This is a genomic window from Nocardia sp. NPDC001965 (assembly GCF_053594175.1).
The window spans coordinates 1-56,131 of sequence record NZ_JBSFDZ010000010.1 but is presented as its reverse complement, the minus strand read 5'-3'; the positions used below and the strand labels follow the sequence as shown (position 1 = coordinate 56,131).

Below are 56,131 nucleotides of genomic sequence, written 5' to 3'. Positions count from 1 at the left end.
GGCTTTCCTGCTGGCAACCTATGGGCTGCGCCGCTCGGAGGTGTGCGGGCTGCGCTGGTCTGACATCGACCTCACGCGAGAGACGTTGAGTATCGAGCAGGGACATGTGGAGGTCGAGGGCAAGGAGCATGCGGTCGACGAGCCGAAAACTGCGCGTTCGCGGCGTACGTTGCCGTTGCCGGCGGATGCGGCTGCGGCGTTGCGTGAACTGCGGACCCGGCAGGAGCAGGAGCGCGCGGCGTTGGAGCTGACGTGGGATGAGGGCGCGCATATGTGTTCCTCGTTCGATGGTCGCCCGGTTCTGCCGCGCACGTTCACGGGGTGGTTTCACCGCATCCGTATTGCGGCGGGGCTGCCTCGAATCACGCTGCGCAATCTCCGGCATACGTCGGTGTCGGTGATGCTGCACGCCAATGTTCCGGCGTCTACGGTGGCGGCGTGGCATGGTCACGATGTGCGGATGACGACCGCGGTCTATAACCGGGTGTATGACGAGGGTTTGACGACTGCGGCGGCGGCGATGTTCGGGGTCGTGGCCGAGGCTGTCTAGCTGGGCGCGGGCGGAAATCGAGTCCCCCGCGCATTGGCAAGTTCTTGGCACGCTGGCCGTGGAACGAAAACAGGACCGGTACGAATACCGGTCCTGATCTGCGTAAATAGGGTGGAGCTAAGGGGACTCGAACCCCTGACCCCCACACTGCCAGTGTGGTGCGCTACCAGCTGCGCCATAGCCCCGGATATCAGCGGCCGGTTCCCCGGCTGCCTGAACGAAGTTACACCACGTGGACACCCGGAGCCAAATCGCCTGGATTCCGGGTGAACGCCGAGGTCACGGGGCCAGCTGCTGGACCCAGTCCGGTTCGTTGACATCGATCTTGGTAGTGCCGTCGAACACACTGGGCGTGGCCGCGGCACCGCCGAGAGCGGCCGTCAGATCGTCGAGCGTTGCCGCGGCCCGATCCGCGACCTGGCCGCGGCGGGCGCCGGAGGTGATGCATTCACGGGCGGGTTCGGTGGCACCGGACTCGGTCGCGATGGCGAGCAGTTCGTCGTCGCTGAGCTCGGAGCCCTCGTCCGGCTGGCGGGTGGTGAACAGCGTCTCGTGGAATTTCGAGTAGGTGACGCCGGAACCGGTATCCGCGACACACTGCAGGGCGGCGATCGCGCGGGTGGAGTAGTCGCCACTGGAGGATTTGGGGTCGAGGAAATTGACGAACCGGTAGCGGATGGCGAGTTTGCCCTCGTCGAGCTTCTGCGCGAGTTCCTGCCCGTAGAGAGTTTCCAGGGTGCCGCAGGAGGGGCACATGGGGTCCTCGTAGATCTCGATCGTCTTGGGGACCTCGGGACGGCCGAGGCGGACGCCACCGTCGCTCTGCAGCGCGGCGGTCACCGCCTCGTTGTGTACCGAACCGTAGCCGTCGTTGCGGACCTGGGCTTCCTCGCGACTGCCCCAGCGGTAGGCGAAGACCACGATCAGCGCGATCAGGACCAGGGCCAGCGCACCGAGGGCGTAGGTGGTCCGGTTGGACATCGGCCGCGGCGTGTAGTCGGGCGACGAGTTGCTCACGCGACCACTCTGCCGTATCCGGGCGAACCGGTCACGCGCGAATCCGGCAGGCACGGGTCAGGGCCGGGTTTCCGGTTCGCCGGACAGGCCGCTGGACGCCGGAAGTCCCGCGGTGGTGGCGTCGTGGTCTGTGGACTTCGATTCCGTGACACCGGAGCGCGCCGGATCCGGGGCGGCGGGTGCGCGATCCATCGGTTCGGGTACGACCAGCCAGGCCAGGGCGGCGACGGCGAGTAACGACCCGGTGACGGCGAGACCGGCACCGTAGGACAGTCGCTGGGCGATCGCACCGACCACGATGGGTCCCAGCACCGTGCCCAGATCCTGAGCCATCTGGAAACCGGCGAGCATGGTGCCGCCACGGGCGCGGTTGCCGATGATATCGCCGACAGCCGCCTGCTGGGCGGGGGTGAGCAGGCCGGAACCGATCCCGGCGACGAACGAGGTCGCCAGCAGCCAGGTCATATTCGGGGCGAGGCCCAGGCCGGTGGTGCCGATCGCGCACACCAGTGCACCGGAGATCAGCAGCGGGCGGCGGCCGTAGCGGTCCGACAACCGGCCGGAGAAGAACAGCACCGTCGCGTTACCCGCGGCGAACACGGTGAGCGCGACACCGGCCATACCGGGCGACTGGCCCAATACTTCCACCACCAGGAGCGGCACCAGCGCCATCCGCACACCGAACACCGCGGCACCGCTGGCGAAATTGGAGAACAGTGCGGCCCGGTACTCCGGTCTGGCCAGCCCCTGCCGGAAGCTGACGGTGGCCACGTCACGGCCCGATTCGGATTCGGTGATACGAGAGTCGCGGAGGTTGAAATAGACGACCGCGACCGCCAGCAGCAACGCGACCGCGTAGATGAGGAACGGGGCACGCAGCCCGAAGCCGGCGAGCGCGCCGCCGATCAGCGGTCCGGACAGCCCGCCGATCAGGAAACACGTCGACCACAGCCCGGTGACCCGGCCGCGTTCGGTGGGTGGGGAGAGCCGGATCACCAGTGCCATCGACGAGACGGTGAACATCGTCGACCCGACACCGCCGAGGGACCGCAGCACCATCAGCTGCCAGTAGGTCTGGGCGAATGCGCTCGCACCGGTGGACACCGCCACGATGGTCAGACCGACCAGGTAGATCCGCCGCTCGCCCAGCAACTGCACCAACCGGCCGCTGACCGGAGCGAAGAGGAGACGCATGGCGGCGAAGGCGCTGACGATCGCCGAGGCGGCGGCGACGCCCACCCCGAAGCTGAGCGCGAATTGCGGCAGTACCGGCGACACCAGGCCGAAACCGATCGCGACGCAGAAGGCGGCGCTGATCAGTACCCAGATCTCGCTGGGTAGCGGGGGCTTCGCCGACGGATTCACACTTCGGCGGACCGGGATCAGGCGCCGACGCCGCGGCGCCTGCACCGTGGCCGCTCCGCCCGTCCCGTTCGTACTCCCGGACCCGGGTCGATCATCTGCCACGGCCTCACCACTCACCCCGGCAGTCAACACCGCGGCGGATCCCACAATTCCCCGCGTCGGCGCGGAGTTCTCCGCCGGCCCGCCGGGCGACCGGTGGTCTACCCCTCGGCCAGCACCCGCCCGACCATGTCCCGGGCCGCCTCCTGGACCCGCGCGAGGTGCTCGATTCCGTGGAAGGACTCGGCGTAGATCTTGTATTTGTTCTCGGTGCCCGAGGGCCGCGCCGCGAACCAGGCGTTCTCGGTGCACACCTTCAGTCCGCCCAGGTCCGCCCCGTTACCCCGGGCACGAGTGGCCACCTCGGTGATGGGTTCGCCCGCGATCTCGTCGCCGCTCACCTGCTCGGGACTGAGGCCGGCCAGTAATTTCTTCTGCTCCGGTTCGGCGGGCGCGTCGATCCGGGCGTAGGCGGGGCTGCCGTAGCGGCGTTCCAGTTCGTGATATCTGGTCGACGGGCTCTGCCCGGTGACCGCGGCGATCTCGGCGGCGAGCAGGGCCAGCAGGATGCCGTCCTTCTCGGTGGTCCACACGGTGCCGTCCATCCGCAGGAACGACGCGCCGGCGCTCTCCTCACCGCCGAAGGCGAGACTACCGCTGAACAGGCCCGGCACGAACCATTTGAATCCGACCGGCACCTCGTAGACGTCGCGGCCGAGCACGCTCACCACCCGGTCGATCATCGAGGAGGTGACCGCGGTCTTGCCGATCTTGGTGAGCGCGTCCCAGCCGCGCCGGTTGGCGACCAGGTATTCGATGGCCACCGCCAGGAAATGGTTCGGGTTCATCAGTCCGCCGTCGGGGGTGACGATGCCGTGCCGATCGGCGTCGGCATCGTTGCCGGTGGAGATGTCGTAGTCGTCGCGGATGGCGACCAGCGATGCCATGGCATGCGGGGACGAGGGATCCATCCGGATCTGACCGTCACTGTCGAGCGTCATGAAACGCCAGGTGGGGTCGACGCTCGGGTTCACCACCTCGAGATCGAGGTCGTAACGCTGACCGATCTCCTCCCAGTAGTCGACGCTGGCACCGCCCATGGGATCGGCGCCGAGCCGGATCCCCGCCCCCCGGATCGCGTCGAGGTTCAGCACCGCGGGCAGGTCGGCGATGTAGTGATCGAGGTAGTCGTACCGGCCGACCGCGTCCATGGCCCGGGTCAACGGGGCACGCTTCACACCGGCCAGGCCGCCACGCAACAGTTCGTTGGCGCGTTCGGCAATGCTGTCGGTGGCGCCGGTATCGGCCGGGCCGCCGTGCGGGGGGTTGTATTTGATTCCGCCGTCGCGTGGCGGATTGTGCGACGGTGTCACGACGATGCCGTCGGCTTGATGACGCGCCCCGTCCCGATTGTGGCGTACCACCGCATGACTCAGCGCAGGTGTCGGTGTGTAGCGGCCGCGGGCATCGACCACGGCGCCGATATCGTTGCCGGCCAGCACTTCCAGGACGGTGGTCCAGGCGGGTTCGGACAGGGCATGGGTGTCGCGGGCGAGATATACCGGACCGGTGATCCCCCGGGTCACCCGGTATTCGACGACCGCCTGCGTGATGGCCAGGATATGCGCTTCGTTGAAGGTCGCGTCCAGGCTCGAACCACGGTGCCCCGAGGTACCGAAGATCACCCGCTGTGTGGGATCGGCCGGGTCGGGAACCCGGCTGTAGTACGCGGTCACCAGTCCCGGAACATCCACCAGATCGCCGGGGCGGGCGGGCCGTCCGGCTCGATTGTGGGCCATGCTCGGGTCTCCCTTCGTGGTCGGCCGCACGCGGCTGGTCATCGTGATCACCGGTACGGCCCCGGGGACGTGGCCGCGAGTCGTACTGCGGCGAGCCGGATCCCGGCGGCGCGCACAAGGGTGCCGAGCGCGTGCGTACGGGCGCCGCCGGTGGCGAGCCCGGCCCTCCCGTACCCGGAAGTACCGAAGGCGGTGCGCGCACCGCGGAATCCGATCCGCGCACCCGCCGACGCCTCCCGAAGCGGGTTCGCACCGAGGGACGCATTCGGGAGTGTCGAGCACACAATGCTAACCGCCGATGTGCGCCCGGGCAGCCGGGATTCGCTGGGTACCGTGGCCGCGTCGGCTGCCGGACACCACGGCACCGCATCGTGCGGCCCGCCGGTCGCCTCGTACCCCGCGCGCACCACCGCGGCCGGTGAACCGAATCTTCCCGACACACTCATGACCCGACCCTCTCGCTCGTAACGTCCTACGTTGCGCTCGTGTCGTACCGTGTTGCCCCGCTCGTACTGTCTTGCCCCGCCGTGTCATCGGGTGACCGGCGTTCGAACCGCGGCCGCGACGGTGGACGGCGACCGCCGCGGCCGGGCCTGTGAGCCCCCGTGCCGGCGACTCCCGATCCGAGCAGTGTACGAACCCGGCCGGGGCGACCGGACAGCGCGGTGAACCCATCTCCCGCATCCGGCACCGGAATACGCGTGGACAGGTCGATCTGGGGCCGGAACACCGTTGACCAGCAGCTTCCTATCCAGTGTTTGCCGGAAACGAGCCGGATCACCGGTCCAGCGGACGTTCACGGCACGCGGTCGTGCCGGGACACACCAGCGTCGGCGCACACTGCCGGGCTGTCGTGCCGGGCCACTCCCCTCGAGCAGACCGGAGACGATCGGAACACCGGAGGAACACGGTCCCCGGGTGCAATCCGTCCGAACCTGCGGCCGCTCGCGGTGAACGATATTCCGGCGTGCCCGGCGGCGGAATCCGGCAGCGCACGGGCAGCGGGTATTCCGTGATCCGATCGGCGGGATCCGAACCGGTTCCCACTAATTCGTATGTTGCTACCATTCCGGATGTGAATCCCGCCACCACCGAACCCCGGACGCGGCCGCTCCGGGTCGATGCGGCGCGGAATCAGCAGCGGATCGTCGACGCCGCCTGCGAACTGTTCGCCGATCGTGGTCTCGACATCACCCTCGACGATGTGGCCGAACGCGCGGGCGTCGGAGTGGGCACCGTATACCGGCGGTTCGCGAACAAGCGGGAACTCGTCGCCGAGGTTTTCGCCGGACATATCCGCGAGTTCACCGCGGCCACCGCGGACGCGCTCGCGGCGGCGGATCCCTGGGAGGGTTTGGTAGAGCTTTTCGAGTACGCCTGCCGGCGGATGGCGACCAACCGTGGGTTCAGCGAGGTGCTGCTCGAACTGGGCGAGGAAGCGGACCGGTTCGGCTGTCCCCGCGAAGAGATCGGCCCGGCGGTAGCGGCGGTGATGGACCGCGCCCGGGCGGCCGGAGTGGTGGCGCCCGGTATCGAGGCGACCGATCTGTTCGCGCTGATCTATATGGTCGATTCGCTGGCCGAATTCGCCCGGCCCATCGATTCCGAGATCTGGCGGCGCTATATGGCGATCACCCTGAACGGTATCCGGGCCGCGGGTTTACCGCCGCAGCCGCTGACGGTGGACGCGCTCAGCCTGGCCGAGGTCGAGCAGGCCAAGGCAGCCAAGCCCGGCCCCTTTCTCGCCCGCCGCCGCTGAGCAGCCGGTCCCCATTCCTGCCCGCGTTTCCACACGCCCGTGCCCGCTATCCCCTAGAGTTGGACGAGTGACCAAGTTATGGGTGAACTGGGCCGGCGATCAGCGGTGCACACCGGCACGGCTGTGCGCACCGCGCGATCACACAGAGCTGGCCGCCGAACTCGCCCGAGCGGCCGACGAGGGCCATCGCGTCCGCGTCGCCGGATCGGGCCATTCGTTCACCGATACCTGCCTCACCGACGGAGTCCTGCTGGATCTGTCCCGGATGAACCGGGTGCTCGATATCGATCGGGAGGCGGGCCTGGCCCGGGTGCAGGCCGGTATGACGCTCGCGGCGCTCAACACCCGACTCGACGAGCACGGCCTCGCATTTCCCAACCTCGGCGATATCGACGTCCAGACCATCGCCGGCGCGACTGCCACCGGAACCCACGGCACCGGCGGGCGGCTGCCGAATATCTCCGCCGCCCTGCACGCGATCGAACTGATGACGGCCGACGGCCGGATCGTGGAACTGACCGAGGAATCCGGTGCGCAGGCCTGGCGGGCCGCCCGGGTCGGACTCGGCGCCCTGGGCGTCGTCACCGCGTTCACCCTGCGATTGGTGCCCTCGTTCGTCCTCGAAGGTGTCGAACGCCCGGTTCCGGTCGACGAAGTACTCGCGGATCTGGACACTTATATCGACGGCAACGATCATTTCGAGTTCTACATGTTCGCGCACAGCCCGATCGCCATGACCAAACGCAACAATCGCGTCGATCTGGCGCCCGCGCCTCGACCCGAATCGGTGGACTGGTTCGCCGATATCCTGCTGTCCAACCATGTTTTCGACGGTCTGTGCCGCCTCGCCCGTCGCAGACCCTCCCTCATCCCGTGGATCCAGCGTGGCGCCGCCTACGCCGGCAGCTACCGCCGCCAGGTCGATCGGTCCTATCGGGTGTTCACCAGCCCCCGCCTGTTCCGGTTCACCGAGATGGAGTACGCGATCCCGCGCGAGTATTCGGTCACGGCGATCAGGGAGATCAAGGAGACGGCGAAGCGCTTCGACAGCCCGATGCCGATCGAGGTGCGCTGGGTGGCGGGTGACGACGCACTCCTCTCACCGGCGGGCGGCCGGGCGACCTGCTATATCGCGGTGCATCAGTACGAAGGAATGGAGCACGAACCGTTCTTCCGCGCCTGCGAGGCGATCTTCGACCGGTACGACGGACGCCCACACTGGGGCAAACGGCACTACCAGACGGCGGAGACACTGCGTGGACGTTATCCCGACTGGGACCGTTTCGCGGCGGTCCGCCGGCGCCACGACCCCGCGGGCCGGTTCGCCAACGACTACCTCGACCGGGTCCTGGGCCCGGTCTCAGCGGCCGAGGATACGGTCGACCAGCGCGGGTAGTGCCGTGCCGATGGGTTCGCGCACCACTTCGGTGGCCAGCGAATCGTAGGGTGTGGGTTCGGCGTTGACGACGATCAGATCGGCGCCCGCCGCCACCGCCCGCCCGCACAACGAGGCAGCCGGTTCCACCTGCAACGAGGTACCGACGGCGAGGAAGATCTCCGCGGTCTCGGCGGCCAGCGTCGCCTTGACCAGCGTGCGGTGGTCCAGCGCCTGGCCGAACATGATGACATCGGCCTTGAGGACGCCACCGCAGACCGGGCAGGGAGGATCGGCAACGCCCGCCGCCACCCGTTCCAGGGTGTCGGCCATGGCGGCGGAGAAGTCACAGCGTACGCAGACCACGTCGAACATATTGCCGTGGATCTCCACCACTCGCTGCGGCGCGGAACCGGCACGCTGATGCAGCCGGTCGATGTTCTGGGTGACGATCGTGAGTCCCCGGCCGGCGCGCTCCAGATCCACCAGCGCGCGATGGGCGCCGTTGGGTTCGGCCTGCCACGCGGGATTGTCGCGACGGGCGAGCCAGGATTTCTCGCGTAGTGCCGGATCGGCCAGATAGTTGTCGTAGGTGGACAGCAGTTCGGCGATCGGATCCTCGGTCCAGACCCCGCGAGGCCCGCGGAAGTCGGGAATACCACTGTCGGTGGAGATTCCGGCGCCGGTCAGAACGGTGATACGGCCGGTCCGCTCGTACCATTCGGTCACCGCCGTGTCCCCGCGGCGAGAGCCGGCCGCCGGATCGGTGTGCGGGACCACCCGGCCCGCGAGTTCGAAATGGACATACCACGAGCTTAAGCAGCCTGTCCCGGACCAGCATCGAGGCACACCCCGGACCGCCTTCAGTTAATCAACAGCAAACAATTTCCAGTGGGCCGGTATGCCACGAACCGCCTCCGGATCCCCCCGGTCCCATATACCTACCCGAAACCGACCAAACGTCTCGGAACTGGGAGTTTTCCGGAAATGTCACAGCTGGATCGCATCACCCCCACATTCGACCGGAGCCTGCTGTGATGGTTATCTCCAGATTTGCTACCCGGTGTCCAGGTGGAGATTTTTCCGTTACTGTGAACACAGTCGCCACCGACTCCGAAACGGAGGTTCTGCCATGGCTCGCCAACGCACACCCCGTACGGCAGACCCGCGGGTCGGTTACCACATTTCCGGAGATTACGGCAGTAACGGTTTGATAACCCACACCGCCGGGTACTCCGAAGACATGACAGCACTGCGTAACCGACCCGCCCGGATCGCCGGTATGGAATGGGGCACCGCGCTGCTGGCTCTCGCCACGTGCCTCATCTTCAGCACCGGAATCGCCGCAATCACCCAATCCTTCGCCACCGCAGTGGTCGCCACCGCGAGCATTCTCGTCGGCCTCGGCATCACGCTGCGAATTCTGAGATCCGCTCGCTGACACCGTATTCGCGCGCCCCGTCCGCGAATATCTGCCCGCACGGCTAGTCTGCGAGCATGGTATCCGGGGACGGGTCCGACGACACCATCGGCGGAGACGGGGGCGATGCCTCCGGCGGATCCGCGGACGGTCCGCCGCGGACCCGGAGCACAGACCCGGCGGTCGAGGGCAGCTGGCTGGATCGCCGAGCCCTTCCGACCGGCACCGGTAGGCCGCGTCTGTCCACCGCGCTGCTGGTCATCGCCTTCGTCGGGGTCTTCGTCCTCTATCTGATCCTGCAACCCGGCTGACCGGCGACCGGGAATAATCTGCTTGCCGCGGCCGCTTAAGGTTGTCGTTATGAAGGAGAACGGGCGCAAGGTCATCGCGACCAACCGCCGGGCACGGCACAACTACACGATCCTGGACACCTACGAGGCCGGGATCGCGCTGGTCGGTACCGAGGTCAAGAGTCTGCGTGAGGGCAAGGCCTCATTGGTGGACGCCTTCGCGACCGTGGACAACGGCGAGGTGTGGCTACGCGGCCTGCACATTCCCGAGTTCAGCCACGGCACCTGGACCAACCACGCACCGCGCCGGACCCGCAAACTGCTGCTGCACAAACGGGAGATCGAACGCCTGGTCGGCAAGTCCCGGGAGGGCAACCAGACCCTGGTACCGCTGTCGATGTATTTCAACGACGGCAAGGTGAAGGTGGAACTCGCCCTCGCCAGAGGTAAACAGGACTACGACAAACGGCAGGACCTGGCCCGGCGCACCGCCGAACGCGAGGTCACCCGGGAGATCGGCCGCCGGATCAAGGGCATGCGCTGAGCGATCCCGCGGCGCCGTAAATGGGAATGAACCGGGGCGGGCCAGGTGTTAACATGACAAGCCCGGCAAGGTGCCGGGACGTACGGGGCTGAACGGTTTCGACTGCGTACGTAGATTCAGGGGAAGCGTGTCGGTGCAGGCAAGAGACCACCGTAAGCGTCGCTGCAACCAATTAAGCGCCGATTCCAATCAGCGCGAGTACGCTCTCGCTGCCTAAGCGATAGCGTCTCTGTCGGCCCGAGGTTCGCCCTCGGCTTCGGTGCCGGCATCAGCTAGAGGGCTCACCGTGCGACTCGGTCGCGGAGTAGTACGGGACATCCAACAGCGACTGGGATCGTCATCCCGGCTTGTTCGCGAGACCGGGAGATCCGAGTAGAGGCACAGCGGACTGCACACGGAGAAGCCTTGATGAAGCGGCGGAGGACCCGGGTTCGATTCCCGGCAGCTCCACGGAAAGCCCGCAGGTCACAGACCTGCGGGCTTTTATTTTGCGTTGGCTCGGCGGGAAGCGGCTCGCACGGTACCGGCGGGTCGCGGCGCCGGGGTATCGCTCTCGGCGGCGAGAAACCGTGCGGTCTCGACATCGGCGGGCAGATAGGTTTCGACGGCGATCTCGGCCAGCGTGATATCGAAGGCCGCGCCGAAGGTGGTGATGGCATTGATGAAACACAGCCGCCTACCACGATATTCGAGATGGATAGGCAGGGCGATCTCCGCCGGGTCCGGTTGCGGATGGTCGGCCGGCGAACCGTAGGAGACCAGTTCCTCGTACAGAGCGTTCAGTGCTGAGTCCCCGCTCTGCGCCGCCTGGCGGGCCAGCCGCGGCAGCAGATGAGCGCGCACCTGTTCGAGGTTGGCGACACGGGACGCGAAGCCGCGGGGGTGCAGACCCAGCCGCATCATGTTCACCGGCGGCCGCAGCAGAGCGGAGTCGACACCGTCGAGAAAGATTGCGACCGCATCGTTGGCGAGGACAAGATTCCAGCGCCGATCTACTGCCAGGGCCGGATACGGTTCGTGAGCACGCACGAACCGTTCGAGGGTCTTGCGCACCTGAGTCATATCAGGGTCGTCGAGCGGGCGCTGCCGATAGATCGGGGCGTGACCGGCCGCGACGAGCAGGCGGTTGCGTTCGCGCAACGGAACCGACAGGTGTTCGGCCAGTCGCAGGACCATCGCGCCGCTGGGAATCGTTCGCCCGGTTTCGACGAAACTGATGTGGCGGGGCGAGACATCGGCCCGGATCGCGAGCTCGAGCTGGCTGATCTTCCGGCGCCGGCGCCACTCCCGCAGCAGCACCCCTACCGGCCCGTCTTCGATCATCGGTCGAGTATCACCGGGCCGGGCCGAGCTTCGCCACTACCACCCAGGTAATCGACGGCTTCGGTCACGGCGTGCGAGCGTCGGACCATGACCGACAGCACCCTCAGCCGCGCCGAACGCAACAGGCGACTCGTCGTCGACGGATTCGCCCAGTTCGCGGCCGGAAACATCGAGATACTGCGCACCCTGCTACGGGAGGATTTCGTCGAACACAGCCCGGGCAACCCGTCCGGACGGGACGCGTTCATAGAATTCGTCGCCACCGCCCCGGTGGCGAACGCCCGGCTGGAACTGCGGCGGGTGGTCGCCGACGACGAGCATGTGGTGGTGCACTACCTCATGACGACCCCGGCGGACGAGCGGGGAACCGCGGTCGTCGATATCTGGCGGCTGATCGACGATCGCATTGTCGAACACTGGGATGTCGTCCAGCCGGTTCCCGACAGCGCGCAGATACCCAACGGCATGTTGTGATCGTCGTGCCACCGACCAGGTGCACCGAGCGGAGACATTGATCCGGTTACACCCCGAAACACCGACAGTCCGTTGTCGCCGGGGGCTGTCATGGTGACCCTCATGGAACACAACAGCACTGCCCCGCAAGGTCCGCACGCTGTCCTGCTCACCGGCTGGACGGACCTGTGGAACGGCGACCTCGCCCAGGCGAGCCGAATCTGCGCGTCTACCGTTCGAATTCGCTTCGGCGGACGAGCGATCGGCGCGCTCGGCGACGAGGTCGCGACGGCCCGAGAACTTGCTGACCTGATCGGAGACTTCCGATCGACCCGTCCGGGCCTCATCTACAGCGTCGTCGAGGCCCGGACGACGGAAGACTGGGGCTACTGCGTCTGGAACGCGTCGATGGGTGACCGACATGTGGGCGGCATCGACACCTTCACTTTCGACGGGACCGGCATCACCGATGTCCACTCGGTGACGGCAGAACGCCCCATGAGTCGTTGAGCCCCTCGCTCCCGGTCGGCAGGATGATCGTGTGCGCCGCCTCGAACGCCTCCACGCGATCACCAACCACCTGAGAGTCCACTCACTCCGTCCCGTGTCTGCGGCCGTCCTCGCAGACCGGTTCGGGGTGAGCCGACGAACGATCGAGCGTGACCTACGTTCCCTGAACGACGCCGGCGTTCCCATCTACGGATCCCCGGGCCGCACCGGCGGGTACGCGATTCTGCCCGAGTACTCGCTGCCGCCCGTGCAGCTCACTGCCGAAGAGGCAATGGCCTGTGTCGCAGCTCTCGGGCTGATGGATCGCTCACCGCTTGCCCCGCACGCCCGGACCGCACTCGACAAGCTCCGCCTGGCCCTGCCCGAACCGGTCGAAGCGGCAGCCGCGGCTACACCTGTCGTCATGACGGTGGTCACGCGGCAGGCACAAAGAACCGCCGCCTGGCTCGATGCTGTGCGCGACCGCACCCTAGTGGAGATCCGCTACGAGAACGATCCAGCTCCCCGACTCGTCGAGCCGTACACCGTGCTCGAAGGAGATGGCTCTTGGTACCTCGTCGGATGGTGCAGAACACGTGACGGCGTGCGGGGTTTCCGCACCGATCGCGTCGTCGGGTTGTCCGCCACGGCGACCGTATTCGAACCCGACCACGCAGCCGCGGTCACGAACGACCTTGTCCGGTGGGCCGTCGCGCCGCTGACATGACGCCTCGCGCGCGACCGCCCCGGAGACCGGTGGCCACCAATGCCCCGCCGGCCGTGGCCACGGTTGCCGCGACGATCGCGAAAAGTGTGACGCCGGTGGCGAAACCCAGGTGATCGCTGACGAAGCCCAGTCCGAGGATGAGCAGTCCGGCGAAAGCGTATGCACCGATATTGAGTGCCGCGTTGGCCTCGGCCAGCCGGTCGGCCGGGATATCGGAGTTGAGCAATGCCAGTCCGCCGAGCATCCCCGGTCCGTAGGCGGTACCGGCCAGCACCGCGGCGGCGGCCAGACCGGCCACCGACGCGGTGTCGACCGCGAGGACCAGGGCCACCACGCACACGATGGTGCTCGATACCGAGACCAGCAGCAGCCGGCGCACCGGGAGACCGCGCAATACGAACTGACTGCCGGTGGCCACTGCGAAGGTCAGGCAGGCCAGTACTCCGGGCACGATCCGATTCGTCGTGTGCAGCAGCTCCGAGAGCAGCGACGGGGCCAGTGACAGCATGAACGCCGTGGTCGTCAACGCGGAACCGGCGACGGTGACGGCGATCAGCAGCCGACGGCGGTTGGGGCGCGGTACCCGGGGCACCCGGATCCAGGCGTCGCCACGCCGGCCACCGGCGTGCGGGATGGGCACCGCGACGACGATCGCCAGCGCCACCAGCAGGAACACGGTCTCCAGCAGGAAAACGGTGACGGTCGGGCCCGGCACGGTTTCGGAGAGCAGCCCGCCCAGCAGCGGACCGAGCCCGGTACCGGCCGCGATGCCGACGGCACCCGCCAGCGCGGCGGATCGGGTGCGGGCCGGGCCGGCGATATCGGTCACCGCCGCCACGCCGGCCGAAACCATCGCACCGCTGGCTATCCCGGTGAGGGTGCGCGCGATGAACAGCGCGAGCGTGCCGGGCGCGGCGGCGAAGATCAGTCCCGCCGCGACGGCCAGTACGAGGGCGGGGATCAGCACCGCTTTTCGCCCGAGGCGGTCGGAGGCGACCCCGCACACCAGGAGAGCCAGGGCCATACCCGCCATATAGCAACAGAAGACCGCGGTGAGCGTGCTCTTGCTGAAACCGAATTCGGCCTGCCAGAGCACATACAGCGGGGTGGCCGCGTTGGCGAGGACGAATACGGCGGCGATCGGCCACGCGGCCGACCAGATACGCCGACCCGCGCGGCGATCTCCCGGCGCGCGGGCATCGAGTACGGCCGTTGCGACCATGGTGCACTCCTGACTCAAGTACGAGTTTTCTCGAACAAGTACGAACAGAGTCGAACTGTAGCATCAAGTACGATAATTGTCGTACTGGACAACAGCCGAGGAGAGCCGTGCCGGACATCACCACCCGCCGGGGCGAGACAGCCGCGCCCGGCGAGCTACTACCCGAGCCCACACGTGCGGAAATGCGCCTGGAAGCCGTGCTGGCCGCGCTCAGCGATCCGCTGCGGCTGAGCATCGTGCGCGCCTACTACCTCGACGCCGGCGGCGTGCCACAGGCCTGCGGCTGGTTCGAGATCGACCGGCCGAAGTCGACACGGACCCACCACTGGCGAGTGCTGCGCGAATCGGGACTGATCCGGCAGTGGCAGTACGGCCTGGAGCGCCGCAATGTGGTCCGGGTCGACGATCTGAACGCGCGGTTCCCGGGACTGTTGGATCTGGTCGCGAACTGGGAACCGCCACCGAGCCGCCCTACCGCCGGGTAGCTTTGATGTAACCCTTCTTTTCTGTTACTCCTCGTCCCACTTATGTGTATGATCGCGTCTGCCGGTGAATTGCCGCCGCGACCTCGTCGCGCACGGCCCTGGTGACGATCGAGGAGGATCGATGAGGTTGTTCGGCACCCCCGCTCCCGACCGGGCGACCGATCCGGGAGACGTCGCGTTGAACGCTCGCGACGTGCGCTTCGACTGGGCTGATATCCCGCTGCACTGGATGGCCGCCGAACCCATCGCCTCCCATGTGATGAACTCGCTCAACCTCCTGCTGCCCGAGGGCGAACGCAGCTTCCTCACCACATTCGGTGAGGCGCTCCCGTTCGTCCGGGACGCGAAACTACGTGAGGACATGCTCGGATTCATCGGCCAGGAGTCGATGCACGCCGAGACCCACGCCGGCTCCCACGACATGTTGCTCACCGCCAACGGGATAGACCCGCGGCCCTTCCTCGAGCACGCGGAATACCTCTTCCGCAAAACCGTCGGCCCCCGGCAGGGCACGGGCACCCGGGCCGGTCGGCAGCAATTGGTGGACCGGCTCGGGGTCATCGCTTCCCTGGAACACTTCTTCGCGTTCCTGGGCGATTGGGTACTCAACAGTGAACTGGAGAAGTTCGACGCCGACCCGCGCATGCTCGACCTGTACCGCTGGCACGGCGCCGAAGAGGTGGAACACCGCAATGTGGCCCACGACGTCGCCGAATACTTCGGGGTGGGTTATTTCCGGCGGGGCGCGTTGATGCTGCTGGTCTTCCCGTCGTTCCTGGTGTTGCTCGTCCGCGGTACCAAATACCTGGTGCGCCGAGATCCGTCGCTGCCCGACCTGGGCTACCCGGGACTGCTGCTGAAGATCTTCGGCGCCATGCGCCGGGGCGCGTTACCGGGAATCCCGGCGCTGCTGACCAGCGCGCTGTCGACATTCCGGCCGGGGTACAGCCCGGAGTCGGTCGGGTCCACCGCTCAGGCCATCGCCTACCTGGCACAGTCACCGGCCGCGCGGGCGGCGTCGTGACCGTCGCGGATCCGCGGCCGGCGCCGGCGATCCCGCTGCCACCCGATCTGTACGGCGGGAAGCACGGCGACCGCACGCTGCGTCTGCTCGACGCGATGGTGAACGCGCGGATGCGCTGGACCGCGTTCACCAACCGGCGCGATGTGGCGCCGCGCGCGGACGACCGCCGGATCCGCGTCCGTGTCGTCGAGCGACAGGTGCGAGCGCACGACCACGAGGTGGTGAGCCTGCGGCTGGCCGCCGCGGACGGGCGGCAGTTACCGGCTTGGCGGCCGGGCGCCCATCTGGATCTGGAACTGCCCTCGGGCCGGCTGCGCCAGTACTCGCTGTGCGGCGATCCGGCCGATACGCGGACCTATCGGATCGCGGTGCGCCGTATCCCGGACGGCGGCGGCGGATCGAACGAGGTACACCGGGAGATCACGGTCGGCTCCGCGCTGGTGGTCCGGGGCCCGCGCAACGCGTTCCCGTTCGCGGTGCCGGGTCACGGATCACCGGCCACCCGGCTGCGTTTCGTGGCCGGTGGGATCGGTATCACCCCGATCCTGCCCATGATGCGATCGGCCGAATCGCTCGGCATCGAATGGACCATGCTGTACACCGGCCGGGCCCGGGACACCCTTCCCTTCCTGACCGAAGTGGAACGCTTCGGCGACCGGGTCACCGTGCGCACCGACGACCGGAACGGACTCCCGACCGGCGCCGAACTCGTGCACGGAGTCCGCCGGGGAACCGCGGTGTATTGTTGCGGCCCGGCGCCGATGGTCGGCGCGGTCGCCGCCGCCGTGCGCGATATGGCCGAGGTGGAACTGCATTCCGAACGGTTCTCGGCACCACCGGTGGTCGACGGAATGCCCTTCGAGATCGAACTGGCCCGCAGCGGTGACGTTCTGCGCGTCCCGGCCGACAGATCCGCCCTGGATGTGTTGCTGGCACACCGGCCGGACCAACCGTACTCGTGCCGCCAGGGTTTCTGCCGCACCTGCAAGGTCCGGGTGCTGGCCGGCTCCCCCGACCACCGCGATTCCGTCCTGACCCCCGCCGAGCGCGCCGACGGCGACCTGCTGGCGTGTGTATCGCGTTGTGCGGGTGGGCGTCTGGTACTCGACCTCTAGATCCGCAAGCATCGAGGAGTAAGCGTGACCGAACCCGACCACGAACCCACCGCGACCCGGCGCACGGTCCGCAGCGGCGACTTCGACCTCGCGGTATACGAATACGGTGACCCGGCCGCAGAAACCGTCGTCCTGGTGCACGGCTGGCCCGATACGAACCATCTGTGGCACGGCGTGATCCCGCTGCTGGCCCGGAACTTCCATGTGGTCGCCTACGACACTCGCGGACACGGCGCCTCGACCCGGACCGGCCGGGTCGCCGACTTCCGGCTCAGTGAACTGGCCACGGACTTCTTCGCGATCGCCGACGCGGTGAGCCCGGGGCGGCCGGTGCACGTCCTCGCCCACGACTGGGGTTCGGTACAGGTCTGGGAGGCCGTCTGCGAGCCGGGAGCGGCCGAGCGGATCGCCTCGTTCACCTCGGTATCCGGCCCCAATCTCGACCATCTGGGCAAATGGGTTCGCGACCGGCTCGGTCGGCCCGGTCCGCGCAACATCTGGCAGCCGTTCACCCAGTTGCTCTCCTCGGCCTACACCGGGTTCTTCATGACCCCCGGCCTGCCGCGCTGGGCGTTCGGGATGCTCGCCACCGAACAACGCTGGCGCCGGGTCATCCAGATCATGAACGATACCGCGCCCTCGACGATCTTCTTCGCCCCGACCTTGAAGCGGGATATGGTCGACGGCCTGCTCATCTACCGCGCGAATATCTTCGCGCATCTGCTCAACCCCCGGGAACGCACCACCGACGTACCGGTCCAGCTCATCGTGGCGGGACGCGATATCGCGGTCCGGCCCGCCGGATACGACGATACGGCGCGCTGGGTCTCACGAGTGTGGCGCCGCGATGTACCGGCCGGTCACTGGATGCCGTTCTCCCATCCCGAATTGCTGGCCACCGCGACAACCGAATTCGTGAACGCCGTGCGCCGGGGAGAGGTCGCCACGGGTGTCACCCGGCGGATCGCCGGTGCCGAGCCCGCGCGCCGGTTGCGCGCGGTCCGGCCCACGGGCACGGACTGAGATCCGCGGCAGGGGTATTCGCCCGGGGTGGCCCGGCTCGCGTACCGGTCACGATTCGGCCGGTGGCGCGACGGGCTCCGGGTGGGCACGACGGAAACGCTCGCCCCACGCCCGGATGTGCTCGGCCAGTTCCGGGGGTTGCAGGACCCGGAAGTCGGCGCCGAGAGATCCCAGTGACATGGTGGGCCAGTCCAGGGAGTCGGTGGTCATGAATACCCGGCAATGTCCGGTATCGATCTCTTCCACGGTGCCCCACCGGCCCAAACGCTGCCGGACGAACTCGGCCGGAGCATCGACCTGTGCCTCGATCCGGTGCAGATGCGGCATATTGTCGACCCCCGACCGGACGAATTCCGCGGCGTCGGCGGTGGGCAGCTCCCGGGGACGGAAGCGCGATCCGTCACCTGCCGGACCGGTGAGCCGGTCGATCCGGAAACTACGCCAATCGTGGCGAGTCAGATCGAAGGCCACCAGGTACCAGCGTCGACCCAGCGATACCAGACGATGCGGTTCGACGTGACGCTCGCTCCGCCGACCGTCCGCGGCGGTGTAGGTGAAAAGCAACCGTTCACTGTCACGGCAGGCCAGGGCGACCGCGGTGAGTGCCGCCGGGTCCGGAGCAGCGCCCGGGCGCCCGCCACCCCAATCCGCGGGTACCGTCATGGCCCGGACCGCATCCACCCGTTTCCGCAGCCGCGGCGGCATCACCTGCACCACTTTCGCCAGTGCGCGCACCGAGGATTCCGCCACGCCCTCGACCATGCCCTGCATCGCGAACTGGAGTCCGACCACGAGTGCCACCGCCTCGTCGTCGTCGACCATCAGCGGGGGCAGCGCCGCACCGGCGGCCAGTTGATAGCCGCCGTCGACCCCGCGCTGGGCCTCCACCGGATACCCGAGTTCCCGCAGGCGGTCGATATCTCGGCGCAGGGTCCGCGGTGACACCTTCAGCCGGATGGCCAGCTCGTTGCCGGGCCAGTATTTGTGGGTCTGCAGCAGCGACAGCAGGCGCAATGTCCGGGTGCTCGTATTGGCCATACTGTCGATTGTTCTCGAATTACGGTCAGATAGTGACCGTTGGGGTGGGCGAACCGGGCGATACCCGGTTCGCCTCGGTCTAGCCCGAGCCGAGCGCGCGCAGCGACACCCCGGTGATGGTGTCGGCGGATATCGACTCGTCCGCATGCTTACGGCCGTAGACCAGGATCGGCGCGCCCACGGCGATGGCCTCGATCGTGGTGGCGACCAGCACGTAGACCTTCGTGTGCTCATCGGCGTGCACGACGATCACGCTGTGGTTGATCTCGCTTTTGATGGTGAGGGTCCTGCCGTCGTTGGTCAGCACCTTGCCCCAGGCGAAACCCGCCCCGATATCGGGGGATTCGGCGGCCGGGTCCTCGGTCCGGCTCGGCGATATGGTCGAGACAACGGTGGCCGCGGTCGGGGCAGCGGCCTGGTTCGTCCCGCTCGTCCGGCCCATGTAGAAGAAGGCCACCGCGAGCAGGACGGCGAGTCCGATACACAGGCCCAGCAGTGCGTGACCACCGACGGGAAGCAACTCCAGGGCTTCGGTTTCCGGTACGGGCCAGGCGTTGTCCGACGGATCCGCCGGCGGCTGCCGATACGCGCCCGAACGCACGGTCTCCGGCCGTGGAAACGCCGGGTACGCCGGGTAGTCGGCAGGCGCGGCCGGGTCCGGCACTGTCCGCGGCACGGACCCCTCGTAGCCCTCCGGGGCGTATTCCTGGTAGCCCTCCGGGGCGTACTCCTCGTAGCCCTCCGGGGCGTACTCCTGGTAGCCGTATTCCGCCGGACCGTTATCCGGCAAACCGGATTCCGGCTGCGGCCCGTCGGCGGCATAGGCGTTCTCTTCGCCGCTGCCCGACGGTCCGGACGGCACGAACCCGGCCGGACCGCGGTCGCCGGCGGCCTCGGTATCCGCGATACGCGTACCGTCGCCGGCTCCGGGCTCCTGCGCCGCCGAACCGAGCAGGCGAACCGACTCGAGCGGCCCGGCAACCCCCGAGCGATCCTGGAACGGGCGGTTTGTCGCGGTACGTTGAACGCGTGGATCCAAGCTGCCGAACTGATCGGCAGACAAGCCAGCGCGGTGGCGTGACCGCGACCACGGAGTGTGCTTGTCGGACATACTGCCAGGTTAGGTCCTCTGTTCAGGCCCCTATCGTCACTGGCGGGAGGAATCATCGGATGAAAGCGGTTCTGTAGCACCGGCTTACGCCCCCGACCGGATCATCCGGCCGCCAGCACCTCCAGAACCTGCTCTCCGTAACGTGCCAGCTTGTTCTCCCCGACACCGTTCACAGTACCGAGCGCACCCAGATCGGCGGGCTTACGCGCGGCGATATCGCGCAGGGTGGCGTCGTGGAATACGACATAGGCGGGAACACCCTGTTCCTTGGCAGTATCGGCCCGCCACTGGCGCAGCTTCTCGAACAGCGAGGTATCGGCGGGGTCGAGATCGACAGGCGCGGATCTACCGGATTTCGCGCTGCGGGCCGCACGCGAGGGCGTGGGCCGTTCGGATTCGCGGCGCAATCGGACGGTCCGGCCTTCGAAGAGCACTTCCTCGCTGGCCTCGGTCAGGGTGAGCACTCCGTAGTCCCCGTGGACGGCGAGCAGGCCCTGGGCCAGTAATTGACGCGTCACACCGCGCCATTGGGTATCGCGCAGATCGGTGCCGACGCCGAACACACTGAGTTCGTGGTGGTCGTATTGCTGCACCTTCTGATTCTGCTTGCCGAGCAGGATATCGATGAGGTGACCGGCGCCGAAGCTCTGACCGCGCTCCCGTTTCAGCCGCAGAACGGCCGACAGCAGTTTCTGCGCCGCGACGGTGCCGTCCCAGGATTCGGGCGGATTCAGGCAGGTGTCGCAGTTCCCGCACGGCTGCGGCGGCTGACCGAAATAGGCGAGCAACTGGGCACGGCGGCAGTCGACCGTTTCGCACAGTGCGAGCATCGCGTCGAGGTGCAACTGCAACTGTCGGCGGTGGGCGGCATCGCCCTCGGAGGTCTCGATGAGTTTGCGCTGCTGCACCACATCCTGCAGGCCGTAGACCATCCACGCCGTGGAGGCCAGTCCGTCCCGGCCGGCACGTCCGGTTTCCTGGTAGTAGCCCTCGACGGATTTGGGCAGGTCGAGATGGGCGACGAAACGGACATCGGGTTTATCGATACCCATCCCGAACGCGATCGTGGCCACGACCACCAGACCGTCCTCGCGCAGGAAGCGAGCCTGGTTCTCGGCGCGGGTCCGATGATCCAGGCCGGCGTGGTACGGGACCGCCCGGATACCGTTCTCGGTGAGGAAGGCGGCGGTCTTCTCCACCGAGTTGCGGGACAGGCAGTAGACGATTCCGGCGTCGCCGGGATGTTCGGCACGCAGGAAGTCCAGCAGTTGGCGATCGGGCCGGTTCTTCGGTTCGACCCGGTACTGGATATTGGGCCGGTCGAAACTGGCCACGAACCGCCGTGCCTGCCCCAGATCCAGCCGGGTGATGATCTCGTCGCGGGTCTTCTCGGTCGCGGTGGCGGTGAGCGCGATGCGGGGCACCTCGGGCCAGCGTTCGTGCAGCATGGACAGGGCCAGATAGTCGGGCCGGAAATCGTGGCCCCACTGCGATACACAGTGCGCCTCGTCGATCGCGAACAGCGCGATGCGGCCGCGATCGAGCAACTGCGCCGTGGATTCCATCCGCAACCGCTCGGGCGCCAGGTACAGCAGGTCGAGTTCACCGGCCACGAACTGCGCTTCCACCACCCGCCGTTCGTCCGGGAACTGGGTGGAATTGAGGAAGCCGGCCCGGACGCCGAGCGCGCTGAGCGCGTCGACCTGGTCCTGCATGAGTGCGATCAGCGGGGAGACCACGACCCCGACACCGTCGCGGACCAGCGCGGGGATCTGGTAACACAGCGATTTGCCGCCGCCCGTGGGCATGAGCACCAGGGCGTCACCACCGCTGATCACCTGGTCGACGATCGCGCGCTGTTCTCCCCGGAAACTCTCGTAACCGAACACCCGGCTCAGAACCCGCTGTGCCGCATCGATTTCGGCATCCGGCCGGTCAGCGGGCGCGGTCGGGGCTTCGGGGGATTCCACGCGGCCCATCCTACGAGCCCGCGCGGACGGCCGGAGGGGCCGCCGGCGACCGGGCCGGGACACGGTCCATGTTGCGCACATGTGGACAACCCGCCGGCCGGCCGCCTGGGACGGGGACTTCCGGCGACCGACCGCGCCCGTCCGGTTGTACTGCACCGGATCACAGCCGAACCGCACCGGATCACTTAGGTTGTCCGATATGGCATCCAGAACACGAGCGCGCGCCCGGCGGGCGCTGTTCGCCGCGGTGGCGGTAACGGCGGCCTGCGTGGGTGCGGCGCCCGCGCAGGCACAGGCCTTCCCGGCGATGTGCGCGGACGGCTGGGAGACGACCACGATCGTCGACGGCGTCGGGAATCTGGAGAATCTGGATTCCGACGGCGCGGGCGGTTTCTACGTCACCGGTATCGTCGACGGCTACCTCGGCCATGTCTCCGCCGACGGGAAGCTCGAGAAGCTGGTCACCGGGCTGGAACATCCGGCCGGTGTCCGGGTGGCCGGGCGCTCGGTGTACTACCTGACCGGTGACGGGCTGACCGACCCACCGGGCACGCTACAGCGCTACGACCTCGACACCGGCGCGGTGACCGTACTCCGTACCGGGCTCAACGGTCCGAACGGATTGCTGCTGCTCCCCGACGGCGACCTGCTGATCAGCACGATCGGTGTACTGGGCGCGCCGACCGGGATCGCCAGGTACCGGCCCTCGACCGGGGATTTCACCGAGTCGTGGTCCCCGGTACCGCTCACCAACGGTCTGGCGCTGGCTCCCGACGGCGCGTCGATCTACACCGGGAATCTGACCATGCGGATCTTCCGGGTCCCGTTGCACGCCCCCGCCGCCGCACAGGTCGTCGCCGGTCCCCCGAATCTGCTGGCGGTCCCCGACGATATGGAGGCCACCCGCGACGGTGACCTGTATGTCGCCGACCACGGCGTCGGCGCGGTCTATCGCGTGGACCCGGCAACCGGATCGGGCTGTGCCGTCGTGACCGGCCTGATCAAAAGGCTCGACCCGATCCGCATGCCGCCCGACGGCACGACCTCGGTGCGCATCGCCCGCGACGGAGATACCTGGGCCCTGTTCGTCACCGCGATGGACGGCGCTCTGCGGCGCCTACGCCCGCCGCCCGGACTCGACCTCACACCGGCCGACAGCACGCGCCGGTGAACGATATCGCCGGCTCGGGGCGAGTTGTCGGAAAGTTTCACCATTCCGGGTAATTGAGGCCGGAAAGTGGCCGCAAAGGGTCATACCGTTTCTTCTGACACGGAATCCACCGGATCCCCGACGGAAGGCGAAGACCATGAGCGAAACCTCCACCCTCCCCGAGACCGACGCCGCCGCGGCCCTCTCCGGTGAGCGGGCCGACCTGCTCGCCGAACTGCGCGCCGCGCGCTTCTTCCTGCGCTTCACCACCCGCGACCTGACCGACGCGCAGGCCGCTGCCCGCCCCACACCCAGCGAACTGTGCCTGGGCGGCCTGATCAAGCACGTCACCGGTTGCGAACGCAGCTGGGTGGAATTCATCGTGGACGGAACCGCCACCTCGAAGGATTTCGACGATATGACCGCCGCGGATTTCGCGGCCCGGGAGAACGAATTCCGGATGCTGCCCGGTGAGACCCTGGCCGGTGTGCTCGCGGCCTACGACGAAGTGGCCCGGCGAACCGACGAGATGGTGGCCGGCCTGCCGGATCTGAACGCGAAGTGGCCGCTGCCCAAGGCACCCTGGTTCCAGGAGAGTCACTGGTCCACGCGCCGGGTACTGCTGCACATCATCGCCGAGACCACCCAGCACGCGGGTCACGCGGATATCCTCCGCGAGGCGATCGACGGCGCCAAGACCATGGGCTGACCGAGCTCGCGGATCACCCCGCGCCTCGGTGGGCGTGGGGTGCCGCGCCGGATGCGCCTGTCCGGCGACCGGAATCCACGGGACCGGGACACTCCGGTGGGCGGCCGTCCGTCGCTCCGGTCATCCGCCCAGCCGGTCCAGGACATGCCGGTGCAACAGGCCGTTGGAGGCCACCGCGTCTCCGCCGTGCGGCCCGTCGCGACCATCGAGCGAGGTGAAGGTGCCGCCCGCTTCACGGACCAGGATGTCCAGCGCCGCCAGATCCCACAGCGAGACCTCGGGTTCGGCCGCGATATCCACCGCGCCTTCCGCGACCAGGCAGTAGTTCAAGAAGTCGCCGTATCCGCGAACCCGCCAGACCTCGTCGGTGAGGTCGATGAACCGCTCGCGCAGGCCGCGGTCGCGCCAGCCGGACAGACTGGAGAACGCGAGGCTGGCCGAACCGGGCTCGGCCACCGCGCTGACGGTGATCGGCTGCGGGGCCCCCGGATGGAAAGTAGACCACGCGCCCTGGCCCGCCGCGGCCCACCAGCGCCGGGCCAGGGCGGGCGCGCTCACCACGCCGACCACGGGCACACCGTCTTCCAGCAGAGCTATCAGAGTCGCCCACACCGGGACCCCGCGCACGAAGTTCTTGGTGCCGTCGATCGGGTCCACCACCCACTGCCGGCCGGTGAACTCGACGGTTCCGCCGAACTCCTCGCCGAGGATCGCGTCCGCCGGGCGGCCGTGCCGCAGGATCCGGCGAATGGCCTCCTCCACGGCGAGATCGGCATCCGATACCGGGGTGAGATCCGGTTTCGCGTCGACCTTCAGATCCAGGGCACCGAACCGTTCCCGGGTGATCGCGTCCGCCTCGTCGGCCAGCCGTAACGCGAGTTCGAGGTCAGAGGAGTGTGCAGCCACACCCGAACACTATCGAGTCGATTCGGGTGCGGCCGCGCGCCGTGCCGTCACGCGGCCGGGACCGGCCCGGGCCCTCAGACCGTCGCGACCGCACGAGCCGCCACCAGCGCCTCCGTCCACCAGTGCAGCCGGTCCAGCATCACCTCGGCCGCGGCCGCCGGTTCCTCGGGCGCGAGCAGTTGCCCGTCCTCCCCGAACAGCAGGTAGTAGCGGGGGAACGACACGTATTCGCGCACGGTGTGGGCGTCGAGTTCGTTGAACACCTGACGCAGCTGTTCGATGGCCAGCAGACCACCGCTGGCTCCGCTGTAGCCGACGAACGCGATCGCCTTGGCTTGCCATTGGGTGAAATGCCAGTCGATGACGGCTTTCAGGGAGGCCGGGAAACTGCGGTTGTAGTCGGGGGTCACGATGACGAACGCGTCCGCGGCGGCGAGCCGCTCGCTCAGCGCCCGCATCCCCTCGGGCCGCGGCGGGTTAGGCTCCATTGCCGGCGGTACGGCCGGCAGGGCCAGCGGAATCTCCGCCTCGGCCAGATCGATCACGTCGATCTCGAAGCGATCGTGGCGGGCGGCCTGCGCGGCGATCCAGGAGGCGACGACCGGCCCGAAGCGCCCTTCCCGGACGCTGCCGACGATCACCGCGAGGCGCAGAGGCGTGGTGGACATGGTGTGCTCCGTTCTCGTCCGGCGGCCCGGTGGCCGCCGGATTCGAATCTGCCGTGTCCGGTGCGCGCGGGGGAGACCGCACCGAGAGTGGTACTGCCACGGCCACCCTGAGCCGGGACCGCACCGCTACCTTGGGACCTGTGAGCGAGAACGAGATGGGCCTGTTCCTGCGCAGCAGGCGCGATACGGTGACACCGGCCCAGGTGGGGCTGCCCACCGGAGCCCGGCGGCGGACACCGGGTCTGCGCCGGTCGGAGCTGGCCACGCTGGCGGGGGTCAGCGTCGAATACATCACCCGGCTCGAACAGGGTCGCGATCGCAATCCGTCGCCACAGGTTCTCGCCGCCTTGGCCGACGCGCTGGCGCTCACATCGGCGGAACGGGTCCACCTCTACCGCCTGACCAAGGCGGATACCGGGTTCAACTGCATGGGCCGGACCCGGGGCCGGGAGATCCGCCCGACTGTCCAGGCGCTGCTCGATCAGCTCGAACCCGCGGCCGCAGTCGTGGTGAACCGGCTCACCGAGGCCCTGGCCTGCACCGACGGCTACCGGCGGCTGATGGAGCCGACCGGCGCGCTGGACGAGGAACATTTCACCAATCTCGCCCATTTCGTCTTCACCGATCCGCGAGCCCGCGAGGTCTACCCGGACTGGGACCATCTGGCCGACCACCTGGTGGCCACGCTCAAACAGGGCCCTTTCCGGGCCGACCCGGAGATCGCGGCGCTGGCCGACCAGCTCACCATCACCGCCGGAGCGGCGTTCACCGACCGGGTCGCCACCGTGCCCAACCTGCCCGCGGCCACGGGCGTGACCCGGATGGCGCATCCGGCGGCCGGAGCGCTGCGGCTGGCCTACGAAACCCTCGATCTGTTCGCCGACGACGATCAGCAGTTGATCGTGCAGCTGCCCGCCGACCCGGCGACGGCCACCGCACTCGAGCGGCTGGCCGGGCACCGGCCCGGCAACCTGCGCGCCGTCCCGAGCTGAATCGCGTCGTTTCCGGCCGATACCGGCCCGCGCGGTTTCACCGCGATGGGCGCTCCTAGTAGCCTTGAACACCGTGCATCCAGACGTTACCGCCGACCTCGCCGAACTCGACGCGACTCTCAAGACCGTCGAATCGGTCCTCGATATCGAGGAGCTGCGCCGTCGCATAGACGAGCTGGAGCACCAGGCCGCCGACCCAGAGCTCTGGAACGACCAGGATCACGCGCAGCGGGTTACCAGCGAGCTGTCGCACGCGCAGGGCGAGCTGCGCCGCGTCGAGGAGTTACGGCAGCGGCTCGAGGATCTCCCGGTGCTCTACGAGCTGGCCGAGGAGGAAGAGGGCGACGCGCAGGCCGGCGCGCTGGCCGACGCCGACGCCGAGCGCGCCGCACTGCACACCGACGTGGAGGCACTCGAGGTCCGCACGCTGCTGTCGGGCGAATACGACAAACGTGACGCACTGGTCAATATCCGCTCCGGCGCCGGCGGGGTGGACGCCGCCGACTGGGCCGAGATGCTGATGCGCATGTACATCCGCTGGGCGGACCGACACAAGTACTCGGTCGAGGTCTACGACACCTCCTACGCCGAGGAGGCCGGTATCAAGAGCGCCACCTTTGCGATCAAGACCCCGTACGCCTACGGCACGCTCTCGGTGGAGATGGGCACGCACCGGCTGGTCCGGATCAGCCCGTTCGACAACCAGGGCCGCCGCCAGACCTCGTTCGCCGAGGTCGAGGTACTGCCGGTCGTGGAGACCACCGACCATATCGAGATCCCGGAAACCGATATCCGGGTCGATGTCTACCGGTCGTCGGGCCCCGGCGGGCAGAGCGTGAACACCACCGACTCGGCGGTGCGCATCACCCATATCCCCACCGGGATCGTGGTCACCTGCCAGAACGAGAAATCCCAGCTGCAGAACAAGGTTTCGGCCATGCGGGTGTTGCAGGCCAAGCTGCTGGAGCGCAAACGGCAGGAGGAGCGCGCTCAGATGGACGCGCTCAAGACCAATGAGGGCGCGTCCTGGGGCAACCAGATGCGGTCCTATGTGCTGCACCCCTACCAGATGGTCAAGGATCTGCGCACCAATTACGAGGTCAACAACCCCTCGGCGGTGCTCGACGGCGATATCGACGGGTTCATCGAGTCCGGTATCCGCTGGCGGATGAGTACAGTGCTGCAGGAGAGCTAGGGTCCCGATTACGGGTCGCCGCAGGCCGTTTCGGCGGTGATGCACGGGAGAGCGGGTGGTTCTGATGCATTCGGAGGGGACCGAGGCCCTGGCGGTGTCGCTGGCCGCGTCCTCGGATGTGACTTCGTGGCTGCGATCCTCGGGCCTGGAGATCGTGCTGCTGATACTCGGGGCGATGCTGTTCGCCCGCTTCGCCACTTACCTGCGCGATCGAGTGACGCAGAAGATCGATTCCGGTTTCCGCGGCGGTGACGCGCTGGTCCGCTCGGAAGAGGCCAAGCACCGGCACGCACTGGCGCAGGTGCTCACCTGGGTGGTGCTGACCGTGGCCTACGTGCTGGTCGCCATGGAGGTCCTGGGGCGAATCGGATTCTCGATGTCGGGCCTGGTCGCCCCGGCCGCGGTCCTGGGTGCCGCGCTCGGTTTCGGCGCGCAGCGCATCGTGCAGGACATCCTGGCCGGGTTCTTCCTCATCACCGAACGGCAGTACGGGTTCGGCGATGTGGTGCGGATCGCGGTGACCGGTATCCAGGATCCGGCCGAGGGCACAGTCGAGGATGTGACGCTGCGGGTCACCAAGTTGCGTAATCCGGACGGTGAGGTGATCACCGTCCCGAACGGCCAGATCGTGAAAGTTACCAATCTGTCCAAGGATTGGGCCCGCGCGGCGATCGATGTGCCCGTCGCGGCGAGTGCCGATATCCTCCGCATCAACGAAGTACTGCACGAGGTGGGTGGTCAGGCCTATCAGGACCCCCGCCTCGAACCGCTGCTGCTCGACGAGCCGACGGTGATGGGTGTGGAGGACCTGACCGTGGATCAGATGAATATCCGGATGGTCGCCCGGACGTTGCCGGGTAAACAGTTCGAGGTGAGTCGCGAACTGCGGGTGCGGGTGGCCGCGGCCATGCGCCGGGAAGGGCTCAATGCGCGCCCGTAGATCCACCCTGATCCTGGCGTGCGGTTGGGTCGCGACCTTCGTGCTGTACCTGTTCGTCAAACCGGACCAGATCGCCCCCGCTAAACCGCCGGTCGCGCCCGCCGTTCCCGCCGTGCACCAGGTCCCGGTCCAGGTGATTCCGGGCCGCTGACCGCCGCGGGACTGCCGACGGGCCGCTTCGTTATCGAATGGTTACACTGTCTCCTCGTGATCACCCTGCGCAACGTCAGCAAGTCGTATCCGACCGCTACGCGACCGGCGCTGGAGAACATCACCGTTCATATCGACAAGGGTGAGTTCGTCTTCCTCATCGGTCCGTCGGGCTCGGGTAAATCGACCTTCATGCGGTTGCTGCTCAAAGAGGAGATACCGACCGAGGGCGAGATCTCGGTCGCGGATTTCCGGGTCGATCGGCTACCGGGGCGGCGGGTACCGCGATTGCGGCAGCGAATCGGGTGTGTTTTCCAGGATTTCCGGCTGCTGCAGCAGCGAACCGTCGCCCAGAACGTGGCGTTCGCCCTGGAGGTGATCGGGAAACGGCGGCAGTTCATCGACCGGACCGTGCCCGAGGTGCTCGAACTGGTCGGCCTGGGCACCAAGGCCGACCGGCTGCCCACCGAACTGTCCGGCGGCGAACAGCAGCGGGTCGCGATCGCCCGGGCCTTCGTGAACCGGCCGCTGGTCCTGCTGGCAGACGAGCCGACCGGCAACCTCGACCCCGAGACGAGTTACGAGATCATGCTGCTGCTCGAGCACATCAACCGGATGGGTACCACGGTGCTCATGGCCACCCACGATCCGCTGATCGTGGACGGTATGCGCCGGCGCGTGGTGGAGCTCTACGAAGGTCATCTGGTCCGTGACCAGGCAATGGGCGGTTACGAGGTGGGCCGGTAATGCGGGCGGGATTCCTGTTCGGCGAGGTCTCCGAAGGCCTGCGCCGCAATGTCACCATGACCATCGCGATGATCCTCACCACCGCGGTCTCGCTGACCATGCTCGGCGGCGGTCTGCTGGCGGTACGTATCGCGGACAAGACCGAGCAGTACTTCCTGGACCGGCTGGAGGTGCGGCTGTATCTCACCGAGGAGGTCTCGGCGACCGATCCCGACTGCGTACTGGACCCGTGCCGCCCACTGATGGCCGACCTCCAGGCGCTCGACGGCGTGGAGAACGTGCAGTACCTCAACCGGGACGCGGCGATCCGCGAGGCGAAGGAGAAAACCTTCAAGGACCAGCCGGAACTGGCCGAGTACGTGAGCGAGACCCCGCTACCGGCCTCGCTGCGGGTCAAGATGGACGACGCCTCGCTGTACCCCACCATCTACGAGCAGTTCTACGGCCAGCCGGGGGTCGGCATGGTCCGAAACGACAAGGACATCGTCGACCGGCTGGTCAGCCTGTTCGACGGGCTGCGCAACGCGGCGTTCGGGATGGCCCTGCTGCAGGCGGTGGCAGCCCTGCTGCTGATCGCGAACATGGTGCAGATCGCGGCCTTCACCCGGCGTACGGAGGTGAGCATCATGCGCCTGGTGGGCGCCACCCGCTGGTACACCCAGTTGCCGTTCCTGCTGGAGGCGGTGGCCGCCGCGCTGGCGGGCGGGCTGCTGGCCACCGCGGGGCTGTTCGTGGCCCGGCCGCTGGTGATCGATCGCGCGCTCGGTGACCTGTTCACCAGCAATGTCTTCCCCCGGATCACCTTCGACGACATCTTCACCACCGCACTCATGGTCATGCCGGTCGGCGTGGTGTTCGCCGGGCTCACCGCCTACGCGACCCTGCGCTGGTACGTGCGGGAATAGCGAGCCGGACACCGCGGCCTCGGGCGACGACTCCCACCCGCGGTAACTTCCGGCGACGAGACCGCCCGCCCCGGAATCCGGGGCGGGCGGTCTCGGCTGTATCACCTGCGAATTCTGTGCGCGTGTCCGCTCACCAGGACGAAGAGAGCACTCGACGCCGTTCTTACTCCGCAGTAAGATAGCCTTACTCCGCAGTAAGATACCCGGGGTTCCCTCACTCCCGCGCGAGAAACAGGTGATGATGAGCATTCGAGACAGCGCTACCGAGCGGCGGTCGCCCAACGGCGCCCGCCAGGAGAACGGGGTGGGCCTGCACCAGCCCAAACGGGACTGGATGGGCGCCGCCATGCGGGTCATGTCGACCATCACCGGTTCGGAGCTGGCCGAGAAGTACAACCTGCGCAAACCCATCGACCGGGTCACCTACCAGAGCACCAAAACCGGATTCCGCACTCTCGGCGCGGCCACCCGCGCCTTCAACAAGGTCGCCGGCGGCGGGACACCCAAACGGCTCCCCGACAACGAGTCCAAGACCAAGGACTACTTCGACCTCACTCCCACCGACGAACAGCAGATGATCGTCGAAACGGTGCGCGAATTCGCCGCCGAGATCCTGCGCCCGGCGGCGCACGACGCCGACGAGGCCGCCGCCGCGCCCAAGGACCTACTGGGCCGGGCCGCGGAACTGGGCATCACCCTCATCAACGTCCCCGAAGAACTCGAAGGCGCGGCCACCGAACGCGGTGCCGTCACCAACACGCTGGTCACCGAAGCACTGGCACACGGCGATATGGGCCTGGCCCTGCCCCTGCTCGCACCGAGCGGCGTCGCTGTCGCCCTGTCCCAGTGGGGTACCGATGCCCAGCAGCAGACTTATCTACCCGCCTTCACCGGCGAGAACGTTCCGCAGGCATCCGTGGTCATCAGCGAACCGCGCGCCCTCTTCGACCCGTTCAGCCTGCAGACCAAAGCCGTCCGTTCCCCCAGCGGCTACCGGCTCACCGGAGTGAAGAGCCTGGTTCCCGCGGCAGCCGACGCCGAGATCTTCGTCGTGGGCGCCGAACTCGACGGCCGCCCCGCACTGTTCGTGGTCGAATCCGACGCCAAGGGTCTCTCGGTGGAAGCCGATCCCAGTATGGGTCTGCGCGCCGCTGGACTCGGCCGGCTGGTACTGGACAATGTGGCAGTAGCGGCCGACGCGATCCTCGGTGAAGGCGACGCCAAACAGCACGCCGCCGACTACCGCGACGCCGTCCAGCTCGCCCGCCTCGGCTGGGCCGCCCTGGCCACCGGTACCGGACAGGCCGTACTCGACTACGTGATCCCCTACGTCAACGAGCGGGAAGCCTTCGGCGAACCGATCAGCAACCGGCAGGCGGTCGCGTTCATGGTGGCCGATATCGCCATCGAACTCGACGGACTGCGCCTGGTGACGCTGCGCGGCGCCGCCCGCGCCGAACAGGGTCTCACCTTCGCCCGGGAAGCCGCACTGGCCAAGAAACTGGCGGCCGACAAGGGTATGCGCTTCGGCCTGGACGGAGTCCAGTTGCTCGGCGGCCACGGCTTCACCAAAGAACACCCGGTCGAACGCTGGTACCGCGATCTGAGGGGTATCGCAGTAGCCGAAGGCGTAGTGCTCGTGTAATTTGCGCCGCCTCCGGCGCCACGGGGTTCGGGCCCTCGTGACCCCGGGTCTTCACTCCTCCGCTCAGTCGCTGCGCTCCTCCGCTCGGTCGCTCCAGACCCTGGGCGGGCCCGAACCGGAGCAGCTGACCGATCGAGGTCGAAACCCGGCCGCTGTCCCGAATATTGCGAGCCACCCAACCCAGGAACAAACTTTCCGGTTCATCGCCAGGAGATCTCATGATCAATCTCGAACTTCCCAAGAAGCTGCGGGCCAGCGCCAATCAGGCGCATCAGGTGGCCTCGCAGATCTTCCGCCCGATTTCGCGTAAATACGATCTCGGTGAGCACGAGTACCCGGTGGAGCTCGACACCATGGCCGCCATGGTCGACGGGCTCAGCGATTCGGGTACGCAGAAGATCAGCGGCGCCAGCGGCGGCCGCTCCGACGATGAGGCGCCCAGTACGGCGGTGCTCCTCAACGCCAACGGCGGCAATATGTCCGCGCTGCTCAACGCCCTGGAGACGTCCTGGGGCGATGTCGGACTGATGCTGTCCATCCCCTATCAGGGTCTCGGCAACGCCGCGATCGCGGCGGTGGCCACCGACGAGCAGCTGGAACGGTTCGGCAAGGTGTGGGCCTCGATGGCCATCACCGAACCCAGCTTCGGCTCCGATTCGGCCGCGGTCACCACCACCGCCGTACTCGACGGCGACGAATGGGTGCTCAACGGCGAGAAGATCTTCGTCACCGCCGGTCAGCGCTCCACTCATATCGTGGTGTGGGCCTCGGTGGACCGCAGCCTCGGCCGCGCCGCCATCAAATCGTTCGTCGTCCCGCGCGACGCTCCCGGCCTCTCGGTGGCCCGGCTCGAGCACAAGCTCGGCATCAAGGCCTCCGATACCGCGGTGCTGCTGCTGCAGGACTGCCGGATCCCGAAGGACAATATCCTCGGTAGCCCGGAAGTGAACGTGGAGAAGGGTTTCGCCGGGGTCATGCAGACCTTCGACAACACCCGCCCCATGGTCGCGGCCATGGCCATCGGTGTCACCCGCGCCGCACTCGAGGAACTGCGCAGCATCCTCGCCGACGCGGGTATCGAGATCTCCTACGACACCCCGGCCAACAACCAGCACGCGGCGGCGGCCGAATTCCTGCGGATGGAAGCCGACTACGAATCGGCCTATCTGCTGGCGCTGCGGGCCGCCTGGATGGCCGACAACAAGAAGCCGAATTCACTCGAGGCATCCATGTCCAAGGCGAAGGCGGGTCGTACCGGTACCGATGTGACCCTCAAATCCGTCGAACTCGCCGGTGCTGTCGGGTACTCGCAGCGGCTGCTCCTGGAGAAGTGGGGTCGCGACTCCAAGATTCTGGACATCTTCGAGGGCACCCAGCAGATCCAGCAGCTCATCGTCGCCCGCCGGGTCCTGGGCAAGACCAGCGCCGAACTCAAATAAGCAGGTCGGACGCAAGAAACCGGTGCGGTCCGCTGGGGGGATCACACCGGTTTCGCCCGCTCGCCGGTGGCGCGGCTGCCTCCAGGTTGTAACACCGAAATCGGCGACCGGGTGACGGCGCTATGGGCGCGTTCCCTGTAACGCTCTGCTGAGGACGGCGCGGATGTGGTCCGGGTCGGCCTCGTCGTCGTCGAGAAGGATGGCCGCGCACAAGCCGTCGGACAACGCGACGAAGGCTTGGATCGCGTCGCAGTCGTCGGTCTGTGTTCGGGCGAGTTCCGCGACGTTGTCGCGCCAGCGCCGCGCGACCGGCCGCAGGGCGGGTCGGCGAGCCGCGAGCGTCGACAGCTCCCGTTCGGCAAGTGCGCGCGCCCGGCCCGGCCCGGCGGATTCGGCGATGAGCCGGGCGAGTCCGTCGAGCGGGTCCGCTTCCGTGTCGATGAGCCGACGGATGCGGTGGGTGTACGCGTCCGTGACACTTGTCAGGGCGGCTATCAACAGGTCGTCCAAGGTCGCGAAGTAGTACAGGGTCAGGCTCGTAGTGATCCCGGCTTCCTTGGCGACGGTGCGGTGGGTTACACCGGTCGCGCCGTCTCGGTGGACGACCGCGAGAGTTGCCTCGATGATCTGCGCGCGGCGCCGTCGACCGCGCAGTTTGCGCCCGTCGACGGCGTCGCCTTCAGCTTCGGTCATCGTGCCCACCGGCCATTGCGCTCCTACTGTTCGAAGTTGTCGGCTCCGTCGCACGGTCGGTGTCGCCGAGGGGACGGAGGTGTCGCAGTGCCGTGAAGCAGGCTAGCGAAGCAGCCGCTACGGCAATGCCCGCGACCACGGCCGCGGTATTGAGTCCGCTGGTGAACGCCGCTCGTGCGTGGTCCAGAGCCCGGGCCGGCAACTGATTCGCGAGCGACGCGGCCCCGGCGAGACTCTCGCGGTAGGTATCGGCCGTGGACGGGGACAGCCCGGACGGGGGCTCGACCTCGCTGCGATAGATCACCGCGGTGAGGCTTCCCAGGAGTGCGACGCCTGACGCGATGCCGAGCTCCTGAGCGGCTTCGGAGAGTGCGGCCGCGGATCCGGACTTCGCTGCGGGCGCCGCACCCACGACGATATCGGTACCGAGTGCGGCGATGACCCCGAGTCCGAGGTAGACGAATGCGAAGCCGACGACCACGCTCAGCTTGCTGTCGGTCCCCGCGAAGGCGAGCAAGACGTATCCGATCAGCGACAGCGCCGAGGTGGCCGACATGACGACTCCTGGTGACACGCGACCGGCCACGAGCGGGGCACCGATGGCACCGACGAGCATGGCCAGTGCGGGCGGACCCATCCACAGCCCGGCGGTCGTCGGCGAGAGTCCCTGGACGAGCTGCAAGTACTGGGTGACAAGGAACATCACTCCCCCGAAACCGACGAGGCCGATCAACAAGACCGACAGCGCCGCGGAGAAGGCAGGGCCGGTGAAGAGCTTCATATCCAGCAGGGGCTCGCTCAGGCGCAGCTGACGACGGACGAACACGACAGCAGCGCTACCGCCGACGAGGACAGCGACCAGCGCTTGGATGTCGATGCCGTAAGCGGCCGCATGCTTGATCGCGTAGATGATCGGTAGCAACGCCGCCAGCGACAACCCGACGCTCGGGAGGTCGAGCCGACCGGCGGGGGTCCGATACTCCGGCAGCAGCGCCGGCGCACCGGCCAGTACCAGCGCGGCAACCGGCACGGCGACGAGGAACGCTGCACCCCACCAGAATCCGGCGACCAGTGCCCCGCCCACGACCGGGCCTGCCGCCATTCCCAAGGCGAACATCGTGGCCCACACGCCGATCGCCAACGCCCGTTGCCGGGTGTCGGTGAACATGTTGCCGATCAGTGACAGCGTCGAGGGCATGAGCGCTGCGCCGGCCACTCCGAGCAGTGCCCGCGCCACAATCAACCAGAGGGCGGTGGGAGCGAACGCCGCAAAAACCGAAGCCGCGCCGAATGCCGCCACCCCGATCATCAGTAGCCTGCGCCGTCCGATCCGGTCGCCGACCGTCCCCATCGTGATCAGGAAACCCGCGATGAAGAAGCCGTAGGAGTCCATGATCCACAGCGTCTCTGTCGCGGTCGGATCCAGATCCGCGGCCAGGCTCGGAAGGACCAGGTAGAGCGCCGTCACATCGAGTCCCAACAGCATGGTCGGCAGCGCCAGAAGCGCGAGACCACCCCATTCCCGCCACCCGGCGCGCGCCGACTGTCTCATGCTCGTACACCTCTCCGCGGGATAGTTGAACCAACGTACTATTTGTACGATAGTTCAACATACTCGCTCAGGTGACCGTCGCCCACCGGATGCGAAACCCTTTTCGCCCGTCCGCGTCACACCGCCGGGCGGCACGCGAGCCGAGACCGCCGGGGTCACCACACGGCGCCACGACCCCGGGCCACCGGCCGGGCGATGGTCGCCACGGTGTCAGGGCAGCGGCACCCAGGAGGTGTGACCGCCCTCGTCACGGGCGACCGTGCCGAAGACGACATCGGCGAAGTGGTTACCGAAAGCCGGGTCTCCGGTTCGCGCGAGTTCTTCGACGAGATCACGGCGGGCCGACGCAGACTGGTCGCGGTCGTGGTCGACACCCGACGACCAGTGCGGGTACCGGACCTGCAACGGCGAGTGCAGCGCGTCCCCGAACGCGAGCAGCCGCCGGCCCCGGGATGTGATCGAGTAGGCCGTGTGCCCAGCGGTATGACCGGCCGCGGTCACCGCGACGACGCCCGGGAAGATCTCTTCGCCGTCGGCGATCGGACGGACCTTGCGACTCAGCACCTCGAGCATCTCCGCGGTGACGGCATGTTCGGCCGACGGATGCCGTTGCGCCCACTCCGGTTCGGCGACGAGATAGTCGGCTGCCGTGAACACCGGCTCGCCGTCGGCCCCGCGATGAGCGGCCCAGCCGATATGGTCGCCGTGTAGATGGGTGAAGGCCACCGCCTCGATTCGCTCGGGACCCCGACCGGCCCGGGCGAGACTCTCCAGCAGCGCGCCACCGGTGATCGCGCCGATCAGCGGGTTGTCCGGATCTCCGGGCACCGTGACCGGTCCGACTCCGGAATCGATCAGGAGTGCGCGGTCTCCGTATTCGACGAGCAGCCCGCCGATACCGGCCACCAGATAACCGTTCCCATCGAGATGATCTGCATGCTTTGTCCAGTGGTCGGCGGTGGCGTCGGGCAGCCAGCCGCGCGGCGCGAGCTCGACCGCCCCGTCGGGCACGTAGGTCAGCGTCAACTCACCCCACCGGAGCGAACGGAAGCGTCCCGGGCGACGCAGGCGTTCCCCGACGGCGGTGAACGAATGGGCCGTTTCGGTGGCCGGTCGGCGAGTGGTCATGGTCTGACTCCTGGTTCGGACTGGTGACGACGAGCCATAAGCTTAAAGTTGAAATGATTAAAGTTGCAACTATTAAAGTTGTACGAATCGCGCTACCCTGGTCGCCATGGGCAATCGACCGGCGACACACGCCGAAGGTCTCGCGGCCGCGGAACGAGAACTGTGCGGGTTGGTCAACGCCCTGAACCACCGCATCGAGAACCACGTTCGCCTACGCGCCACCCCACTGGGTCTCAGCGCACCCCAGGCGGTCGCCCTCCGCGAACTGACCGGTCCGATGACCATGCGCGAACTGGCCGAACGGATGAGTTGCGAACCCTCGAACGCGACGTTCGTCGTCGACCGGCTCGAGACGAGCGGTTATGTCGAGCGCCGCGCCCACCCCACCGACCGCCGCGCGAAACAACTCGTACTCACCGCTGCCGGCACCGAGCTGCGTGAGCGGTTGCTCGAATCGCTCGTCGACGACTCCCCGCTGCGACTGCTCACCCAGGAGGACCAGCGCACCCTGCAGCACCTGCTGGAGCGAGCCGTCACCGGCGGCTGATCCCGCGACCGGATACGGAACCGCGACCGACCGGCCGGGCGGCGGTTCTGGACACCACCGGAGTCGAGTGACAGTGTTTGTGCGATTGGACCGTCCCGCATCGGCTCCGGACCCACAGATCCGGCTGCCGCCGCGCCGCGACGAGTCCTGTTACACCGACTGCACCTCGTACCGAGTCACTGAGCAGTATCCCGGACCTCGCACCTGCAAGGAGACTGGTTATGCGCACAACGGCTCTTGCTCGTCGGCTCCTCACCTCCGCGGTCGTGACCGCCGCGGCCACCACACTGTTCACCGGGCATGCCGTGGCCGAACCCGCCCGGGTCGATTGGGCGTCGGCCACCCAGGCACTGCACACCGCGGTGGGCGGCGATCCGGCCGCCGAGCAGGCGGTGGCCCGGCTGCTCGGCGACGCACGGGTCGCCACGGCATCCCGTGAGGCCGCGCTACCCGCGCAGCCGTTCCAGATCCCGGCCGAATCCACCGTGGGCCGCGGTGGCGGTCCGGGAATGTACGGCTCGGGCCTGTCGCTGAACATCGACGGTTTCCGGTTCGCATTCTTCGGTGGACCGGGCACGATCGCCCCCAACCAGACCGGTGCCCGGCTCGATGTGGCGTGGCTGAACCTGAACAACGGCCGCAGCGGAGTCGAGCAGCTGACCGAACATACGGACATCATCGCCGACACCACCATCCGCACCCGCCCGATCGACCCGGGCCCGGGCATGATCGTCGCCGCGGTGTACGGCAACCTCTGGCACCGGTGGCCGGTACCGGTGAGCGCCGAACATCCAGACGGTTTCCAGTACGCGCGCGGCGACATCACATTCCCGTCGATGGGCTCGATCTACAACTGAGCCGATAGTCGCAGGCCGGGCTCGGGATTGTGTCGAATATCCGACACAGCCCCGAGCCGGCCAGTTTCACAGCTCACCGGAGATGTCTTTTTTGTCCGGTGCGTACGTTGTGAGCGATTACACTTTCACTGCTACCGTGACGACCGATATGCCGTTCGGAATCGCTAGGTCGAGTGCCGACGCGAGGATCTGTGGAGGTGTTCGAAGGTGAACCTGGCGCACACGCTGGAAGTCGTCAAGGCATACGGACTGCTGCAGTCCAGTGGATTCATCGATCTGAAGAATCCGGGGGAAACGCTGCGGACGCTGAAGGATTCCAAGACCTATATTCCGCAGGCCACCCTGATCATGCATTCCGCGCGGATCGCGCCGGACGCCCCCGGCCTGGCCGACGAACGCGGTGAGCTCACCTATCGGGAACTGGACGAGCAGTCCACCAAGATCGCCCACGGATTGCGCAGCGCGGGTATCACCGAGGGCACCGTAATCGGGATCCTCGCCCGCGACCATCGCGGACTCATCCTCTCCATGGCGGCCGCCGGGAAACTCGGCGTGAAGATCGCGCTGATGAACACCGGTTTCGCCAAACCGCAGTTCGCCGAGGTATGTGAGCGGGAGAAGGTCAAAGCCGTCCTGCACGACAGCGAATTCCTCGGCCTGCTCGATGCCCTGCCCGCCGATATGCCCCGATTCCTCACCTGGGTCGACGAGGGCACCGAAATCCCGGAAGGCGCGAAGACACTCGACGATCTCATCGCCGAAAACGGCACCGACACCCTGCCGACCCCGGCCAAACCCGGTGGTTTCATCATCCTGACCAGCGGCACCACCGGCCTGCCGAAGGGCGCCCCGCGCGAGAAGGCGAGCCCGCTGGCCACCGCGCAGTTCCTGGACCGGATGCCGTTCCCGAAGCGCAGTACCGTCGTCATCGTCTCGCCGATCTTCCACAGCACCGGGCTGGGCACCTACCTGGTGAGTATCGGCTTGACCAACAAGATCGTCATGCGCCGCCGGTTCGACGCCGAGGCAACCTTGAAGATGCTCTCGGACCACAAGGCGGAATTGCTGGTCGCCGTGCCGACCATGCTGCACCGGATGGTGGAACTGCCCGAAGAGGTCCGGGCGAAGTACGACACCTCCGCGCTGAAGGGCATCATCCTGGCCGGCTCGGCACTGTCGCCCGAACTGTGCATCAAGGCGACCGAGGTGTTCGGTCCGGTGCTCTACAACCTCTACGGCTCCACCGAGGTCGCCATCGCGACGGTGGCCCAGCCGGCCGATCTGGCCAAGGCACCCGGCACCGTCGGTCGCCCACCGCTCACCTGCGATGTCCGCCTCTACGATGACAACGACAGGGCCGTGACCGCGAAAGACGTCACGGCCCGGATCTTCGTCCGCAGCGGCGCCCCCTTCGAGGGCTACACCGACGGCCGGCACAAACAGGTCATCGACGGTTACATGTCCAGCGGCGATGTCGGCCATTTCACCGAGGACGGCCTGCTCATGGTGGACGGCCGCGACGACGACATGATCGTCTCCGGCGGTGAGAACGTCTTCCCGCAGGAGGTCGAGAACCTGCTGCTCGAACGCGACGATATCTTCGACGCCGCGGTGGTCGGCGTGGACGATGTGGAGTTCGGCAAACGACTGCGCGCGTTCGTGGTCCCCGAACCCGGCCAGACCCCGGACGAAGCCGAGATCAAGACCTACGTCAAGGAGAATCTCGCCCGGTACAAGGTGCCGCGTGAGGTCGTCTTCCTCGACGATCTGCCGCGCAACCCGACCGGCAAACTGCTGCGCCGGGTGCTGGTGGAATACGAGGTCTGACAACAGTTCCCACCGGGAAACCGGGAATGTTCACAGAATCATCCCGGTTTCCCTACTGTCCGAGACAATCGGATGGACGTCCCGCGCGCGGTTGCTAGGGTTGGCTCTGCACTGGAGCTCGAGGAGGTAGACCGCCGATCCGGCGGTACGCCGCGGAAGGTTGTCACCGATGCCACTGTCGCTGCCCGGCCCCGTTCGCAAGGCCGGCGATATCGCCTCGGCCGTGAACGTGATGCGCAAACGCGGCCTCTTCGATCCGCTGCGGCTCGACCACGCCCTCCGGTCGATGAGCAATGCCACCAAGTACGGGCCGTTCGCCGGCGTGGTCATGCATGCCGCGCAGACCCGTCCCGACGCCCCCGCCATCGTCGACGAGCGGGGCGAGCTCACCTTCCGCGAGCTCGACGATCGTTCGAACGCCTTCGCCCGCGGTCTCGTCGAACGCGGGTTGCGGCCCGGCGATGTGGTGGCGGTGCTGGCCCGCGATCACCGCGGGATGGTGCTGAGCATGCTGACCGCCGGCAAGCTCGGGCTGCGCGCGGTGCTGATGAACACCGGATTCGCCAAACCACAGTTCGCGGATGTGGCCGAACGCGAGAAGATCAAAGCGGTGCTGCACGACAGCGAGTTCTTCGATCTGATGAGCGCCATTCCTGCCGAGATCCCGCGAATCCTCACCTGGGTCGACGAATCCGACAACGCCGACCCCGCGATCCCCACAGTGGAATCCCTCTCGGCGGGGCAGTCCACCGCCCCGCTGGCCGCCCCCGCAAAGCCGGGTGGGACGGTCATCCTGACCAGCGGCACGACCGGCACACCCAAGGGCGCCCCCAGGGACAAGGTGAGCCCGTTCATCACCGCCCAGTTCATCGACCGGGTACCGCTGCCCACCGACGGCACCATGGTGATGGCCGCCCCCATCTTCCACGGCACCGGCCTGTCCCAGTTCTCCCTCGGCCTCGCGCTGGGCAACCGGGTGATCTTCCAGCAGCGCCGTTTCGATCCCGAACTGACGCTGGCCAATATCGCCCGCTACCGGGCGGACTCGCTGGTGGTGGTCCCCACCATGCTCCAGCGCATCCTGGACCAGCCCGCGGAAGTACTCGGTCGCCACGACGTCTCGTCGCTACGGGTGATCTTCGCCGCGGGCTCGGCCATCCAGCCCGATGTGGTGGTGCGCACGGCCGAACACTTCGGCGATGTTCTCTACAACCTGTACGGCTCCACCGAATGCGCGGTGATCACGGTGGCGACACCGGAAGAACTGCGGAAATCGCCGACCACCGCGGGCCGGGCGCCGGTGGGCGTGCGGATCGCGCTCTACGACGAGAACCGCGAGCGGATCACCGAACCGAATGTCACCGGCACGATCTTCATCGACAACCCGCACGCGTTCAAGGCCTATACGGACGGACGCACCAAGGAGACCGTGGACGGCATGATGTCCAGCGGCGATGTCGGGCATCTGGACTCCGACGGTCTGCTGTTCATCGACGGCCGCGACGACGACATGATCGTCTCCGGCGGCGAGAACGTCTTCCCGCAGGAGGTCGAGCACCTGATCGCCGAACGGCCGGACGTGCTGGAAGCGGCGGTGGTGGGTGTCGACGATCGGGAGTACGGGAAGCGACTGCGCGCGGTGGTGGTCCCGGGCCCCGATTCGAAACGCGACGCCCAGGAGATCAAGGACTACGTGAAGGCCAATCTGGCCCGCTACAAAGTCCCGCGCGAAGTGGTCTTCCTGGACGAGCTGCCACGCAACGCCACCGGAAAACTGCTGCGGAAGCCGCTGACGGAGCTGGATACCGGAAGCTGAGACAGCGCCGTCGGATATCATCCCCGGGTGCGTATCAGGTTCGGCTCCACCCGACCGGTGGATCATCGGGGCGCCGCTCGCGTCCGCGGTGCGGCGGCCGGCCTGATCTCGGGAACCGTATCGGTCGCTGCCCACGGATGGGCGGCCGAGACCGCCCCACCCGACGGCACAGCCGTCGTGTTGCTGGCTCTCGCTTCGGCGGCGGTCGGCGCCCTCGTCACCGGTCTTCCCCCACTGCGCACCGGTACCACCGGACTCACCACGGCGCTGCTGGCCGGGCAGCTGCTCGGCCATCTCAGTCTCGGCTGGGGATCCGGTCATCTGCATCACGGTGATCTGCAACCGACCCCCACCATGCTCGCGGCCCATCTCTTCGTCGCCTGCGCCGCCGCGATGATCGTGCGCGGCACCGAATTCGCCTACCGCGTCGTCACCGCCGCCCTGGCCCGGCTGGTCCCGGTAGCGCCGCGGCCGCCGGTCGTCCCGGACCCGCCACTGCTGCGGGATCTGCACCGCGACCGGATCGTCGCCTGGATTCTCGCGGCCGAGACCGGCCGCACCCGCGCACCGCCGCCCGCCGTCCTGATCTGATCTCCCACCCGGCGGTAGCGGCCGGGCGCTGTACCTCGCTGTGATTCGTCAGCCTGCGCCCGCAGCCCGCCGGTCCCTCGACGTGGCGACTCCGGAATGCCGGGGCGCCGCGTCTCCGCGCACCCGCCCGTATCGGCCGGTGCCGGACCAGTACAGGATGCAGGTAACAAGGATGAGTACCACCGAGGTCCCCGCGGCGCCCGACAGCGCCGGCCCGGCGACCAGCACACCCCGGCCCGGCAAGGGTGCGTTCCGCGCACTCACGCTGCGGCTGCACTTCTACGCCGGTCTCTTCGTGGGACCGTTTCTCCTGATCGCGGCCGTGACCGGTGGGCTGTACGCCGTCGCGCCCAGTATCGAATCGTTCGTGAACCGGGATCTGCTGTACGTGGATTCACGCGGTCCCGAGAAACCGTTGTCCGAGCAGGTGACCGCCGGTATCGCGGCACGACCGGATCTCACCCCGGTGGCGGTCTCCCCCGCCCCGGCGACAGGCGAGACGACCCGAGTGCTGTTCAGCGATCCGGCCCTGGGCGAATCCGAGCGCCGCGCCGTCTTCGTCGACCCGGTCACCGCGCACCCAGTGGGTGAATCGGTGGTGTACGGCAGTTCCGGCGCACTGCCCTTCCGGGCCTGGGTGTCCCAGGCGCACCGGCACCTGCATCTCGGTGAACCCGGCCGGTTGTACTCCGAACTGGCGGCGTCCTGGTTGTGGCTGATCGCGCTCGCCGGCCTGGCGCTGTGGATCCGCCGGGTACGGGCCCGGCGTCAGCGTGCGTCGGCGAGGTGGCTGTTCGTGCCGAACCTCGCGCAGAACGAGCGCGAACGCCGGCTGAACTGGCACGCGGTGGTCGGGATCTGGATCCTGCCGGTCGCGCTGGTGCTCTCGGCCACCGGCCTGACCTGGTCGACCTACGCGGGCGGCAATATCGAGAAATTGCGGGAGAACCTCAGCTGGACCACACCCGCGGTCGAGACCGCGCTACCCGGCGCGGCAGCTCCCGCCGAGAGCGGGCACGCCGACCACCACGGCGGACATCCGAGCCGACATTCGGTTCCGGCGGACCGGATCCGGCAACTCGACCAGGTCCTCGCCGCCGCCCGCGGGGCCGGCGTCACCGGGCCCGCCGAGATCACGATTCCGGCGGCCGACGGCACCGCATTCGCCGTGAAGGAACGGCGCCTGTCGGGCACCCTGACCGTCGACGCGGCGGCCGTGGACGGGTCCACCGGCACCGTCACCGACCGGCTTCCCTATGCCGACTGGCCGTTCATGGCGAAGATGGCGAACTGGGGAATCCAACTGCATATGGGCCTGATGTTCGGGCTGCTCAACCAGCTGTTGCTGCTCGCGGCCGCCGCCGGGCTCGGCACGGTGATCGTGCGTGGATATCTGATGTGGTGGCAGCGCCGACCGGCCCGGCCGACCGGCACATTCGCGCTGGCCGGACCACCGCGCCGGGGCGCTCTGCGTCGCTCGGCCGTCCTGGCGGTGCCGGCGCTGGTCGCGGCGGCGCTGATCGGCTGGTTCGCTCCGGTGTTCGGTCTGAGCCTGCTGGCTTTCCTCGTGATCGACGTTCTCGTCGGGGCGGTGCGCCGGGCCCGTCCGGCACGCTGATCATCGGACCGGTGCCGCGGCGGGCCCCGCGGCACCGGATCCGCTCAGCCGACCGGTCCCGCGCCCGGCGCGGGTACGGCCTCGAAAGCCCGTGCCTCGTGGAAACCTTCGCCCGCGAGGCGCTCCCGAACCGCGTTCTCGACGCTACCGGCGGCCGCGGTATCCACCAGCGCGATGATGCTGCCGCCGAAACCCCCACCGACCATGCGTGACCCGTGCGCCCCGGCCCACCGGGCGGCGTCCACCGCGGCATCGAGGATCTCGGTGGACACCTCGAAATCGTCGCGCAGCGAATCGTGCCCCGCGTTCAGCAGCGGGCCGATCTCCCGCGGATCGGCGCCCCTGCGCAGCAGAGCCACCACTGCGCGTACCCGGTCGTTCTCGCTCACCACATGGCGCGCCCGTCGGTACAGCACCGGATCGGTGAGCCCGGACAACTCCCCGACCTCGGCGATATCCCGCAACGATCCCACCCCCAGAGCCGACGCGGCGGCGGCGCATTCGGCACGGCGAGCACCGTAACCGCCACCGGCATGATCGTGTGTCTGGCCCGTATCGATGACGAGCAACCGCAGCCCGGCCGCGGCGAGGTCGAACGGGATCTGTTCGAAACCGCCGGATTCGGCGCCGGTGAACGCGCGCACATCCAGGAACAGCGCATGTCCCTCGGTGCACAGGATGGATGCGGCATGGTCGAGGATTCCCGTGGGCGCACCCACATAGTCGTTCTCGGCGGCGCGGGCGATATCGATCAGTTCCCGGTCACCGACCGCCGGCGCACACAGATCGCGCACCGCCACCGCGGTGGCGCAGCACAGCGCGGCCGACGAGGACAGGCCCGCACCGGCCGGCACCGCGCCGTCGAATTCCAGCTCCAACCCGTCGATCCCGTATCCGCGGCGGCCGAACTCCGCGACCACTCCGAGCGGGTAACGCGCCCAGCCCGGCAGCAGATCCCGTTCGGTGGACAGCGCCGCGACCGGCAGCCGCACCGGTTCTCCCGGCCGCTGAAGCGAACTCACCCGCACCAGATCGTCGGAATGCCGGGCCCCCACGCAGGTGACCACGAGGGGTATCGCAATCGGCAGCACGAATCCGTCGTTGTAGTCGGTGTGCTCACCGATCAGATTGACCCGGCCCGGTGCCGACCATCGACGACGTCCGCCGGTGCTCTCCTCGTGTTCAGTCACCGGACCACCGTACGAGCAGCCCGCCGGTGACCCGGATCCGCCGCGCCGCCACCACCGGGACAGCTGTTACGACGTTGTTGTGCCAAGAGAGCGACAAATTCGACACTGCGTGTCATCATCGGATCCATAGTCCAGGTTTGGTGGGCCGATCGCGCCGCGAACGGCTCGGACATCCCCTCGTACAGGAACACTCGGTTTTCGTCAGCCGCCGCTCGATGGTCAGGTAGAGCACGACAGACAGATATGGACCCAGGCCTGCGACGGCTCGATTTCACCGGGAATGGAGCGATCAAAGGGGGGCTGATGATCATCAGCGAACCGCAGGGAGCAGTGCGGCACGGTATCCACCGGATACGTTACGGTGCAGTGTTTTCCGTGATGGTGGGCTCGCCGCTCGTGATACATCTGATACTCGGGTCCCGGCTGTTCTCCGTGCTGGCCACGTTGCTGGCCGCCGCGGGAACAGTCGTCATGATCGGATTCGGCCTGCGCCGGCACCGACCGTCCCATCCGCTCTCCTGGTATCTCCTGGCCGCGGCCGCCCTGCCCTTCGCGGGCGGGACGGTACTGCGCGAACTCACCACCTACGCGTCCACCCCTCTGGACGAGATCCTCACCCTCACCGGATATATCGGCACCGGTCTGGCGGCTCTGCTGTGGCTGCGGCCACGCCAGGCCCGCGCCCATCCGGATGTCTTCCTGGACTCGGGACTGATCGGACTCGGCGCACTGCTGGCGTCCTGGATCTTCCTCATAGCGCCGGTCCTGCACTCGGATATCCCGGGCGGGAACACGGTGACGGCGGTGGTGCTACCGGTCTGCGACGCCCTGCTGCTCACCCTGCTGGCACATTCGCTGGCCACCTCGAGCCGCGCGGAGACCTCGCTGCGCCTCCTGCACATCGCCCTGGCCGGCGCATTCGCGACCGACCTCGGCTACCGGCTGACCGCCGCCGGAACGCTCACCACCGATCCGAATGTGCTGGCACTACCGCTGATCGGCGCGTACCTGGCCGCCGGCGCGGCCGCCCTGCACCCGACCATGTCGGCACTCGGCGCGCCCCGGTCCATCCGGCTCCACCATTCCCGCCAGCGCGCCAGCGCCATCGCTGTCGCCCTGGTTCTCTCGTCACTGGTACCGGTGGCCCGGGCGCCGCTGAGCCCGCTCGACCAGATCATCGTGTCCTCGGTACTGGCGCTGCTGCTCATCGGGCTGCTCATCCGCAGCGAACGCGCGATCGGCCGCAGCTCCCGCAGCGAACGCCGGGCCCGCTACCAGGCCGACCACGATCCACTCACCGGACTGCTCAACCGCTCCGCACTACTGCGGGTCCTGCCTCGCGACCACCGGGATTGGGCCGAACGCGCGCTCTGCCTGCTGTTCATCGACCTGGACGAGTTCAAGGCGATCAACGACAGCTACGGACACACGGTCGGCGACGAATTGATCGCCGAAGCCGCCACCCGGATCCGGTCCACCGTCCGCCGCGACGACGTGGTGGCCCGCTACGGCGGCGACGAATTCATCGTCCTGGCACCGCTGGACCGAATGGAAGCGACCAAAATGGCCGAACGCCTGCTCGGTGTGTTCATGAAACCGTTCCAGCTCAGCACGGGCGAAGTACCACTGACGGCGAGCATCGGCCTGGCCTGTGGCGGTCCGCGCGATATCGACGCCAGTATCTACGACCTCATCCGCGACGCGGACGCGGCCATGTACCTGGCGAAACGGCGCGGATTCGGCTACATGTTCCACGACACGATCCGGCACACCCCGGCCGAACCCAGCCGGCACGGCTGGCGGTCACGAGCTGTGTAGACAGCGCCGACTTCGGCGTCGCGGGGCAGGCCCTCGTGACCCCGGTTCTTCACCGCGGATTCCCGCGGCGACCGCCGAGGGCGGCTCTACGCGGATCCGCGGCGGCGGTGCTTCGTATCAGTCGGTCAATTCCTCGAGGAGTTTGCGGGCCTGTTCGAGTTCGGCCTGCAACTGCTGGACTTTCGCCTCCTGCGCGCCCCGCACCGATTCCAGCAGACCGTCCACCACTTCGGACACCTCCGGCGGCAACAGTTTCGCGGCCTGGGCAACGGCCGTTCCGGTGACCGGGACCGCCCGTACGGTGCGCTTCTTACCGGCGGCGACATCGACGGTCCACTCGCCGTCGGCGGTGCCGTTGATGGTGACGGTGACCTCCGGTGCCTTCGTCTTGCGCGCGGCCGGGGCCTTGGTCGCCTTGGCGGCCGGGGTCCGCGGCGCGGGGGCCGGCTTCGCCTCGGGAGCAGCGTTCTTCGTCGCGGCGGCGGTTTCGCCCGCCGGCTTCCGGTCCGCGGCGGAGGCGGCGGAGGTGGACGGGGACGCGGCGGGAGTCACGGGCGATTCCTTCTTCTGGGGGACGGGCACGGGCGGTGGGGCGGCCGGTTTGTCGCGCTGGGGTTTGACCAGCGTGACCTCGGTGGGACCGAAGGACAGTACATCTTTGGATCCGGTGGGCCGGATCTGCAGGAAGTCACCGTCGGCGGGATCGCCGAGCGAGACCACCTTGCCCGACCGCCCTTCGGTGACACCCACCGCGGCGGCGGTGAACCAGACCATCGGCGGGCGCCCCGCCTCGATCTCCGCGGTGATCTGGTCGAGGTCGTTGTCGGACAGGGGTTTCGGCTTCGCGTTCGCCGATGTTCGCGACGGCATGGGGCACTCCGGGGCAATCTCACTTGTTCGTCGAATAGCTTGCGTGCACAGATGATGCCGCACTGCACCGACATTTTCACAAGCAGGAGGGGTTACAGCACCCGGCAGCCCATAGAACGTGTTCTATTATGGGCGCGAATCCGCCACCCGAAGGAGTCACCGTGCCGTTGGACCCGACCGCCGCGGACCTGCGCGAGGCCGTACTCGCCTCCCCCCGCGCCGTGGCGGCGCACGACCGGGCGGCGTGGGTGGGCCTTTTCGCGACCGATGCGGTGGTCAACGATCCGGTCGGTTCGGACCCCCATACCGGGTACGACGCGATCGCCCGGTTCTACGACACCTTCATCGCCCCCAACGACATCGTCTTCGACGTGGCCCACGATTACGCGGAGCCCGCGACAGTGCTCCGCGATCTCACCATCACCATCACCATGTCCACCGGCGCCCGGGTGCGCGTACCGATGCACCTGCGCTACGAAGTGGTCGAGGAGGACGGCGCGCTGCGCATCGGATATCTGGCGGCCTACTGGGAGTTGGTCCCCATGGTCGGGCAACTCCTGGGAACCGGGCCGAAGGGTCTGCGTGCGGGCACCCGGCTGGGCATGCTGTTGCTGCGCAACCAGGGTGTACGCGGACTCATGGGGATGGCGCGCGCGTGTACCGGTATCGGCGGCACCGGAAAACGGATCGCCGGCCGGTTGTGCGCGGCGCTGGCCGCCGGCGATACGGCCGCGGTCACCGCCCTGGCCGGCGGCCGGGACACCGTCCGGTTGTGGTCGGGCGATTCGGTGACCGCCGCCGAACTGGCGATCCGGGCTCGCGGCCTGCGGCAGGGGAAAACACTGTCCGCGGGTCGCTCGGTGACCGTCAGCACCGATCTCCCGGAGGGCCCGGCCCTGATCGTTCTCGATTTCCATCCCACCAGGGATCGGATCGAAACGCTGCGGGTCCACACCCGCACCGTCACCGCCTGACAGCGACCGTCACGGCGCCCGATCCCGGCTGCGACCGGCCTGGATCACCCTCCTCGCGTTCCCGCACATCCTCGAGCCGACGAGCACGATTGCGCACCGGCACATCGCGCGCTATTTACTGAGACGCTGAGTCCCGGTAAATTCGTGCGCAGAGAAATGTACGCCATACGCACGAGGAGGCACCGATGACGCCGTCGACTCTGCCGCGGGCTCCCAAGCTGGACACCCGGTACCGCGAGACCCTGGAAACGCTGTCGGAGGGCTCGGTGCACCGCCGATTCGATCCGTATCTCGATATCGATTGGGATGCGCCCGAACTCGCCCTCGATCGCGACGACCCCCGCTGGATCCTGTCCCCCGAATACGATCCGCTCGGCGCCACCCGCTGGTATCGGGATCTGCCGGTCGAGCGGCAGATCGAGATCGGCCGGTGGCGGATCGCCAACGCGATCAAGGTGGGTGCGGCCTTCGAAACCGTGCTGATCCGGGGGATGATGCAGTACATCGCGAAACTGCCCAACGGGTCGCCGGAGTTCCGCTATTGCCTGCACGAGATGACCGAAGAGTGCAACCACATCCAGATGTTCCAGGAGCTGGTGAACCGGATCGGCGACGACGTCCCGGGAATGCGCCCCCTGTTCCGGGCCCTGTCACCGTTCATCGGCGTGGCCGGCGGATACGCGCATGTGGTGTTGTTCCTGGGCATTCTCGGCGGCGAGGAACCGATCGACCACTACCAGAAGGCCATGATCCGCAACGGCGCGAACCTGCCGCCGCTGGTGGTGCGGACGATGGAGATCCACATCGCCGAGGAGGCGCGCCACATCTCCTTCGCCGGCGAGTTCCTCCGAGCCCATATCGCCAAGCTCGGCCCGGTTTCGACCGCGCTGTGCGGTGTCTCGTTCCCGCTGGCGCTGCGCTGGCTGGCCGGCGAGATCATGGCACCGCCACCGGAGTTCGCGCGGCGTTTCGGCGTGCCGCGCGAGGTGATGAAAGAAGCGTTCTGGCACAGCCCGCACTCGCGGCGGATCCTGTCCGGCTACTTCGGCGATATGCGCACCCTCGCCGATGAGCTCGGCTTGATGAACCCGGTCACCTCCCGGCTGTGGAAGGTGCTGCGAATCGACGGCGACCGCTCGCGCTATCGCAGCGAACCGGAACGCCGGGTCCGGGCCTCGGTGGCCTGACCCGGAACGGCCGGGCCGACCGACGACGTTCGGCCCGGTCCCGGACCCGCGCGGTCAGGCTTCACCGCCGCGCAGTCCGGCGACCACCTCCGCCAGTTCCCGGTCCGGGTCGACGGTGAATCCGGCGGTCCGGGCCACACCGTCGAGGATGTACCACGCGTAGTCGGACAGGTCCGCGACCATCTCGCCGCGCGGCCGGCGCGGGCCCGGATCGGCGACCCATGCCGCGAGCACTCCTTCGACCATGGTCACCACGGCGAACGGTACCGGTTCCAGGGCAGCCGAATCGGCGTCGATGATGCGAGCGATCGCCTCGATCAGTTCGCGTGACCGTTCCGATATCCGGATCTTGAGGCCGGCGATCGCGTCGACCCCGTCGGGTCCGTCCACCGGGGGTCCGGACCGGGCGAACGCCACCAGGTTGGGATGATCCCCCATCCAGTCCGCCACCGCGCGTACGGTGCGGGTGATGATCTCGCGCACCGAGCCCGACGATAGGTCCAACTGAGCGTCGAGCACGGCCCCGAGATCGTCGATCAGATACGACCGGATCCGCCGATCCAGATCCTCCCGACCGCTGAACTGCCGGTACACCACAGATTTGGCGACCCCCGCCCGTTCGGCAATCTGCCGGACGGGCACATCCGCGCCCGGCGGTTTCTCCTCGAGCAGTTCGACGGCGGCCCGCAGGATACGCAACTGACGCTCGGTGTTGTGCTGCTCCCAGCGCGCCTCGTAGCCGTTGACCGCCCCCGGAATCCGCGACCGCGACGACGCCATCGACATGCCTGGCAGTGTACTCAGCACCGCCCGCGCCGGGCGGCCGCTCCACGGTCCCGGCTCCGCCACCTGCCCGAGCGGCGATTTCTTCACGGAGATTTCATATGCCGCGCCGTTCTGCACGATCAAATGAAAGTACATTTACACGGACATTAATCGGGGATTGCGCAAACACATTGCGCAATACATTCGCCATATCTTACAAACCGGTCGTTTTGTCCACCCCGAGCCCGGCCGAACTTCGCGTAACATCGGAAGATGTTGTCGCACAGACACATCCAGAATACCGCGAGACCAGCAGATTCCGCTCCGAATAACTCACCGTGACCGCTCGGATACGAATCCGTGGGCAGTCCGATCGAAAAACGCTAGAATTGCGGCACATTGGTACCGGGCGGGTCCGGCGATCTGCTGTCACTACGTTGCTCGGTCGCGGGAATTCCGGCGACAACGGTCACGGGGGCGGCGCAATCGGAGCAGCGTAGGAAATCACGCGGCGACCCGCCGGCGCACCACGCGTACAGGAGGCAAGGATGCCCGACAACACCGGCCCCGAGGAGAACGACGTGGAACTGACCGCCGAGCACGCACCTGTGATCTGGCCGGAGCCGAGCCGGCTGGAGTCGTGGTGGCGCGACATCATGACCGACCCGGTCGCCGCGGCCCAGGCCGCGGAGCCGGAGCCCGTGCCACCGACCCTCAGCCGCAACGGCTGAGGGTCGCCTACCGGCCCGCCGGCCGGACCCAGCGCCGTAATGCGTCGACCGATGTCGCCGGTTCGGTGTTGAAACAGAATGCGATGCCGGGCACCAGCTCGTTCACCACATTCACCAGCCGCTCGAACAGCAACGTGTGTTCCGCCGCCGCGCGCACACCGGCACCGATCATGACCACCCCGACGGTCTGTCCGGCGAGACAACCCCGGACCGCGGCCTCGGCGGCCGCCGGATCGGCCGGAACCGGGCAGGAGAGGATGTCGAATCCGGCGTCCCGCATCGCCGTCTCGCCGCGCGCGATGGCCGCGGTCAGCATTTCCTCGGTGATACCCGGATACCTGTCGTAATCGACCGAGCCGGGATGCAGCCCGATCGAGAGCACCCGATCGCTGCGGGGTGAACCTGTCGCCATATCGTCATTCTGTCCGTTCGTGCACAGTCCTGTCAGCGCGGTGACCACAACGGCGACCGCCACTATCGCCGCGGCACCCGCGACCTTTCCCGGATACCGGCGCCACGCCCACCCGGCCGATCTTTTGTCCACCTCCGCACTCTCACCGGACCGCGGGCACCCGCACCAGCACCTGTCCGGAGTAGGACCGGCGGTATCACCCCGGGCCGACCGGATTGCGGCACCATGAAGATATGGACAGAGCCGAACTCGGGGTGGTGTTGCGCGCGGCCCGGTCCCGGATCGGACCCGCGGCCGTGGGTATGCCGACAGGTTTCCGACGCCAGGTGCCCGGCCTCCGCCGGGAAGAGGTCGCCCAGCTGGCGGGAATCAGCGTCGCCTATCTGACCCGGCTGGAGCAGGGACGCGGGCCGACACCGTCGGTTCAGGTACTGGGCGCCCTGGCCCGTGCGCTGCGGCTCGATCGTGACGATCGCGATCTGATCTTCCACCTCGCCGGCTCCGCGCCCCCGCCGGATTCCCGGGTGACGCGGCAACCGGGACCGGGCGCGCGGGAACTGTTGGACCGGCTACAGGATCGGCCGGCATTGCTGCTCTCCGCATCCTCCGATGTGCTGGACTGGAACCGGCTCGCCACCCGACTGTTCGGTGATTTCGCGGAGATACCCGCGCAGCAGCGCAATATGCTGCGGCTCCGATTCCTCGGAGCCGGTCTGCCACGGGTGTCCGCCGACACGATGCGCGCAATTCCGGCCGAACACTGTGTGGGCGGGCTGCGCGGCGCGTACGCCCGCTATCCCGGGGACGACCAGTTGCGCGGACTGGTCGCCGAACTCCGCACGAGCAATATCGATTTCGACCGGATATGGCGCGCGGGCACCTCCCGCGCACTGCGCTCGACCAGCGTGACGATCGACCACCCGGAGTCCGGACCGCTCATCGTCCACGCAGACGCGCTGCGCTTACCCGGCGCCGACCAGACCGTGGTCCTCTACACCCCCCAGCCGGGGCGTACCGCCGCGGTGTTCCGGCACTGGCGCGATCGTGCGACAACAGAACCGGCGCCCGCCGCGGCGCACCGGGCCGGATCGGCGCACCCGGTCCTCGAGGTGCTCGGTGGCAATGCGCTCGGGACCTAGAACTTCCCGGCGGGGGTGAGCCGGACCAGCGGGATCTCCCGGGTGGTGAGTTTCTGGTAGTCCGCGTACGTCGGGTATTCGGCGACGATCCGGGACCAGAGCGGCGCCCGCTGCTCCGAAGTGAGGATATGCGCGGTCATCGCCCGGCGCGGGCCGTTGCGGAAGGAAACCTCGACCGCCGGATTGTCCCGGAGGTTCCCGTACCACGCGGGATCGGTCGGACCGCCGGCCCGGGAGGCCACGATGATCAGTTCGTCGCCGTCGACGATCGGCGCGGTCAACATCACCGAACGCGGGCGTCCGGTCTTCCGGCCGATCGTGGTCAACTCCAGTGTCGGCATACCGAAGTACTCGGTGCCCCAACGTCCGAAGCTGACGCGGAGCAGCGCCCGGTGCACGGTATTGACCGCCTTCAGCGTGAAATCAGATGGCAAGACGCCTCATTCCTCCGGTGTGCGGCAGTTGCCCCAGCAAAGCAGGTCCGCCACCGCCGGGCAACGCAGCCTGCCCACGGCACGACCCCGTCGATCCGGCGACCGGCCGCCGACCACGTTGCGCCGCATCGCCACCCGTGTCCGGGGCACTCCGGGACCGTCGAAACCACTCGTTCTGCAGATCTTTCGGACTCCCGGTTGTACCGGACATTGCCGAGCGTCCCGTTCCGGACCTTTTTTCGAATTACATGAATGTAATTCATGAGATGCGTTTCCGCTATCGAGAATTCACCGGTCCCCGAATGCCCTCGGACCACCTGCTTCGCCATCGTCCCCCGGCCGGTAACAGTTCCGATCGCCCTATCTCTTATGTAATAGCCAGTAGATTGCCGATTCTTTCGAAGTCGCAACATATTCGGCTGCCGGCGCCCCAGCGGAACCGGACGACTGCCCCGACCCAACCCACAGCATGCCGGCCGACCGTGTCTCGATTGCCGTGGGAATTCGCCGACTCCAGCAGGCGGCCGGGTTCGGCGGCGGCAGACTGCCGGGGAACGAGGCGAATCCGCGCTACCCGGCGACACCCTCGGCGTGGGGCCACCCGACCGACAGCGAGCGTCACGGCCGCCCGGCAGCGGGAGTGGGACACATACAAGAGAGGGCCCCGGAGAGATTGTCTCCGGGGCCCTCTCTGTAGTAGCGGGGACAGGATTTGAACCTGCGACCTCTGGGTTATGAGCCCAGCGAGCTACCGAGCTGCTCCACCCCGCGTTGGGTGAACACAACCCTACGCACTACCTCGCCGAACTCCAAAACATGCCACTGAGCTGGCCCGAAAGACGGCACGGACCCCACGATCCCAGCGGCACGGGGCCGGGCCGCGCCGGCAGCAGTCATCGGGCGAACCGGGGCAGGCGGCCCGGGGAAGCGCGGCAGCGAGTTGCCTCGGCCCCGGCGGTCCGGCCCGTGACAGAACGAGCCGACGGAAAAGAGAAGGCCCCGGAGAGGATCTCTCCGGGGCCTTCTCTGTAGTAGCGGGGACAGGATTTGAACCTGCGACCTCTGGGTTATGAGCCCAGCGAGCTACCGAGCTGCTCCACCCCGCGTTGGGTGAACACAACATTACACACGGCCTCGGATTACTGCCAAATCGCCAGCTCATAGCCGATTTTCCGATCGTTCCCGGTGCTGCGGCGACACCGTCGGCGGACACCTCGCCGCATATCGACAGCCGTCGATGCTCGCACGCTGCACACCCCGGCCCGGCCCCTCCGATGGAACAGGCGACAGAACGTTAACGGACTGATTGCCGACCATCTCGAACGCAATACGCGTGACACGAATTACGATTTTTCGGTGATGCCCGTCACATTTCCGTGTCATAACGAGCATGCCTGGGTACGGGGAAATTCCGGATATGACCTGCAGTTTTCCACATATTCCCGGTTTGCACCAATCGACGTATTGATAGTTATCGATACGTGATCTGACGAGATTTCTTCGTTACCGTCGTTGCCAGGCCCCGACCAACCGGGACGGGCCGGCCGAACCGGAGAACACCGGTAACCCTGTCCCACGGTTCGGATCAAACCCCGACACAACACCTGGGGACAGGGGCACGCAGCTTCCAACGCGCTGCCGGTGGGCACAGGGAGGGATTCGCATATGACCAAGACCCGGAAGTTCAGCACCCGCGCCCTCGGCATGACCGCTATCGCCGGAGCACTCGTTGCCGTCCCCTTCGGTCTTTCCACGGCCACCGCCTCGGCCTCTTCGGGCAACTGGGACGCAGTCGCCCAGTGCGAGAGCAGCGGCAACTGGTCCACCAACACCGGCAACGGCTTCTACGGCGGCCTGCAGTTCACCCAGAGCACCTGGGAGGCCAACGGCGGTGCCGGTAGCGCTGCCGACGCCAGCCGCGAAGAGCAGATCCGCGTCGCCGAGAACGTACTCGACACCCAGGGCCCCGGCGCGTGGCCGGTGTGCGGTTCGTACCTGTGACCCAGTCCGGCGCGCGTTGAGCGCGCCGGAACCCGGTGCGTGACGAGAGGCGCTGCCATCCACCCGGATGGCAGCGCCTCTTTCGTCTCTCCGGGTGCCTGTCACAGCCGGGTATCGCACCGTCGTTTGTGGCTGGGAACGCCCGCCCTCCTGGCATCCGACCGGCCCGGAGTAGTACACGGCGACCGGAACTGCTCCCATCCGTCCGGGCCCGCATCGTTACCGCCCGGTCGGCTCCCGCTGCCGGACTCGGGTCCACCACGGACCTCGACGCCACCACGAGCCCCGCAAACAGCAGGAGGCGCAAACAGCAGGAGGCGCAAACAGCAGGAGGCGCAAACAGCAGGAGGCGCAAACAGCAGGAGGCGCAAACAGCAGGAGGCGCAAACAGCAGGAG

At 67.7% G+C, this 56,131-nt stretch carries 55 protein-coding genes, 3 tRNA genes and 1 other RNA gene (1 of these 59 cut by a window edge); 36 read left to right on the top strand and 23 right to left on the bottom strand.

Annotation, left to right across the window (positions count from 1 at the left end; translation table 11 throughout):
- Nucleotides 1-550: the end of a tyrosine-type recombinase/integrase gene (locus tag ACWCPQ_RS16665; protein ID WP_449899504.1), read on the top strand. It extends 620 nt beyond the left edge of the window; 550 of the gene's 1,170 nt are visible here — the last part of the coding sequence; the start codon falls outside the window, past its left edge; the stop codon is at nucleotides 548-550.
- 112 nt (nucleotides 551-662) lie between these two features.
- On the opposite strand, the gene ACWCPQ_RS16660 is transcribed toward ACWCPQ_RS16665, so the two are convergent.
- From ACWCPQ_RS16660 to ACWCPQ_RS16640, 5 genes are all read right to left on the bottom strand, one after another.
- Nucleotides 663-735: transfer RNA gene (locus ACWCPQ_RS16660), tRNA-Ala, on the bottom strand.
- 94 nt (nucleotides 736-829) lie between these two features.
- Complete coding sequence (locus ACWCPQ_RS16655) at nucleotides 830-1,567, bottom strand: DsbA family protein (protein WP_449899501.1); 738 nt, start codon at nucleotides 1,565-1,567, stop codon at nucleotides 830-832.
- A gap of 57 nt (nucleotides 1,568-1,624) precedes the next feature.
- Nucleotides 1,625-2,932 carry an MFS transporter gene (locus tag ACWCPQ_RS16650; RefSeq protein ID WP_449899894.1) on the bottom strand — a complete coding sequence of 436 codons (1,308 nt, stop codon included), beginning with the start codon at nucleotides 2,930-2,932 and terminating at the stop codon, nucleotides 1,625-1,627.
- Nucleotides 2,933-3,132: 200 nt separating this feature from the next.
- Nucleotides 3,133-4,770 carry a phosphoglucomutase (alpha-D-glucose-1,6-bisphosphate-dependent) gene (gene pgm, locus ACWCPQ_RS16645; RefSeq protein WP_449899500.1) on the bottom strand — a complete coding sequence of 546 codons (1,638 nt, stop codon included), beginning with the start codon at nucleotides 4,768-4,770 and terminating at the stop codon, nucleotides 3,133-3,135.
- Nucleotides 4,771-4,817: 47 nt separating this feature from the next.
- A complete protein-coding gene (locus tag ACWCPQ_RS16640; RefSeq protein ID WP_449899498.1) occupies nucleotides 4,818-5,216 on the bottom strand; it encodes a hypothetical protein in 399 nt (132 codons plus the stop codon).
- A gap of 629 nt (nucleotides 5,217-5,845) precedes the next feature.
- On the opposite strand from ACWCPQ_RS16640, the gene ACWCPQ_RS16635 reads away from it, so the two are divergent.
- Nucleotides 5,846-6,529, top strand: coding sequence for a TetR/AcrR family transcriptional regulator (locus ACWCPQ_RS16635; RefSeq protein WP_449899496.1), 684 nt, complete (start codon nucleotides 5,846-5,848; stop codon nucleotides 6,527-6,529).
- A gap of 67 nt (nucleotides 6,530-6,596) precedes the next feature.
- On the top strand, nucleotides 6,597-7,925 hold the full coding sequence (locus ACWCPQ_RS16630) for a D-arabinono-1,4-lactone oxidase (RefSeq protein WP_449899495.1): 1,329 nt from the start codon (nucleotides 6,597-6,599) through the stop codon (nucleotides 7,923-7,925).
- Here ACWCPQ_RS16630 and ACWCPQ_RS16625 read toward each other — a convergent pair.
- Nucleotides 7,890-8,633: an SIR2 family NAD-dependent protein deacylase gene (locus ACWCPQ_RS16625; RefSeq protein WP_449899493.1), complete on the bottom strand. Its 744-nt coding sequence runs from the start codon at nucleotides 8,631-8,633 to the stop codon at nucleotides 7,890-7,892. The two genes, ACWCPQ_RS16630 and ACWCPQ_RS16625, sit on opposite strands and share 36 nt — an antisense overlap.
- A 514-nt stretch (nucleotides 8,634-9,147) precedes the next feature.
- On the opposite strand from ACWCPQ_RS16625, the gene ACWCPQ_RS16620 reads away from it, so the two are divergent.
- From ACWCPQ_RS16620 to ssrA, 4 genes are all read left to right on the top strand, one after another.
- Nucleotides 9,148-9,345 carry a hypothetical protein gene (locus ACWCPQ_RS16620; protein WP_449899491.1) on the top strand — a complete coding sequence of 66 codons (198 nt, stop codon included), beginning with the start codon at nucleotides 9,148-9,150 and terminating at the stop codon, nucleotides 9,343-9,345.
- A 56-nt stretch (nucleotides 9,346-9,401) separates the two neighbouring features.
- Nucleotides 9,402-9,635: a hypothetical protein gene (locus ACWCPQ_RS16615; RefSeq protein WP_449899489.1), complete on the top strand. Its 234-nt coding sequence runs from the start codon at nucleotides 9,402-9,404 to the stop codon at nucleotides 9,633-9,635.
- Between the two features lie 49 nt (nucleotides 9,636-9,684).
- Entirely contained in the window at nucleotides 9,685-10,158 is a 474-nt protein-coding gene (gene smpB, locus ACWCPQ_RS16610) for an SsrA-binding protein SmpB (RefSeq protein WP_449899486.1), read from the top strand.
- 84 nt (nucleotides 10,159-10,242) lie between these two features.
- Nucleotides 10,243-10,611: a transfer-messenger RNA gene (gene ssrA, locus ACWCPQ_RS16605) on the top strand.
- Between the two features lie 30 nt (nucleotides 10,612-10,641).
- Here the strand turns inward: ssrA and ACWCPQ_RS16600 are convergent.
- Entirely contained in the window at nucleotides 10,642-11,481 is an 840-nt protein-coding gene (locus ACWCPQ_RS16600; protein ID WP_449899483.1) for a helix-turn-helix domain-containing protein, read from the bottom strand.
- An 87-nt stretch (nucleotides 11,482-11,568) separates the two neighbouring features.
- Between ACWCPQ_RS16600 and ACWCPQ_RS16595 the strand changes: the two genes are divergently transcribed.
- The 3 genes from ACWCPQ_RS16595 to ACWCPQ_RS16585 all read left to right on the top strand — a co-directional run bounded on the left by ACWCPQ_RS16595 (nucleotide 11,569) and on the right by ACWCPQ_RS16585 (nucleotide 13,150).
- Complete coding sequence (locus ACWCPQ_RS16595; protein WP_449899480.1) at nucleotides 11,569-11,955, top strand: nuclear transport factor 2 family protein; 387 nt, start codon at nucleotides 11,569-11,571, stop codon at nucleotides 11,953-11,955.
- A 102-nt stretch (nucleotides 11,956-12,057) separates the two neighbouring features.
- A complete protein-coding gene (locus ACWCPQ_RS16590; protein WP_449899478.1) occupies nucleotides 12,058-12,444 on the top strand; it encodes a hypothetical protein in 387 nt (128 codons plus the stop codon).
- A gap of 31 nt (nucleotides 12,445-12,475) precedes the next feature.
- The gene (locus ACWCPQ_RS16585; RefSeq protein WP_449899476.1) at nucleotides 12,476-13,150 is read left to right on the top strand and encodes a helix-turn-helix transcriptional regulator; all 675 of its coding nucleotides are present in this window, start codon (nucleotides 12,476-12,478) and stop codon (nucleotides 13,148-13,150) included.
- Here ACWCPQ_RS16585 and ACWCPQ_RS16580 read toward each other — a convergent pair.
- On the bottom strand, nucleotides 13,107-14,372 hold the full coding sequence (locus ACWCPQ_RS16580; RefSeq protein ID WP_449899474.1) for an MFS transporter: 1,266 nt from the start codon (nucleotides 14,370-14,372) through the stop codon (nucleotides 13,107-13,109). The two genes, ACWCPQ_RS16585 and ACWCPQ_RS16580, sit on opposite strands and share 44 nt — an antisense overlap.
- Nucleotides 14,373-14,479: 107 nt before the next feature.
- Between ACWCPQ_RS16580 and ACWCPQ_RS16575 the strand changes: the two genes are divergently transcribed.
- The 4 genes from ACWCPQ_RS16575 to ACWCPQ_RS16560 all read left to right on the top strand — a co-directional run bounded on the left by ACWCPQ_RS16575 (nucleotide 14,480) and on the right by ACWCPQ_RS16560 (nucleotide 18,019).
- Nucleotides 14,480-14,857 (top strand): ArsR/SmtB family transcription factor, encoded by a 378-nt coding sequence (locus ACWCPQ_RS16575; protein ID WP_449899471.1) that lies wholly within the window; start codon nucleotides 14,480-14,482, stop codon nucleotides 14,855-14,857.
- Between the two features lie 121 nt (nucleotides 14,858-14,978).
- Nucleotides 14,979-15,881: a metal-dependent hydrolase gene (locus tag ACWCPQ_RS16570; RefSeq protein WP_449899469.1), complete on the top strand. Its 903-nt coding sequence runs from the start codon at nucleotides 14,979-14,981 to the stop codon at nucleotides 15,879-15,881.
- Nucleotides 15,878-16,996, top strand: a complete 1,119-nt coding sequence (locus tag ACWCPQ_RS16565) for a PDR/VanB family oxidoreductase (protein WP_449899466.1) — start codon at nucleotides 15,878-15,880, stop codon at nucleotides 16,994-16,996. Before ACWCPQ_RS16570 ends, ACWCPQ_RS16565 begins: the two co-directional genes overlap by 4 nt.
- A gap of 24 nt (nucleotides 16,997-17,020) precedes the next feature.
- Entirely contained in the window at nucleotides 17,021-18,019 is a 999-nt protein-coding gene (locus tag ACWCPQ_RS16560; protein WP_449899464.1) for an alpha/beta fold hydrolase, read from the top strand.
- A 48-nt stretch (nucleotides 18,020-18,067) separates the two neighbouring features.
- Here the strand turns inward: ACWCPQ_RS16560 and ACWCPQ_RS16555 are convergent, their stop codons facing one another.
- From ACWCPQ_RS16555 to recQ, 3 genes are all read right to left on the bottom strand, one after another.
- Nucleotides 18,068-19,057 (bottom strand): helix-turn-helix transcriptional regulator, encoded by a 990-nt coding sequence (locus tag ACWCPQ_RS16555; RefSeq protein WP_449899461.1) that lies wholly within the window; start codon nucleotides 19,055-19,057, stop codon nucleotides 18,068-18,070.
- 79 nt (nucleotides 19,058-19,136) lie between these two features.
- Complete coding sequence (locus ACWCPQ_RS16550) at nucleotides 19,137-20,168, bottom strand: hypothetical protein (protein ID WP_449899460.1); 1,032 nt, start codon at nucleotides 20,166-20,168, stop codon at nucleotides 19,137-19,139.
- Nucleotides 20,169-20,269: 101 nt separating this feature from the next.
- A complete protein-coding gene (gene recQ, locus ACWCPQ_RS16545) occupies nucleotides 20,270-22,147 on the bottom strand; it encodes a DNA helicase RecQ (protein WP_449899458.1) in 1,878 nt (625 codons plus the stop codon).
- A gap of 190 nt (nucleotides 22,148-22,337) precedes the next feature.
- Here recQ and ACWCPQ_RS16540 point away from each other — a divergent pair, with 190 nt between their 5' ends.
- The gene (locus ACWCPQ_RS16540) at nucleotides 22,338-23,309 is read left to right on the top strand and encodes an SMP-30/gluconolactonase/LRE family protein (protein ID WP_449899455.1); all 972 of its coding nucleotides are present in this window, start codon (nucleotides 22,338-22,340) and stop codon (nucleotides 23,307-23,309) included.
- Nucleotides 23,310-23,445: 136 nt separating this feature from the next.
- On the top strand, nucleotides 23,446-23,997 hold the full coding sequence (locus tag ACWCPQ_RS16535) for a DinB family protein (RefSeq protein WP_449899453.1): 552 nt from the start codon (nucleotides 23,446-23,448) through the stop codon (nucleotides 23,995-23,997).
- A 120-nt stretch (nucleotides 23,998-24,117) separates the two neighbouring features.
- On the opposite strand, the gene hisN is transcribed toward ACWCPQ_RS16535, so the two are convergent.
- Together hisN and ACWCPQ_RS16525 are read right to left on the bottom strand one after the other, a co-directional pair.
- Nucleotides 24,118-24,903, bottom strand: a complete 786-nt coding sequence (gene hisN, locus ACWCPQ_RS16530; protein ID WP_449899450.1) for a histidinol-phosphatase — start codon at nucleotides 24,901-24,903, stop codon at nucleotides 24,118-24,120.
- Between the two features lie 74 nt (nucleotides 24,904-24,977).
- Complete coding sequence (locus tag ACWCPQ_RS16525; RefSeq protein ID WP_449899448.1) at nucleotides 24,978-25,571, bottom strand: NADPH-dependent FMN reductase; 594 nt, start codon at nucleotides 25,569-25,571, stop codon at nucleotides 24,978-24,980.
- A 140-nt stretch (nucleotides 25,572-25,711) separates the two neighbouring features.
- Between ACWCPQ_RS16525 and ACWCPQ_RS16520 the strand changes: the two genes are divergently transcribed.
- From ACWCPQ_RS16520 to ACWCPQ_RS16485, 8 genes are all read left to right on the top strand, one after another.
- Nucleotides 25,712-26,563, top strand: a complete 852-nt coding sequence (locus ACWCPQ_RS16520; RefSeq protein WP_449899446.1) for a helix-turn-helix domain-containing protein — start codon at nucleotides 25,712-25,714, stop codon at nucleotides 26,561-26,563.
- Nucleotides 26,564-26,636: 73 nt separating this feature from the next.
- Nucleotides 26,637-27,758, top strand: coding sequence for a peptide chain release factor 2 (prfB, locus tag ACWCPQ_RS16515; RefSeq protein WP_449899444.1), 1,122 nt, complete (start codon nucleotides 26,637-26,639; stop codon nucleotides 27,756-27,758).
- Between the two features lie 64 nt (nucleotides 27,759-27,822).
- Nucleotides 27,823-28,698, top strand: coding sequence for a mechanosensitive ion channel family protein (locus ACWCPQ_RS16510; protein WP_449899892.1), 876 nt, complete (start codon nucleotides 27,823-27,825; stop codon nucleotides 28,696-28,698).
- Nucleotides 28,685-28,849 carry a hypothetical protein gene (locus ACWCPQ_RS16505; protein ID WP_449899441.1) on the top strand — a complete coding sequence of 55 codons (165 nt, stop codon included), beginning with the start codon at nucleotides 28,685-28,687 and terminating at the stop codon, nucleotides 28,847-28,849. The genes ACWCPQ_RS16510 and ACWCPQ_RS16505 overlap by 14 nt, the downstream gene beginning before the upstream one ends.
- Nucleotides 28,850-28,905: 56 nt before the next feature.
- Complete coding sequence (ftsE, locus tag ACWCPQ_RS16500; protein ID WP_449899439.1) at nucleotides 28,906-29,595, top strand: cell division ATP-binding protein FtsE; 690 nt, start codon at nucleotides 28,906-28,908, stop codon at nucleotides 29,593-29,595.
- On the top strand, nucleotides 29,595-30,500 hold the full coding sequence (ftsX, locus tag ACWCPQ_RS16495; protein WP_449899438.1) for a permease-like cell division protein FtsX: 906 nt from the start codon (nucleotides 29,595-29,597) through the stop codon (nucleotides 30,498-30,500). The genes ftsE and ftsX overlap by 1 nt, the downstream gene beginning before the upstream one ends.
- Before the next feature lie 235 nt (nucleotides 30,501-30,735).
- Complete coding sequence (locus tag ACWCPQ_RS16490; RefSeq protein WP_449899436.1) at nucleotides 30,736-32,145, top strand: acyl-CoA dehydrogenase family protein; 1,410 nt, start codon at nucleotides 30,736-30,738, stop codon at nucleotides 32,143-32,145.
- A gap of 218 nt (nucleotides 32,146-32,363) precedes the next feature.
- Nucleotides 32,364-33,584, top strand: coding sequence for an acyl-CoA dehydrogenase family protein (locus ACWCPQ_RS16485; RefSeq protein ID WP_449899434.1), 1,221 nt, complete (start codon nucleotides 32,364-32,366; stop codon nucleotides 33,582-33,584).
- Between the two features lie 120 nt (nucleotides 33,585-33,704).
- Here the strand turns inward: ACWCPQ_RS16485 and ACWCPQ_RS16480 are convergent, their stop codons facing one another.
- From ACWCPQ_RS16480 to ACWCPQ_RS16470, 3 genes are all read right to left on the bottom strand, one after another.
- Entirely contained in the window at nucleotides 33,705-34,277 is a 573-nt protein-coding gene (locus ACWCPQ_RS16480; protein ID WP_449899431.1) for a TetR/AcrR family transcriptional regulator, read from the bottom strand.
- A complete protein-coding gene (locus tag ACWCPQ_RS16475; RefSeq protein ID WP_449899429.1) occupies nucleotides 34,264-35,829 on the bottom strand; it encodes an MFS transporter in 1,566 nt (521 codons plus the stop codon). Before ACWCPQ_RS16475 ends, ACWCPQ_RS16480 begins: the two co-directional genes overlap by 14 nt.
- 210 nt (nucleotides 35,830-36,039) lie before the next feature.
- Complete coding sequence (locus ACWCPQ_RS16470) at nucleotides 36,040-36,957, bottom strand: MBL fold metallo-hydrolase (protein WP_449899427.1); 918 nt, start codon at nucleotides 36,955-36,957, stop codon at nucleotides 36,040-36,042.
- A gap of 106 nt (nucleotides 36,958-37,063) precedes the next feature.
- On the opposite strand from ACWCPQ_RS16470, the gene ACWCPQ_RS16465 reads away from it, so the two are divergent.
- From ACWCPQ_RS16465 to ACWCPQ_RS16440, 6 genes are all read left to right on the top strand, one after another.
- Complete coding sequence (locus ACWCPQ_RS16465; RefSeq protein ID WP_449899425.1) at nucleotides 37,064-37,504, top strand: MarR family winged helix-turn-helix transcriptional regulator; 441 nt, start codon at nucleotides 37,064-37,066, stop codon at nucleotides 37,502-37,504.
- A gap of 221 nt (nucleotides 37,505-37,725) precedes the next feature.
- Nucleotides 37,726-38,361 (top strand): hypothetical protein, encoded by a 636-nt coding sequence (locus ACWCPQ_RS16460; RefSeq protein ID WP_449899422.1) that lies wholly within the window; start codon nucleotides 37,726-37,728, stop codon nucleotides 38,359-38,361.
- Between the two features lie 207 nt (nucleotides 38,362-38,568).
- Entirely contained in the window at nucleotides 38,569-40,188 is a 1,620-nt protein-coding gene (locus ACWCPQ_RS16455) for an acyl-CoA synthetase (protein ID WP_449899419.1), read from the top strand.
- Between the two features lie 169 nt (nucleotides 40,189-40,357).
- Nucleotides 40,358-42,004, top strand: coding sequence for an acyl-CoA synthetase (locus tag ACWCPQ_RS16450; RefSeq protein ID WP_449899417.1), 1,647 nt, complete (start codon nucleotides 40,358-40,360; stop codon nucleotides 42,002-42,004).
- A gap of 27 nt (nucleotides 42,005-42,031) precedes the next feature.
- Nucleotides 42,032-42,595: a hypothetical protein gene (locus ACWCPQ_RS16445; protein ID WP_449899414.1), complete on the top strand. Its 564-nt coding sequence runs from the start codon at nucleotides 42,032-42,034 to the stop codon at nucleotides 42,593-42,595.
- 172 nt (nucleotides 42,596-42,767) lie between these two features.
- Entirely contained in the window at nucleotides 42,768-44,213 is a 1,446-nt protein-coding gene (locus tag ACWCPQ_RS16440) for a PepSY-associated TM helix domain-containing protein (RefSeq protein WP_449899411.1), read from the top strand.
- 44 nt (nucleotides 44,214-44,257) lie between these two features.
- Here the strand turns inward: ACWCPQ_RS16440 and galK are convergent, their stop codons facing one another.
- A complete protein-coding gene (galK, locus tag ACWCPQ_RS16435; protein ID WP_449899409.1) occupies nucleotides 44,258-45,403 on the bottom strand; it encodes a galactokinase in 1,146 nt (381 codons plus the stop codon).
- Between the two features lie 303 nt (nucleotides 45,404-45,706).
- Between galK and ACWCPQ_RS16430 the strand changes: the two genes are divergently transcribed.
- Nucleotides 45,707-47,221: a diguanylate cyclase domain-containing protein gene (locus ACWCPQ_RS16430; protein WP_449899407.1), complete on the top strand. Its 1,515-nt coding sequence runs from the start codon at nucleotides 45,707-45,709 to the stop codon at nucleotides 47,219-47,221.
- Nucleotides 47,222-47,338: 117 nt separating this feature from the next.
- Here the strand turns inward: ACWCPQ_RS16430 and ACWCPQ_RS16425 are convergent, their stop codons facing one another.
- The gene (locus ACWCPQ_RS16425) at nucleotides 47,339-48,091 is read right to left on the bottom strand and encodes a DUF6319 family protein (RefSeq protein ID WP_449899404.1); all 753 of its coding nucleotides are present in this window, start codon (nucleotides 48,089-48,091) and stop codon (nucleotides 47,339-47,341) included.
- A 161-nt stretch (nucleotides 48,092-48,252) separates the two neighbouring features.
- Here ACWCPQ_RS16425 and ACWCPQ_RS16420 point away from each other — a divergent pair, with 161 nt between their 5' ends.
- Both ACWCPQ_RS16420 and ACWCPQ_RS16415 read left to right on the top strand, forming a co-directional pair.
- Nucleotides 48,253-49,065 (top strand): nuclear transport factor 2 family protein, encoded by an 813-nt coding sequence (locus tag ACWCPQ_RS16420; protein WP_449899403.1) that lies wholly within the window; start codon nucleotides 48,253-48,255, stop codon nucleotides 49,063-49,065.
- A gap of 185 nt (nucleotides 49,066-49,250) precedes the next feature.
- Nucleotides 49,251-50,252, top strand: coding sequence for an AurF N-oxygenase family protein (locus ACWCPQ_RS16415; protein WP_449899401.1), 1,002 nt, complete (start codon nucleotides 49,251-49,253; stop codon nucleotides 50,250-50,252).
- A gap of 54 nt (nucleotides 50,253-50,306) precedes the next feature.
- Here ACWCPQ_RS16415 and ACWCPQ_RS16410 read toward each other — a convergent pair whose 3' ends face one another.
- Nucleotides 50,307-51,038 carry a TetR/AcrR family transcriptional regulator gene (locus ACWCPQ_RS16410; protein WP_449899398.1) on the bottom strand — a complete coding sequence of 244 codons (732 nt, stop codon included), beginning with the start codon at nucleotides 51,036-51,038 and terminating at the stop codon, nucleotides 50,307-50,309.
- A 527-nt stretch (nucleotides 51,039-51,565) separates the two neighbouring features.
- Between ACWCPQ_RS16410 and ACWCPQ_RS16405 the strand changes: the two genes are divergently transcribed.
- On the top strand, nucleotides 51,566-51,748 hold the full coding sequence (locus ACWCPQ_RS16405) for a hypothetical protein (protein WP_449899396.1): 183 nt from the start codon (nucleotides 51,566-51,568) through the stop codon (nucleotides 51,746-51,748).
- Between the two features lie 7 nt (nucleotides 51,749-51,755).
- Here ACWCPQ_RS16405 and ACWCPQ_RS16400 read toward each other — a convergent pair whose 3' ends face one another.
- Nucleotides 51,756-52,292 carry a hypothetical protein gene (locus tag ACWCPQ_RS16400; protein WP_449899394.1) on the bottom strand — a complete coding sequence of 179 codons (537 nt, stop codon included), beginning with the start codon at nucleotides 52,290-52,292 and terminating at the stop codon, nucleotides 51,756-51,758.
- Nucleotides 52,293-52,393: 101 nt separating this feature from the next.
- Between ACWCPQ_RS16400 and ACWCPQ_RS16395 the strand changes: the two genes are divergently transcribed.
- The gene (locus ACWCPQ_RS16395; protein ID WP_449899392.1) at nucleotides 52,394-53,299 is read left to right on the top strand and encodes a helix-turn-helix domain-containing protein; all 906 of its coding nucleotides are present in this window, start codon (nucleotides 52,394-52,396) and stop codon (nucleotides 53,297-53,299) included.
- Here ACWCPQ_RS16395 and ACWCPQ_RS16390 read toward each other — a convergent pair.
- The 3 genes from ACWCPQ_RS16390 to ACWCPQ_RS16380 form a co-directional block, all read right to left on the bottom strand.
- Nucleotides 53,296-53,733: a nitroreductase/quinone reductase family protein gene (locus ACWCPQ_RS16390; protein ID WP_449899390.1), complete on the bottom strand. Its 438-nt coding sequence runs from the start codon at nucleotides 53,731-53,733 to the stop codon at nucleotides 53,296-53,298. The genes ACWCPQ_RS16395 and ACWCPQ_RS16390 overlap by 4 nt on opposite strands.
- A 697-nt stretch (nucleotides 53,734-54,430) precedes the next feature.
- A tRNA-Met gene (locus ACWCPQ_RS16385) sits at nucleotides 54,431-54,504 on the bottom strand.
- A 261-nt stretch (nucleotides 54,505-54,765) separates the two neighbouring features.
- Nucleotides 54,766-54,839, bottom strand: a tRNA-Met gene (locus ACWCPQ_RS16380).
- A gap of 559 nt (nucleotides 54,840-55,398) precedes the next feature.
- Here ACWCPQ_RS16380 and ACWCPQ_RS16375 point away from each other — a divergent pair.
- Nucleotides 55,399-55,734, top strand: a complete 336-nt coding sequence (locus ACWCPQ_RS16375) for a transglycosylase family protein (protein ID WP_449899388.1) — start codon at nucleotides 55,399-55,401, stop codon at nucleotides 55,732-55,734.
- The last annotated feature ends 397 nt before the right edge of the window (nucleotides 55,735-56,131 follow it).

Excerpts from the sequence above, each read along its gene's own strand:
- pgm (WP_449899500.1), bottom strand. The coding sequence starts at position 4,770 with ATGGCCCACAATCGAGCCGGACGGCCCGCCCGCCCCGGCGATCTGGTG.
- ACWCPQ_RS16640 (WP_449899498.1), bottom strand. The coding sequence starts at position 5,216 with ATGAGTGTGTCGGGAAGATTCGGTTCACCGGCCGCGGTGGTGCGCGCG.
- ACWCPQ_RS16620 (WP_449899491.1), top strand. The coding sequence starts at position 9,148 with ATGACAGCACTGCGTAACCGACCCGCCCGGATCGCCGGTATGGAATGG.
- ACWCPQ_RS16615 (WP_449899489.1), top strand. The coding sequence starts at position 9,402 with ATGGTATCCGGGGACGGGTCCGACGACACCATCGGCGGAGACGGGGGC.
- smpB (WP_449899486.1), top strand. The coding sequence starts at position 9,685 with ATGAAGGAGAACGGGCGCAAGGTCATCGCGACCAACCGCCGGGCACGG.
- ACWCPQ_RS16600 (WP_449899483.1), bottom strand. The coding sequence starts at position 11,481 with ATGATCGAAGACGGGCCGGTAGGGGTGCTGCTGCGGGAGTGGCGCCGG.
- ACWCPQ_RS16595 (WP_449899480.1), top strand. The coding sequence starts at position 11,569 with ATGACCGACAGCACCCTCAGCCGCGCCGAACGCAACAGGCGACTCGTC.
- ACWCPQ_RS16590 (WP_449899478.1), top strand. The coding sequence starts at position 12,058 with ATGGAACACAACAGCACTGCCCCGCAAGGTCCGCACGCTGTCCTGCTC.
- ACWCPQ_RS16580 (WP_449899474.1), bottom strand. The coding sequence starts at position 14,372 with ATGGTCGCAACGGCCGTACTCGATGCCCGCGCGCCGGGAGATCGCCGC.
- ACWCPQ_RS16570 (WP_449899469.1), top strand. The coding sequence starts at position 14,979 with ATGAGGTTGTTCGGCACCCCCGCTCCCGACCGGGCGACCGATCCGGGA.
- ACWCPQ_RS16555 (WP_449899461.1), bottom strand. The coding sequence starts at position 19,057 with ATGGCCAATACGAGCACCCGGACATTGCGCCTGCTGTCGCTGCTGCAG.
- ACWCPQ_RS16550 (WP_449899460.1), bottom strand. The coding sequence starts at position 20,168 with ATGTCCGACAAGCACACTCCGTGGTCGCGGTCACGCCACCGCGCTGGC.
- recQ (WP_449899458.1), bottom strand. The coding sequence starts at position 22,147 with ATGGGCCGCGTGGAATCCCCCGAAGCCCCGACCGCGCCCGCTGACCGG.
- ACWCPQ_RS16540 (WP_449899455.1), top strand. The coding sequence starts at position 22,338 with ATGGCATCCAGAACACGAGCGCGCGCCCGGCGGGCGCTGTTCGCCGCG.
- ACWCPQ_RS16535 (WP_449899453.1), top strand. The coding sequence starts at position 23,446 with ATGAGCGAAACCTCCACCCTCCCCGAGACCGACGCCGCCGCGGCCCTC.
- ACWCPQ_RS16525 (WP_449899448.1), bottom strand. The coding sequence starts at position 25,571 with ATGTCCACCACGCCTCTGCGCCTCGCGGTGATCGTCGGCAGCGTCCGG.
- ACWCPQ_RS16510 (WP_449899892.1), top strand. The coding sequence starts at position 27,823 with ATGCATTCGGAGGGGACCGAGGCCCTGGCGGTGTCGCTGGCCGCGTCC.
- ACWCPQ_RS16505 (WP_449899441.1), top strand. The coding sequence starts at position 28,685 with ATGCGCGCCCGTAGATCCACCCTGATCCTGGCGTGCGGTTGGGTCGCG.
- ftsX (WP_449899438.1), top strand. The coding sequence starts at position 29,595 with ATGCGGGCGGGATTCCTGTTCGGCGAGGTCTCCGAAGGCCTGCGCCGC.
- ACWCPQ_RS16485 (WP_449899434.1), top strand. The coding sequence starts at position 32,364 with ATGATCAATCTCGAACTTCCCAAGAAGCTGCGGGCCAGCGCCAATCAG.
- ACWCPQ_RS16480 (WP_449899431.1), bottom strand. The coding sequence starts at position 34,277 with ATGACCGAAGCTGAAGGCGACGCCGTCGACGGGCGCAAACTGCGCGGT.
- ACWCPQ_RS16475 (WP_449899429.1), bottom strand. The coding sequence starts at position 35,829 with ATGAGACAGTCGGCGCGCGCCGGGTGGCGGGAATGGGGTGGTCTCGCG.
- ACWCPQ_RS16470 (WP_449899427.1), bottom strand. The coding sequence starts at position 36,957 with ATGACCACTCGCCGACCGGCCACCGAAACGGCCCATTCGTTCACCGCC.
- ACWCPQ_RS16465 (WP_449899425.1), top strand. The coding sequence starts at position 37,064 with ATGGGCAATCGACCGGCGACACACGCCGAAGGTCTCGCGGCCGCGGAA.
- ACWCPQ_RS16460 (WP_449899422.1), top strand. The coding sequence starts at position 37,726 with ATGCGCACAACGGCTCTTGCTCGTCGGCTCCTCACCTCCGCGGTCGTG.
- ACWCPQ_RS16450 (WP_449899417.1), top strand. The coding sequence starts at position 40,358 with ATGCCACTGTCGCTGCCCGGCCCCGTTCGCAAGGCCGGCGATATCGCC.
- ACWCPQ_RS16440 (WP_449899411.1), top strand. The coding sequence starts at position 42,768 with ATGAGTACCACCGAGGTCCCCGCGGCGCCCGACAGCGCCGGCCCGGCG.
- ACWCPQ_RS16430 (WP_449899407.1), top strand. The coding sequence starts at position 45,707 with ATGATCATCAGCGAACCGCAGGGAGCAGTGCGGCACGGTATCCACCGG.
- ACWCPQ_RS16425 (WP_449899404.1), bottom strand. The coding sequence starts at position 48,091 with ATGCCGTCGCGAACATCGGCGAACGCGAAGCCGAAACCCCTGTCCGAC.
- ACWCPQ_RS16415 (WP_449899401.1), top strand. The coding sequence starts at position 49,251 with ATGACGCCGTCGACTCTGCCGCGGGCTCCCAAGCTGGACACCCGGTAC.
- ACWCPQ_RS16410 (WP_449899398.1), bottom strand. The coding sequence starts at position 51,038 with ATGTCGATGGCGTCGTCGCGGTCGCGGATTCCGGGGGCGGTCAACGGC.
- ACWCPQ_RS16405 (WP_449899396.1), top strand. The coding sequence starts at position 51,566 with ATGCCCGACAACACCGGCCCCGAGGAGAACGACGTGGAACTGACCGCC.
- ACWCPQ_RS16395 (WP_449899392.1), top strand. The coding sequence starts at position 52,394 with ATGGACAGAGCCGAACTCGGGGTGGTGTTGCGCGCGGCCCGGTCCCGG.
- ACWCPQ_RS16375 (WP_449899388.1), top strand. The coding sequence starts at position 55,399 with ATGACCAAGACCCGGAAGTTCAGCACCCGCGCCCTCGGCATGACCGCT.